This window comes from Streptomyces sp. NPDC096013 (assembly GCF_044763565.1).
GTDB lineage: Bacteria > Actinomycetota > Actinomycetes > Streptomycetales > Streptomycetaceae > Streptomyces.
In genome coordinates, this window is the sequence record NZ_JBIWGK010000010.1 from 54380 (window position 1) to 110533 (window position 56154).

55 protein-coding genes (2 of these 55 only partly in view) are annotated in these 56154 nt (G+C 70.4%); 35 read left to right on the forward strand and 20 right to left on the reverse strand.

The features are described 5' to 3' along the window. On the forward strand, positions 1–735 hold the 3' portion of the coding sequence (locus tag ACIRB1_RS30050) for an ATP-binding protein (protein WP_403467632.1). 726 nt of this gene lie to the left of the window's left edge; 735 of the gene's 1461 nt are visible here — the last part of the coding sequence; its start codon lies beyond the left edge, outside the window; the stop codon is at positions 733–735. Positions 736–835: 100 nt separating this feature from the next. Here ACIRB1_RS30050 and ACIRB1_RS30055 read toward each other — a convergent pair whose 3' ends face one another. From ACIRB1_RS30055 to ACIRB1_RS30070, 4 genes are all read right to left on the reverse strand, one after another. After that, positions 836–2215 (reverse strand): histidine-type phosphatase, encoded by a 1380-nt coding sequence (locus ACIRB1_RS30055; RefSeq protein WP_403467633.1) that lies wholly within the window; start codon positions 2213–2215, stop codon positions 836–838. A gap of 162 nt (positions 2216–2377) precedes the next feature. Further along, positions 2378–2533: a hypothetical protein gene (locus ACIRB1_RS30060; RefSeq protein WP_403467634.1), complete on the reverse strand. Its 156-nt coding sequence runs from the start codon at positions 2531–2533 to the stop codon at positions 2378–2380. 249 nt (positions 2534–2782) lie between these two features. Beyond that, positions 2783–3601 (reverse strand): SAM-dependent methyltransferase, encoded by an 819-nt coding sequence (locus ACIRB1_RS30065; protein ID WP_352184992.1) that lies wholly within the window; start codon positions 3599–3601, stop codon positions 2783–2785. Positions 3602–3817: 216 nt separating this feature from the next. Continuing rightward, positions 3818–4489 (reverse strand): hypothetical protein, encoded by a 672-nt coding sequence (locus ACIRB1_RS30070; protein WP_266769625.1) that lies wholly within the window; start codon positions 4487–4489, stop codon positions 3818–3820. A 369-nt stretch (positions 4490–4858) separates the two neighbouring features. On the opposite strand from ACIRB1_RS30070, the gene hemL reads away from it, so the two are divergent. The 7 genes from hemL to ccsB all read left to right on the forward strand — a co-directional run bounded on the left by hemL (position 4859) and on the right by ccsB (position 12625). After that, positions 4859–6166 (forward strand): glutamate-1-semialdehyde 2,1-aminomutase, encoded by a 1308-nt coding sequence (gene hemL, locus ACIRB1_RS30075; RefSeq protein WP_352185044.1) that lies wholly within the window; start codon positions 4859–4861, stop codon positions 6164–6166. Then, positions 6163–6843 (forward strand): histidine phosphatase family protein, encoded by a 681-nt coding sequence (locus tag ACIRB1_RS30080; RefSeq protein ID WP_352184991.1) that lies wholly within the window; start codon positions 6163–6165, stop codon positions 6841–6843. The genes hemL and ACIRB1_RS30080 overlap by 4 nt, the downstream gene beginning before the upstream one ends. A gap of 147 nt (positions 6844–6990) precedes the next feature. Next, positions 6991–8292, forward strand: coding sequence for a hypothetical protein (locus tag ACIRB1_RS30085; RefSeq protein ID WP_352184990.1), 1302 nt, complete (start codon positions 6991–6993; stop codon positions 8290–8292). Positions 8293–8369: 77 nt separating this feature from the next. Further along, a complete protein-coding gene (locus ACIRB1_RS30090; RefSeq protein WP_352184989.1) occupies positions 8370–8972 on the forward strand; it encodes a TlpA disulfide reductase family protein in 603 nt (200 codons plus the stop codon). 6 nt (positions 8973–8978) lie between these two features. Next, positions 8979–9740 carry a cytochrome c biogenesis protein CcdA gene (locus ACIRB1_RS30095; RefSeq protein WP_352184988.1) on the forward strand — a complete coding sequence of 254 codons (762 nt, stop codon included), beginning with the start codon at positions 8979–8981 and terminating at the stop codon, positions 9738–9740. A gap of 3 nt (positions 9741–9743) precedes the next feature. Next, positions 9744–11543 carry a cytochrome c biogenesis protein ResB gene (locus ACIRB1_RS30100; protein ID WP_352184987.1) on the forward strand — a complete coding sequence of 600 codons (1800 nt, stop codon included), beginning with the start codon at positions 9744–9746 and terminating at the stop codon, positions 11541–11543. Beyond that, the gene (ccsB, locus tag ACIRB1_RS30105) at positions 11543–12625 is read left to right on the forward strand and encodes a c-type cytochrome biogenesis protein CcsB (RefSeq protein WP_352184986.1); all 1083 of its coding nucleotides are present in this window, start codon (positions 11543–11545) and stop codon (positions 12623–12625) included. Before ACIRB1_RS30100 ends, ccsB begins: the two co-directional genes overlap by 1 nt. A gap of 22 nt (positions 12626–12647) precedes the next feature. Here ccsB and ACIRB1_RS30110 read toward each other — a convergent pair whose 3' ends face one another. The 4 genes from ACIRB1_RS30110 to ACIRB1_RS30125 all read right to left on the reverse strand — a co-directional run bounded on the left by ACIRB1_RS30110 (position 12648) and on the right by ACIRB1_RS30125 (position 17913). After that, a complete protein-coding gene (locus ACIRB1_RS30110) occupies positions 12648–14177 on the reverse strand; it encodes an ABC transporter substrate-binding protein (RefSeq protein WP_403467635.1) in 1530 nt (509 codons plus the stop codon). Between the two features lie 8 nt (positions 14178–14185). After that, positions 14186–16318, reverse strand: coding sequence for a hypothetical protein (locus ACIRB1_RS30115; RefSeq protein ID WP_403467636.1), 2133 nt, complete (start codon positions 16316–16318; stop codon positions 14186–14188). A 148-nt stretch (positions 16319–16466) separates the two neighbouring features. Further along, positions 16467–17462 carry an isopenicillin N synthase family dioxygenase gene (locus ACIRB1_RS30120; RefSeq protein ID WP_403467637.1) on the reverse strand — a complete coding sequence of 332 codons (996 nt, stop codon included), beginning with the start codon at positions 17460–17462 and terminating at the stop codon, positions 16467–16469. Beyond that, the gene (locus ACIRB1_RS30125) at positions 17455–17913 is read right to left on the reverse strand and encodes a nucleoside deaminase (protein WP_403467638.1); all 459 of its coding nucleotides are present in this window, start codon (positions 17911–17913) and stop codon (positions 17455–17457) included. Before ACIRB1_RS30125 ends, ACIRB1_RS30120 begins: the two co-directional genes overlap by 8 nt. Before the next feature lie 101 nt (positions 17914–18014). Here ACIRB1_RS30125 and ACIRB1_RS30130 point away from each other — a divergent pair, with 101 nt between their 5' ends. The 3 genes from ACIRB1_RS30130 (at position 18015) to ACIRB1_RS30140 (ending at position 21280) form a co-directional block, all read left to right on the forward strand. Further along, entirely contained in the window at positions 18015–19274 is a 1260-nt protein-coding gene (locus tag ACIRB1_RS30130; protein ID WP_403467639.1) for a PucR family transcriptional regulator, read from the forward strand. 60 nt (positions 19275–19334) lie between these two features. Further along, positions 19335–20087 carry a VOC family protein gene (locus ACIRB1_RS30135; RefSeq protein ID WP_403467640.1) on the forward strand — a complete coding sequence of 251 codons (753 nt, stop codon included), beginning with the start codon at positions 19335–19337 and terminating at the stop codon, positions 20085–20087. A gap of 1067 nt (positions 20088–21154) precedes the next feature. Further along, complete coding sequence (locus tag ACIRB1_RS30140; protein ID WP_403467641.1) at positions 21155–21280, forward strand: hypothetical protein; 126 nt, start codon at positions 21155–21157, stop codon at positions 21278–21280. Between the two features lie 539 nt (positions 21281–21819). Here the strand turns inward: ACIRB1_RS30140 and ACIRB1_RS30145 are convergent. Continuing rightward, positions 21820–23268: a cytosine permease gene (locus ACIRB1_RS30145; RefSeq protein WP_352184979.1), complete on the reverse strand. Its 1449-nt coding sequence runs from the start codon at positions 23266–23268 to the stop codon at positions 21820–21822. 97 nt (positions 23269–23365) lie between these two features. Next, positions 23366–23665, reverse strand: coding sequence for a PLD nuclease N-terminal domain-containing protein (locus ACIRB1_RS30150; protein ID WP_266769597.1), 300 nt, complete (start codon positions 23663–23665; stop codon positions 23366–23368). A gap of 75 nt (positions 23666–23740) precedes the next feature. On the opposite strand from ACIRB1_RS30150, the gene ACIRB1_RS30155 reads away from it, so the two are divergent. Continuing rightward, entirely contained in the window at positions 23741–25192 is a 1452-nt protein-coding gene (locus ACIRB1_RS30155; RefSeq protein ID WP_352184978.1) for a menaquinone biosynthesis decarboxylase, read from the forward strand. Positions 25193–25289: 97 nt separating this feature from the next. Beyond that, positions 25290–26192 (forward strand): menaquinone biosynthesis prenyltransferase MqnP, encoded by a 903-nt coding sequence (gene mqnP, locus ACIRB1_RS30160; protein ID WP_352184977.1) that lies wholly within the window; start codon positions 25290–25292, stop codon positions 26190–26192. Between the two features lie 16 nt (positions 26193–26208). Here mqnP and ACIRB1_RS30165 read toward each other — a convergent pair whose 3' ends face one another. After that, positions 26209–26817 carry a rhomboid family intramembrane serine protease gene (locus ACIRB1_RS30165; protein WP_403467642.1) on the reverse strand — a complete coding sequence of 203 codons (609 nt, stop codon included), beginning with the start codon at positions 26815–26817 and terminating at the stop codon, positions 26209–26211. Positions 26818–26908: 91 nt separating this feature from the next. Between ACIRB1_RS30165 and ACIRB1_RS30170 the strand changes: the two genes are divergently transcribed. The 6 genes from ACIRB1_RS30170 to ACIRB1_RS30195 all read left to right on the forward strand — a co-directional run bounded on the left by ACIRB1_RS30170 (position 26909) and on the right by ACIRB1_RS30195 (position 30966). Continuing rightward, positions 26909–27592, forward strand: a complete 684-nt coding sequence (locus ACIRB1_RS30170; RefSeq protein ID WP_352184975.1) for a UbiX family flavin prenyltransferase — start codon at positions 26909–26911, stop codon at positions 27590–27592. A 51-nt stretch (positions 27593–27643) separates the two neighbouring features. Beyond that, positions 27644–28099, forward strand: a complete 456-nt coding sequence (locus ACIRB1_RS30175) for an Lrp/AsnC family transcriptional regulator (protein ID WP_328830872.1) — start codon at positions 27644–27646, stop codon at positions 28097–28099. A gap of 49 nt (positions 28100–28148) precedes the next feature. After that, positions 28149–29312, forward strand: a complete 1164-nt coding sequence (mqnE, locus tag ACIRB1_RS30180; protein ID WP_403467756.1) for an aminofutalosine synthase MqnE — start codon at positions 28149–28151, stop codon at positions 29310–29312. A 28-nt stretch (positions 29313–29340) separates the two neighbouring features. Then, entirely contained in the window at positions 29341–29865 is a 525-nt protein-coding gene (locus ACIRB1_RS30185) for a GNAT family N-acetyltransferase (protein WP_352184974.1), read from the forward strand. Between the two features lie 107 nt (positions 29866–29972). Further along, positions 29973–30284, forward strand: coding sequence for a DUF4229 domain-containing protein (locus ACIRB1_RS30190; protein WP_352184973.1), 312 nt, complete (start codon positions 29973–29975; stop codon positions 30282–30284). A gap of 46 nt (positions 30285–30330) precedes the next feature. Then, positions 30331–30966 (forward strand): TetR/AcrR family transcriptional regulator, encoded by a 636-nt coding sequence (locus ACIRB1_RS30195; RefSeq protein WP_352184972.1) that lies wholly within the window; start codon positions 30331–30333, stop codon positions 30964–30966. Between the two features lie 47 nt (positions 30967–31013). Here the strand turns inward: ACIRB1_RS30195 and ACIRB1_RS30200 are convergent, their stop codons facing one another. Continuing rightward, positions 31014–31892, reverse strand: a complete 879-nt coding sequence (locus ACIRB1_RS30200) for a MaoC family dehydratase (RefSeq protein WP_403467643.1) — start codon at positions 31890–31892, stop codon at positions 31014–31016. Between the two features lie 353 nt (positions 31893–32245). Between ACIRB1_RS30200 and ACIRB1_RS30205 the strand changes: the two genes are divergently transcribed. From ACIRB1_RS30205 to ACIRB1_RS30230, 6 genes are all read left to right on the forward strand, one after another. Further along, positions 32246–34159 (forward strand): AMP-dependent synthetase/ligase, encoded by a 1914-nt coding sequence (locus tag ACIRB1_RS30205; RefSeq protein ID WP_352184970.1) that lies wholly within the window; start codon positions 32246–32248, stop codon positions 34157–34159. A 96-nt stretch (positions 34160–34255) separates the two neighbouring features. Beyond that, positions 34256–36040: a 3-oxosteroid 1-dehydrogenase gene (gene kstD / locus ACIRB1_RS30210; RefSeq protein WP_403467644.1), complete on the forward strand. Its 1785-nt coding sequence runs from the start codon at positions 34256–34258 to the stop codon at positions 36038–36040. A gap of 204 nt (positions 36041–36244) precedes the next feature. Next, entirely contained in the window at positions 36245–36742 is a 498-nt protein-coding gene (locus ACIRB1_RS30215; RefSeq protein WP_403467645.1) for an SAV_915 family protein, read from the forward strand. Next, positions 36742–37038 (forward strand): DUF6317 family protein, encoded by a 297-nt coding sequence (locus tag ACIRB1_RS30220; RefSeq protein ID WP_403467646.1) that lies wholly within the window; start codon positions 36742–36744, stop codon positions 37036–37038. Before ACIRB1_RS30215 ends, ACIRB1_RS30220 begins: the two co-directional genes overlap by 1 nt. Before the next feature lie 7 nt (positions 37039–37045). After that, complete coding sequence (locus ACIRB1_RS30225; RefSeq protein ID WP_403467647.1) at positions 37046–38341, forward strand: WXG100 family type VII secretion target; 1296 nt, start codon at positions 37046–37048, stop codon at positions 38339–38341. Then, a complete protein-coding gene (locus ACIRB1_RS30230; protein ID WP_403467648.1) occupies positions 38319–38855 on the forward strand; it encodes a hypothetical protein in 537 nt (178 codons plus the stop codon). Before ACIRB1_RS30225 ends, ACIRB1_RS30230 begins: the two co-directional genes overlap by 23 nt. A 16-nt stretch (positions 38856–38871) precedes the next feature. Here ACIRB1_RS30230 and ACIRB1_RS30235 read toward each other — a convergent pair whose 3' ends face one another. The 4 genes from ACIRB1_RS30235 to ACIRB1_RS30250 form a co-directional block, all read right to left on the reverse strand. Beyond that, positions 38872–39555 carry a class I SAM-dependent methyltransferase gene (locus tag ACIRB1_RS30235; RefSeq protein ID WP_403467649.1) on the reverse strand — a complete coding sequence of 228 codons (684 nt, stop codon included), beginning with the start codon at positions 39553–39555 and terminating at the stop codon, positions 38872–38874. A gap of 76 nt (positions 39556–39631) precedes the next feature. After that, a complete protein-coding gene (locus tag ACIRB1_RS30240; RefSeq protein WP_403467650.1) occupies positions 39632–40324 on the reverse strand; it encodes an SDR family NAD(P)-dependent oxidoreductase in 693 nt (230 codons plus the stop codon). A 152-nt stretch (positions 40325–40476) separates the two neighbouring features. After that, complete coding sequence (locus ACIRB1_RS30245; protein ID WP_352184963.1) at positions 40477–41310, reverse strand: helix-turn-helix transcriptional regulator; 834 nt, start codon at positions 41308–41310, stop codon at positions 40477–40479. Between the two features lie 136 nt (positions 41311–41446). Continuing rightward, positions 41447–41650, reverse strand: coding sequence for a cold-shock protein (locus tag ACIRB1_RS30250; protein ID WP_003992177.1), 204 nt, complete (start codon positions 41648–41650; stop codon positions 41447–41449). Between the two features lie 286 nt (positions 41651–41936). On the opposite strand from ACIRB1_RS30250, the gene ACIRB1_RS30255 reads away from it, so the two are divergent. The 5 genes from ACIRB1_RS30255 to ACIRB1_RS30275 all read left to right on the forward strand — a co-directional run bounded on the left by ACIRB1_RS30255 (position 41937) and on the right by ACIRB1_RS30275 (position 46810). Then, a complete protein-coding gene (locus tag ACIRB1_RS30255; protein WP_352184962.1) occupies positions 41937–42785 on the forward strand; it encodes a menaquinone biosynthesis protein in 849 nt (282 codons plus the stop codon). Between the two features lie 59 nt (positions 42786–42844). Next, the gene (locus tag ACIRB1_RS30260) at positions 42845–44497 is read left to right on the forward strand and encodes a serine/threonine-protein kinase (protein ID WP_403467651.1); all 1653 of its coding nucleotides are present in this window, start codon (positions 42845–42847) and stop codon (positions 44495–44497) included. A gap of 7 nt (positions 44498–44504) precedes the next feature. Beyond that, a complete protein-coding gene (locus tag ACIRB1_RS30265) occupies positions 44505–45104 on the forward strand; it encodes a hypothetical protein (protein WP_352184960.1) in 600 nt (199 codons plus the stop codon). A gap of 89 nt (positions 45105–45193) precedes the next feature. Then, positions 45194–46393: a cyclic dehypoxanthinyl futalosine synthase gene (gene mqnC, locus ACIRB1_RS30270; protein WP_352184959.1), complete on the forward strand. Its 1200-nt coding sequence runs from the start codon at positions 45194–45196 to the stop codon at positions 46391–46393. A 3-nt stretch (positions 46394–46396) separates the two neighbouring features. After that, positions 46397–46810, forward strand: a complete 414-nt coding sequence (locus ACIRB1_RS30275; RefSeq protein ID WP_403467652.1) for a hypothetical protein — start codon at positions 46397–46399, stop codon at positions 46808–46810. A gap of 339 nt (positions 46811–47149) precedes the next feature. Here ACIRB1_RS30275 and ACIRB1_RS30280 read toward each other — a convergent pair whose 3' ends face one another. Further along, entirely contained in the window at positions 47150–48202 is a 1053-nt protein-coding gene (locus ACIRB1_RS30280) for a chitinase (protein WP_403467653.1), read from the reverse strand. A 401-nt stretch (positions 48203–48603) separates the two neighbouring features. Between ACIRB1_RS30280 and ACIRB1_RS30285 the strand changes: the two genes are divergently transcribed. The 4 genes from ACIRB1_RS30285 (at position 48604) to ACIRB1_RS30300 (ending at position 53522) form a co-directional block, all read left to right on the forward strand. After that, on the forward strand, positions 48604–48912 hold the full coding sequence (locus ACIRB1_RS30285) for a hypothetical protein (RefSeq protein WP_352184956.1): 309 nt from the start codon (positions 48604–48606) through the stop codon (positions 48910–48912). Positions 48913–48931: 19 nt separating this feature from the next. Further along, positions 48932–51364, forward strand: a complete 2433-nt coding sequence (locus ACIRB1_RS30290) for a bifunctional polysaccharide deacetylase/glycosyltransferase family 2 protein (protein ID WP_403467654.1) — start codon at positions 48932–48934, stop codon at positions 51362–51364. Next, on the forward strand, positions 51364–52728 hold the full coding sequence (locus ACIRB1_RS30295) for an acyltransferase (RefSeq protein ID WP_352184954.1): 1365 nt from the start codon (positions 51364–51366) through the stop codon (positions 52726–52728). The genes ACIRB1_RS30290 and ACIRB1_RS30295 overlap by 1 nt, the downstream gene beginning before the upstream one ends. A 92-nt stretch (positions 52729–52820) precedes the next feature. Then, positions 52821–53522, forward strand: coding sequence for a demethylmenaquinone methyltransferase (locus tag ACIRB1_RS30300; RefSeq protein ID WP_352184953.1), 702 nt, complete (start codon positions 52821–52823; stop codon positions 53520–53522). Positions 53523–53636: 114 nt separating this feature from the next. Here ACIRB1_RS30300 and ACIRB1_RS30305 read toward each other — a convergent pair whose 3' ends face one another. After that, positions 53637–53948, reverse strand: a complete 312-nt coding sequence (locus ACIRB1_RS30305; RefSeq protein ID WP_266769553.1) for a PASTA domain-containing protein — start codon at positions 53946–53948, stop codon at positions 53637–53639. 120 nt (positions 53949–54068) lie between these two features. Continuing rightward, entirely contained in the window at positions 54069–54575 is a 507-nt protein-coding gene (locus tag ACIRB1_RS30310) for a GNAT family N-acetyltransferase (RefSeq protein ID WP_352184952.1), read from the reverse strand. A gap of 97 nt (positions 54576–54672) precedes the next feature. On the opposite strand from ACIRB1_RS30310, the gene ACIRB1_RS30315 reads away from it, so the two are divergent. Next, a complete protein-coding gene (locus ACIRB1_RS30315; protein ID WP_352184951.1) occupies positions 54673–55956 on the forward strand; it encodes a geranylgeranyl reductase family protein in 1284 nt (427 codons plus the stop codon). Positions 55957–56091: 135 nt separating this feature from the next. Here the strand turns inward: ACIRB1_RS30315 and def are convergent, their stop codons facing one another. Then, on the reverse strand, positions 56092–56154 hold the 3' portion of the coding sequence (gene def, locus ACIRB1_RS30320) for a peptide deformylase (RefSeq protein ID WP_352184950.1). The gene runs 564 nt beyond the window's last position; only the last 63 of its 627 coding nucleotides appear in the window; its start codon lies beyond the right edge, outside the window; the stop codon is at positions 56092–56094.

Consider the following 56154-nt stretch of genomic DNA (forward strand, 5'->3'; position numbering starts at 1 on the left):
GGCCGGCTCGCGCAGTCGGAGGAGGACCAGCGCCGTCTGATCCAGGACGCGGGCCACGAGCTGCGCACCCCGCTGACCTCCCTCCGTACGAACATCTCGCTGCTGCGGCGGATCGACGAGCTGCCGCCCGCCACGCGCGAGGAGCTGGTCGCCGACCTCTCGCAGGAGGCCCGCGAACTCACCGACCTGGTCAACGAGTTGGTGGACCTCGCGGCCGGCCAGTCCGACACCGAGCCGCCCCAGCAGGTCGACCTCGCCGACATCGCGGAGGACGTGGCGGGCCTGGCCCGCCGCCGCACCGGCCGGGACATCACCGTCCGCGCGAGCGGCGACACCACGACCGACGGCCGCCCCGGCATGCTCCAGCGCGCGATCTCCAACCTCGTCGAGAACGCGGCCAAGTTCGACCGCGCAGGCCAGACCCCGATCGAGATCGCGGTCTCGGGCCCGGCCCTCCCCGGCACGGTCCGCGTCGAGGTCCTCGACCGGGGCCCCGGCGTCTCCGAGACCGACCTCTTCCGCATCTTCGACCGCTTCTACCGCGCCGCCGACGCCCGCTCCCTTCCCGGCTCCGGCCTCGGCCTCTCCATCGTCCGCGAGGTCGCCCTGGCCCACGGCGGAGCACCCTTCGCGCTACGGCGGGACGGCGGCGGCTCGGTGATCGGCTTCACGGTCGGCGGCGCGGCGGAGCCGGGGCCCGGGTCCCGGGGCACCCGGCCGGGGCTGCGGAACTGACGTGCCCGGGGCGGGGTTGCGGAACTGACTTGCCTGGGCGGGAGTCCGTCGGCCTCGATCCGCCTCAACCGGTGTCAGCTGGTCTCGGCCGGTCGCCGGGTCAGCCGTTGGAGCCCGTCCGGCCGAAGCAGCGCTCCAGTTCGTTCAGGTCGTAGAACTTGCTGCCCTTGGAGACGGGACGGCAGCCCGCCTTGAACGCGGTCTCCTTCTCGTTGTAGAGCATGCGGACCAGGTAGGTGCTGCCCTTGCGGAAGACGTCCCACTGGATGTTCGAGCCGAGGGGGGCCACGGCCGCGCCGCGCCAGGAGTTGGTGGCGTAGGTGTACGGGTGCTCGGCGGTGACGCCCTGGGTGCTGCCCGGGAGGCCCATCAGCGCGGCCAGCGGGATGATCTCCTCGGCGTGCGTGAAGCGGAGTTCGGCGCCCAGGCCGCTGGTGCCGTCGCGCTTGGCCTCGGCCTTCTTGAAGAAGTCGTCGAGCAGGACACCGGCCATCCTGTACGTGATGTCGCTGTCCGCGAAGCCCGGCCCCTTCTCGTAGAAGTCCTCGGTGTCGGAGACGTACCCGAACCAGTCGGCGTCGGCCGCCGAGAGGTACCGGTCCATGCCCCAGCCCTTGCCGCCCGGGCTCTCCTCGCTCATCGCGGGGGCGATGGCGTACAGGTTGTAGACGGCGGTGGCGGCCTCGACGTCGGTGCCGATCGACGCGAACTCGCCCGCCGTGATCCGGTCCACGAACGCCGGCGTGAACAGCTTCCTCAGTACGTCACGGGCGGCCCGGTGCGTCCTCGGCTGGTCGGTGAGGGTCTTCAGGGTGGTGGCGAGCCGCTGGTCGTTGGCGATGTAGTCGCGGTACGCGGCACCCCCGTCCGCCTTGTGGAAGTAGAGCAGGTCCTTGTCGGTACGGGTCGTGCCGATCAGGGAGGTCAGATCGGGGTCGGTCTGGGCGAGGGCCGCGCCGTAGAGGTTGGCACTGTCGACCGCACGGCCCTGACCCGAGCTGACGACGTCGATGGTCTCCTTCTTCTTCGCGATCGACGCGAAGAGAGTCGGCAGCCGCTTCGCCATGCGTACGGCGGTGTCGTGGATCTCCTCCTTGCCGCGCGCGCTGAGGTTCCCGTAGCCGACGGTGCTCATGGCGGCTTCGAGGGCCTTGGCCTTCGGCCCGAACTCCCGGCCCTTCGCGGTGAGTTGACCCTCGGCCCGGGCCTTGTCGAGGAGCGCGAGGATCAGGTCGCCGTCCGAACTGTCGGTCGCGGAACGGGCCCCGTGCCGCGACACGTTCTCGGTGAAGACGGGGGTGAAGCCGGCCGGGACCTTCTGGTACGAGCGGGAGTCCTGCTCCGGCTGGTACACGGCCTTCGTGCCGAAGCTGTCGGCGTGGGCGTCGCCGCCGCCGTGACCGGGGGCGGCCTGGGCGGCGAAGGGGGTGGCCAGCAGCGCGGTGACGCCCAGGACCAGGGCGGGGGTGACACGTCTCATGAGCGGCATGCTTCGCGGGGGACGTGAACGCGAGGTGCACGCGGGGTGACCCCGCAGGCCCGGCTTTCCCGGCGGTCCCGGTGGGTGTGATGTGTCGCCGCCGGGGCGGTGGTGTCGGTGAGCGGAGCGGCGCCGCTCAATAGGGGTAGGTGGAGCGGGAGTTCATGGCCGTGCCGCCGTGCCGTCGGCCGGGGTGAACAGGTGGGCCATCGCCTGCCAGAGGGGCATGACGCGGGGCGTGCCGCTGGGGGTTCGCCGGGTGGCGGACGGCCGGGTGGTGCGGGCGTTCTTCGTGAGGGAGACGGCGGTGTGGGACATGGCGGGCGGTTCCTTCCGGCGAGTCGTCGACCTTGGCCTTGCGAGGTCAACGATGCCGTCGCCGGGCTCCCGCCACGAGGGGGTGGGCTGCCCGGTCCGGGGTACGGCTGGCACCACCCCCGCCCGGGGGACGGCCCGTTGCGCGGCAGGGCGTCCAACTCCGCCCGGACCACGACAGGTTGCGCGATCCGGGCGGATTGGGCGGGCTGGACGGGCTGGGCGACCAACTGCCGTGCACCACACCGATGGCTAGTTGTCCTTGCGGGCGACTCCGCCGTAGATCCCGATCGGCGTGGCGCCGGGCGCCGGGGTCTCCTCCGGGCGCCAGTGCGTGACGCGGACCAGGCCCGGGTCGACGAGGGTGAAGTCGCCGAAGAAGTCCAGGACTTGGGCGTGGGAGCGGAGGTTGAGGGTCGCGGTGGCCCGGTTGTAGACGGAGGCCGCGTCGTGCCGGCCGTCCTCGTGGACGTCGCCGGTGGCGTGCGAGAGGACGAGGTAGGAACCGGTCGGCAGGGCGTCGCGCAGGGTGGCGACGATGCCGTAGGGATCGCCCTCGTCGGACAGGAAGTGGACGACGGCGACCAGCAGGACCGCGACCGGCTGGTCGAAGTCGATGGCCTTGCGGACCTCGGGGTGGTCGAGGATCGTGCGGGGGTCGCGCAGGTCGGCCAGGATGACGGAGGTGTCGGTGTCCTCCATGAGGGCCATCGAGTGGGTGCTGACGATCGGGTCGTTGTCGACGTAGACGATCCGGGTGTCAGGGGCGATGGCGTGCGCGATCTGGTGCACGTTCGGCTCGGTGGGCAGGCCGGTGCCGATGTCGAGGATCTGGCGCACCCCGCCCTCGGCGACGATGTGCCGGACGGCGCGGTGCATGAAGCGCCGGTTCGCCCGGACCCCTTCCCGCACCTCCGGTGCCGCCTTGATGAACTGCTCGGCGGCCTCCCGGTCGACCTCGTAGTGGTCCTTGCCGCCGAGGAAGTAGTCGTACATCCGGGCCGGGTGGGGCTTGCTGGTGTCGATGATCAGTGGCTGCGCGTCACTGCCGTCTCCGCTGGGAGAGGTCATGGGGCCAGGCTCCGTCTTGGTGAGTGGCTGTCAGATCATCATCCTGGCATGCCGACCGTCGGGCTCAGGCCCGCACTGTACAAACGGCGCCCCCCGCCCCGCCACTCCTTGACCGCCCCGGCGCCCCGCACCCACCCCAACGCCCCCGAACACGAAAAAGGCGAGGCCCGAAGACCCCGCCCCTCACCTCACCTCACGTCACGGCCGAACCCCGACTCAAGGCCACACAAGGCAGTACGGCTGATGCCCCGCCTCATGCAACCGGTGGCTGAAGTCCTGCCACTCGTGCAGCAACTGGTACACATTGAACGCGTCCCGAGGCCCACCCCGGTCCGGCACCGTCGACCAGATGAACGCCGCCGCGCCCACCGCCTCCTCGCCGATTCCGCGCAGCGGGTCGACGACCGTCATCGGGAGTTTGACGACGGCGTAGTCGGGGTGGAGGACCACCAGTTCCAGCGGGGGCACCTTGTTGAGCGGGACGCCCTCGATGCCGGTGAGGACCATCGCGGCCATCGTCTCCGGCTTGATCTTGGTGAACATGCCGTTCATGCCGAGCTCGTCGCCGCCCAGTTCCTCGGGGCGCATCGAGATCGGGACGCGGGCCGCGGTCGCGCCGTCGGGCGCGCCGAAGTATTTGTAGGTCACCCCCACCCGACCACCATTCCTGCTCCCCGCCCGCAACTGATCGATCCGACGTTCGATACGGCGCTCGTCGCGATCCGACTCATCCGAACCCACATGGGATCCACCGGACCCCCCGGACCCGGGACCACTCTGCCGTGCCGCCTCGGCGGCCTCCTCCGCGTCGCGCCGGTGCTTCCCCCGCCGGGCACGCCGAGGACCCAGGTCGTCAGTCCCCTCGCCCAGTCCGCCACCGCGATGCATATCTCCACCCGACTGCTTTTCCAGGACGCGTGGCCCTCGCCGCGCAACCCGATCATCGTGTCAGTGACCTCCCCCACGGCCGCCCGCCGAAACGTGCGCTGAAACACCTGTCCGCAGGATCTGCGCAAGCCCTGAACACCGGCGCCCGCATGTGCTGTGTGTCCCTGTGTGTATCAGGTCCCAGTCTCGCAGACGGGTGGGGGCCCCTGCCCGTTCTCCCGCCGCCTACCCTGAGGAGGTCCCTGAGTCACCGGACCCCAGTGATCCGAGAAGTCCGAGAAGCCGGAGAAGTCGCAGGTCATGACCGAAACGTCCAGCGGAACGCCCAGCGAAACGCCCAGCGGAGGGGCGAGCGGGGCGCCGCACGCCCTGCCGTACCCCTACGACGCACCCGTCTCGCAGGCTCTCTTCGACCGTGCGGCGGTCGTCACCCCGGGCGGCGTGAACTCCCCGGTGCGCGCCTTCCGTGCCGTCGGCGGCACGCCCCGCTTCATGGTGTCCGGCACCGGCCCCTATCTGACGGACGCGGACGGCCGCGAGTACGTCGACCTCGTCTGCTCCTGGGGCCCGATGATCCTTGGGCACTCGCACCCCGAGGTGATCGCCGCCGTCCACGACGCCGTCTCGCGCGGCACCTCCTTCGGCACCCCGGGTGAGGGCGAGGTCGCGCTCGCCGAGGAGATCGTCGCCCGCGTCGAGCCCGTGCAGCAGGTGCGGCTCGTGAGCAGCGGGACCGAGGCCACGATGTCCGCGATCCGGCTCGCCCGCGGGTTCACCGGCCGGCCCAAGGTCATCAAGTTCGCCGGGTGTTACCACGGTCACGTCGACGCGCTGCTCGCCGCCGCCGGTTCCGGTGTCGCCACCTTCGCGCTGCCCGACACCCCCGGCGTCACCGGCGCCCAGGCGGGCGACACGATCGTGCTGCCGTACAACGACCTCGAAGCCGTCAACGAGGCCTTCCACCGGCACCCTGGTGAGATCGCCTGCGTGATCACGGAGGCCTCGCCGGGGAACATGGGTGTCGTGCCGCCGATGCCCGGGTTCAACCAGGGGCTCAAGGACGCCTGCCGGAAGAACGGTGCCCTCTTCATCTCCGACGAGGTCATGACCGGGTTCCGCACCAGCAGGGCCGGCTGGTTCGGGATCGACGGGGTCGTACCCGACCTGATGACCTTCGGGAAGGTCATGGGCGGCGGCTTCCCCGCCGCCGCGTTCGGCGGGCGCGCCGACATCATGGCGTACCTCGCCCCCGCCGGGCCCGTCTACCAGGCCGGCACCCTCTCCGGGAACCCCGTCGCCACCGCCGCGGGCCTCGCCCAGCTGCGCCTCCTCGACGACGCGGCCTACGACACGATCGACGCCGTGTCCGCGCAGATCCAGGCCCTGGTCACCGAGGCGCTCGCCAAGGAAGGCGTCGCGCACCGCATCCAGCACGCCTCCAACATGTTCTCCGTGTTCTTCACCGACCGGAGCGTGCGCACCTACGAGGACGCCAAGGCGCAGGAGTCGTACCGCTTCACCGCGTTCTTCCACTCGATGCTGGCGAACGGTGTCTATCTGCCGCCCTCGTCCTTCGAGTCCTGGTTCGTGTCCACGGCCCACGACGAACGGGCCATCCAGCGGATCGCCGACGCCCTCCCGGCGGCGGCCCGAGCGGCGGCGGAGGCCACCGAATGAGCAGCAGTGACATCACCGTCGTCCATGTGATGCGGCACGGGGAGGTCGCCAACCCCGACGGCGTCCTCTACGGCCGTCTTCCCGGCTACCACCTCTCCGAGCTGGGGCGGCAGATGGCCGACCGGGTCGCCGAGCACCTCTCCTCCCGCGATGTCACCCACGTCGTCGCCTCCCCGCTGGAGCGCGCGCAGGAGACCGCCACCCCGATCGCCAAGGCGCACGGCCTCGACCTCGGGACCGACGCGCGGCTCATCGAGGCCGAGAACGTCTTCCAGGGCAAGACCTTCGGCGTGGGCGACGGCGCGCTGAAGAAGCCGGACAACTGGAAGTACCTGGTCAACCCGTTCAAGCCGTCGTGGGGTGAGCCCTACGTCGATCAGGTCGTCCGCATGATGGGCGCGCTGGACGCCGCCAAGGACGCCGCGCGCGGACACGAGGCGGTGCTGGTCAGCCATCAGCTGCCGATCTGGATCGTGCGGTCGTACGTCGAGCGGCGGCGGCTGTGGCACGACCCGCGCAAGCGGCAGTGCACCCTCGCGTCCCTGACGACGTTCACCTACCGCGGCGACAAGATCGTGTCCGTCGGCTACACCGAGCCGGCCCGCGATCTCGTCCCGGCCCATCTCCTCGCCGGCGCCAAGCCCGTCAAGGGCAAGGACAAGGCGTTCGGCGCCTGAAAAAGACGGGTTGATCACTCGTCAGGGGCGGATCCGGTGACGGCCCTGTGACATTTGTTTCGCAACCCACATCGTTCTCGGCGAACTTTCTTGTCCGTCGCGTCCTCTCACAGGTAGACCACAGAGGACGCGACGGATGGGGAAGCAATGCGGAGTCTCACTCGACGAGGCGCACTCGGAGTCGGTGCGGGCGCCGCGGCGGCCGTAGGACTCGCGGGGTGCGGGACGCTCGGCTCGGACAAGCCGAGCCCCTCCGGCGGTTCGGGCAAGGGACACTCCGGCGGCCCCACCAAGTCGATGGAGCCGCGCGCCAAGCCCATCGGTGACGGCTCCACGTCCTTCACCGGCGCGCAGCCCAAGCAGCCCGCGAAGCCGGTGCCGCTGGAGCCGGGCCAGACCCCGCCGCAGTTCGTGATCTTCTCCTGGGACGGCGCGGGCGAGGTGGGCAACGGCCTGTTCCCCCGCTTCCTCGACCTCGCCAAGCAGCACGGCGCGAGCATGACCTTCTTCCTCTCCGGCCTCTATCTGCTGCCCGAGTCGAAGAAGCGCCTGTACAACCCGCCGAACAACGCCCGCGGCGCCTCCGACATCGGCTACCTCACCGACGAACACGTCAAGGCCACCCTCACCAACGTCCGCCGCGCCTGGCTCGAAGGCCACGAGATAGGCACCCACTTCAACGGCCACTTCTGCTCCGGCTACGGCACGGTCGCCCACTGGACGCCCCAGCAGTGGCGCAGCGAGATCGACCAGGCCAAGTCCTTCGTCAAGGAGTGGCGCACCAACACCGGCTGGACGAACCTGCCGTCCCTGCCCTTCGACTACGAGAAGGAACTCGTCGGCGGCCGCACCCCCTGCCTGCTCGGCCAGGACAACCTGCTGCCCACCGCCCGCTCGCTGGGCTGGCGCTACGACGCCTCCTCGCCCGGCGGCCGTCAGGTCTGGCCCGTCAAGCGCAACGGCGTCTGGGACTACCCGCTCCAGGCCGTCCCCTTCCCCGGGCACAGCTTCGAGGTCCTCTCGATGGACTACAACATGCTGGCCAACCAGTCGGTCAACTCCACCAACGCGCCCGCCTACAACTACCCGGGCTGGCGTACCCAGGCCGCGCAGGCCTACATCTCCGGCTTCCAGCGGGCGTACGAGACCAACCGCGCCCCCTTCTTCATCGGCAACCACTTCGAGCACTGGAACGGCGGCATCTACATGGACGCCGTCGAGCAGGCCTTCAAGCACATCGCCCGGCTGAAGGAGAAGGGCGAGGACGTACGCCTCGTCTCCTTCAAGCAGTTCACCGACTGGATCGACGTGCAGAAGCCCGAGGTGCTCGCCAAGCTGCGCGGCCTCGACGTCGGCCAGGCCCCGGCCGGCGGCTGGAAGTCCTTCCTCGCCGCGAGCCCCGACGCGTCCTCGTCGGCCTCCTCCACGGCCACCGGAGACGCCGCCTGAAATGCGGTTTTCCGCCCGAGGGGCGCCCTTGAGGGGGGCGCGCAAGATCCCCGGAACGGACATGCGAAACTTTTCACATGAGTGCCGCCAGTCGCGCCCGTAGCCGCTCCGTCCTGTCGACCGCCGGTGTCGCCGTCGCCGCGTTGGTGCTGTCCGCGTGCAGCTCCGGAGGCACCTCCGGAGGCTCGGGCAACACCAACTTCATCACCGGCTCCGACGGCATCGCGACCGTCAAGAAGGGCGACCGACAAGCCGCCCCCGACCTGTCCGGCAAGACCATCGACGGCAAGACGCTCGACACCGCCGACTACAAGGGCAAGGTCCTCGTCGTCAACGTGTGGGGCTCCTGGTGCTCCCCGTGCCGCGCCGAGGCGGACAACCTCGTCCAGGTCGCCAAGGCCACCGCGGGCAAGGACGTCCAGTTCGTCGGCCTCAACACCCGTGACACCAGCACCGAACCGGCCGTCGCCTTCGAGAAGAAGTACGCCGTCCCGTACCCGAGTCTCTACGACCCGACGGGCCGGCTGATGCTCCGCTTCAAGAAGGGCACCCTCAACCCGCAGGCCATCCCCTCCACGATCGTCATCGACCGGGACGGCAAGATCGCGGCCCGCGCGCTCCAGGCACTCAGCGAGGACAAGCTCCGCGAGATGCTCGACCCGGTCATCGCGGAGAAGTGAGCTGACGTGCTGCTGGCCGCAACCACAGGCCTGAACTCCACGGTCTACAGCGGGGCCCTGCTGCTCGCGCTGCCGATCGCGGTGCTCGGCGGGCTCGTCTCCTTCTTCTCGCCCTGCGTCCTGCCGCTCGTCCCCGGCTATCTCTCCTACGTCACCGGAGTCAGCGGCACCGACCTCGGTGAGGCGCGCCGGGGCCGGATGGTCGCGGGCGCCTCCCTCTTCGTGCTCGGTTTCACCGTCGTGTTCGTCTCCGGCGGGGCGCTGTTCGGCTACTTCGGGCAGACGTTGCAGGAGCAGCAGGGGGTCATGACCAAGATCCTCGGCGTGTTCATGATCCTCATGGGCATCTTCTTCATGGGGCTCATGCCCTGGCTGACCCAGCGTGAGTTCCGCTTCCACAAGCGGCCCGCCGCCGGGTTGATAGGGGCGCCCGTGCTCGGCGCGCTGTTCGGGATCGGCTGGACGCCCTGCATCGGCCCCACGCTCGCCTCCGTCATCGCGCTCTCCTCGCAGCAGTCGAGTGCCGGTCGCGGCGCCATACTGACCGTCGCGTACTGTCTCGGCCTGGGTGTCCCCTTCGTCCTCACCGCGGTCGCGTTCCGCAAGGCCCTCGGCGCCTTCGGCTGGGTCAAGCGCCACTACGTCTGGGTGATGCGCGTCGGCGGCACCATGATGATCGTGACCGGCGTGCTGCTGCTCACCGGTGCCTGGGACGCGCTGGTGCAGGACATGCAGGGCTGGTCCGACGGCTTCACTGTAGGGATCTGATCGATGAGCAAGACGACCGCCGACTCGGCCGCCGAGACGCCCCGGGCCGACTCCTCCGCCGACGACCAGGACCTCGGCGCCGCCGGCTCCCAGCTCTCCACGGCCCCCGTCGAGACCGCCATGCCCGGCTCCTTCGGCGGCAACCGCAGGCCCGGCCCGGCCGGCTGGCTCGCCTGGACCGGCCGTGAGGCGCTCGGCTGGGCGCGCTGGATGTGGCGCCAGCTGACCTCGATGCGGGTCGCGCTGATGCTGCTGTTCCTGCTGTCGCTCGGCGCGGTCCCCGGCTCGCTGATCCCGCAGTCCGGCACCGACGCGCTGAAGGTCTCCGAGTTCCTGGACGCGCACAAGACGCTCGGCCCGATCTACCAGAAGCTCGGCCTCTTCCACGTCTACGGCTCCGCCTGGTTCGGCGCGATCTACGTCCTGCTGTTCGTCTCCCTCATCGGCTGCATCATCCCGCGCACCTGGCAGTTCGTCGGCCAGCTCCGCGGCCGGCCGCCGGGCGCGCCCAAGCGCCTCAACCGCCTTCCCGCGTACGCCACGTGGCGTACCGCCGCCGAGCCCGAGCAGGTCCGTGAGGTCGCCCTCGCGACCCTGCGGAAGCGCCGCTTCCGCGCCCATGTCGACGGTGACGCCGTCGCCGCCGAGAAGGGCTACCTCCGCGAGACCGGCAACCTCCTCTTCCACCTCGCGCTGATCGTGATGCTGATCGCCTTCGCCTGGGGACAGCTCTTCAAGTCGGAGGGCGACAAGCTGATCGTCGAGGGCGACGGCTTCTCCAACACCCTCACGCAGTACGACGACTTCAAGTCCGGGAACCTCTTCAGCGACGACGACCTCGTGCCCTTCAGCTTCAACCTGAAGAACTTCGTCGGCACCTACGAGCGCACCGGCCCCAACCGCGGCACCCCGCGCACCTACCAGGCCGACATCACCTACAGCCTCGGCGCCTACGGCAAGGCGGAGAAGCACACCATCAAGGTCAACGAGCCGCTGGAGATCGGCGACTCGAAGGTCTATCTCGTCAGCCACGGCTACGCCCCGGTCGTCACCGTCCGGGACGGCAAGGGCAACGTGGTCTACCACCAGGCCGTGCCGATGCTGCCGATCGACTCCAACGTCACCTCGCAGGGCGCGATCAAGGTCCTCGACGGCTACAAGAACGCCCAGGGAGTCGCCGAACAGCTCGGCTTCGCGGCCCTGTTCGTGCCGACGTACGCCAAGGGCAGCGGCACGATGTTCTCCCAGTACCCCGGGCTGGACTACCCGGTGCTCAACGTGACCGGCTACCACGGTGACCTGGGCGTCAACTCGGGCATCCCGCAGAACGTGTACCAGCTGGACACCAAGAACCTGAAGCAGTTCAAGACCGCCAAGGGCGCCATCCTCAAGTCCCAGCTGCTGCCGGGCGAGACGATGAAGCTGCCGAACGGCGCCGGGTCGATCACCTTCGACAAGCAGATCAAGGAGTGGGCGGGCTTCCAGGTCGTCCAGCAGCCCGGCACCGACTGGGCCCTGGCCGGCGCGCTCACCGCGATCCTCGGTCTGGCCGGCTCCCTGTTCATCCAGCGCCGCCGCGTCTGGGTGCGGGCGACCACCGGCGACGACGGTGTCACCGTCGTCGAGATGGCCGGGCTCGGCCGCAGCGAGTCCGCGAAACTCCCCGAGGAACTCGGCGACCTGGCCGCGCTCGTGCACGACCGGGCCCCGACGAAGACCGAAGACGACGCACCGAACACCCCCGACTCCGACGGCTCCCCCGTCGAACCGCCCGTACCCGCCGAAGGGGCTGAGCAGCAGTGATGAACCTCGCCGCCGCCACCAACGAACACCTGGCCAACCTCAGCAACACGCTGATCTACTCCTCGATGGCCGTCTACACCCTGGCCTTCTTCGCGTACATCGCCGAATGGACCTTCGGCAGTCGCAGCAAGATCGGCCGTACGGCCGCCGCGCTGACCGGCACCGCCGCGAAGAAGGCGGACGCGCCCGCCGTCACCGTGCAGACCGCCGGCGGCACCGCCGTCCTGGAGCGGCCCAAGGTCGTCGTCCGCGCCGCGTCCGGCTCGCGCGACGTCCCGGACGGGCCCGGCGCGCACGGCGGCGACGAGCAGGGCGACCTCTACGGCCGTATCGCCGTGTCCCTCACGGTGCTCGCGTTCCTCGTGGAGCTGAGCGGCGTCATCGCCCGCGCGGCCTCGGTGGAGCGGGCGCCCTGGGGCAACATGTACGAGTTCAACATCACCTTCTCCACGGTCGCCGTCGGTGTGTACGTCACGCTGCTGCTGCTCAAGAAGAACGTGCGCTGGCTCGGCCTGTTCCTGGTCACGACGGTCCTCCTCGATCTCGGCATCGCGGTCACCGTCCTGTACACCGCCAGCGACCAGCTGGTTCCCGCGCTCCACTCGTACTGGCTGTACATCCACGTCTCCACGGCGATCATCTGCGGCGCGGTCTTCTACGTCGGCGCGGTCGGCACCCTCCTGTACCTCTTCAAGGACAGTTACGAGAACAAGCTGGCCAACGGCGGCCAGCCCGGCGCCTTCGCCACCTCCGTGATGGAGCGGCTGCCCGCCTCGGCGAACCTCGACAAGTTCTCCTACCGCGTCAACGCGGCCGTCTTCCCGCTGTGGACGTTCACGATCATCGCGGGCGCGATCTGGGCCGAGTCCGCGTGGGGCCGCTACTGGGGCTGGGACCCGAAGGAGACCTGGGCGTTCATCACCTGGGTCGCCTACGCCTGCTACCTGCACGCCCGCGCCACCGCCGGCTGGAAGGGCCGCAAGGCCGCCTACCTGGCCCTGATCGCCTTCGGCTGCTGGCTGTTCAACTACTACGGCGTCAACATCTTCGTCGGCGGCAAGCACTCCTACGCCGGCGTGTAGGCCGCGACTCCCGCAAGGGTGTTCAGGCCGGAGGCAGGCAGTCCTTCGCGGGCGGCCCGTCCTCCGGCCAGGCGATCTTCACGAAGCGGGAGCCGCCCTGTGGGGTGAGTTCCACTATCGGTACGGCCTTGTCGTACGGGTTGCCGTGCACGTCCAGGCAGATCCAGCCGCTCGCGCCGTTCACCCGCAACGAGCCCTTCACCTGCGGCCATTGCAGGCCGACGTCGGCCAGCGGCGGGATCTTCTGCTGGTCGGGGGTGGCCTCGCGGATGCCGTGGACGGCGAGGCGCGTCGCGTCGTAGGCGATGATCGCCTGGCCGTCGTCGAGGGAGACCGGGCCGATCGGGCCGACCGGGCGGGCCTTCGCGGAGGTCAGCAGCCTGTCGAGGTCGCGGGTGTCCTGGGCCGAACCCCCGCTCGCCGGGGGCCTCTTGAGCCACGCGTCCGGGTGGGCGAGGGAGGTGTAGCGCACGGCGACACCGTGCCGCAGGGCGCTGCGGTCGAGCTTCTTGTCGCCGGTGAGGTACGAGCCCTCGTCGCCGGTGAGCACCGTGAACGAACGGGACTGGCAGCCGCGGCGGCCCAACGCGTTGATGAACTGGCGGAGTTGGGTGTGCCGTCCGGCGAAGAACACCGTGTCCAGCTTGGTGTCCGTGTCGCAGATCAGGTCGCTGATCTGCCGGAAGGTGTTGGGCGTGCTGCCCTCCTGGCTGCGGTCGGCGGGCGGGGTGAACGGCCACGAGCCGTACGGCGAGCCCTTCAGCAGCGTGGAGAAGGCCCCCTGGAGCGTCTTCGTGTACGGGTCGCCGGGCTTGTCGTAGACCAGCAGCGCCCGGTCCGCCGTCACCTTGGCGAAGGACGCGAGGGCGCGCGCCTCGTCCGTGTTGGTGGGGGCGACGCGGGCCAGACCGGGGTAAGGGTCCTTGCCCCGCTGCCCGTTGGCGAGGTCGTCGGCGGTGATCGAGGTGCCGATCACCGGGACGCCGAGCCGGGTCAGCTTCGCCACGGCCTTCTTGTTGTTGTCGGTGCTCGTCCCTATGCCGGTGACCGCGCGCAGCCGGTCGGACGACCTCGTCATCGTCACTATCCGGTCGACCGTGCGCTCCCAATAGGCGCCCGAGGCACCGGGGTTGGCGAGCACGAGCCGGATGTACGGGGTCTCGCCGTTGCCGTCGTGGTTGGAGTGGTACTGCGCGAGATAGGCGCCCTGCAACTCGTGCCGTACGTCGTTCATGGTGTCGGCGTCGGTCGCGGTGAACGGCTCGAAGAGCGCGACGGTGACGTACGTGCCCGGCTTCAGCCTGCTGTTCTCGCGGGCCACCGCCCGGATGGTGTCGGCGAACGGACGCTGCCCGAAGTCGAACGCGGAGGTCGACACCCCCACGCACTCATCGCTGTCCTCGGGCCGCGCCACCCCGGCCGCGCACGAGCGGTCGTCGTGCAGCAGCGCACGGGTCAGCACGACGAGCCCGAAGACCAGCGCGGCGGCGACCACGAGGGCCGTGTAGCGGTAGATCGGGATGGTCCTGATCCGCTGGACCACTGCACGCATCCACGGCCTCATCGCGGACCCCCGTCCCGGTCGTCGCAGCCGGGCACCCGCAATGGGCGCCCGGCCAGGGCCTGTTCGGGCCACTGCTGGGCGGCCCGCCACAGCGGTTCGCTGCCCGCGGGCCAGATGTTCGACAGCTGCTCCAGATCGAAGTGCATCCGGCCCGCGACCTCCTCGTCCGGCAGCACCAGCGGGTCCGTCACCTGCCACACCGCGTGCAGCAGCCGCCGTACCGTCAGATGCAGTGCCGTGTCCACGCCCTCCGGGGGTTCCTCGGCGGCGTCCGTGCGGGCCAGCGCGACCGCCTTGCGGTGGTCGCCGGGCGCGCCGATGTCCCGGCCGTGCGGATCGTGCGCGTGGTAGTAGGGCGCGGCGGTGATGAACAGCAGCGTCTCCAGCCAGGCGCACGGCGTGATGGCGCGGAAGGTGTTCCGCAGATACGCGACCGCGTCCGCCGTGTCGCCCAGGGCGAGTTCGTGGTGCAGGCGGTAGCGGGCGCGGGCCGGGGTGTCCGGGTCGCCGGGCAGCCCCTCGTAGTGCGTGAGCAGGGAGCGGTGCACGGCACGCCAGCGGCCGTGGTCGGCGTCGTCGAGGTGCAGGCGGAGGAGGAGCAGGGTGCGGAGGAAGGGGTCGCCGACGAAGTAGCCCTCGGCCGGGGGGAGTCCCTCCGCGGTGAGCTGGGTGCGCAGCCGGTTCACCCCGGCCGCCCCGAAACTGTCCCCGAGCCTGGCCTCGGCCAGTGCGCGTGCCGAGTCGCCGTCGTGCGCGGTGGCCAGCACGGCCAGCTCCTCCGCGAGACCCGGTGGCACCAGCCGGTCGAGCAACTCCCGGTACACCGGCCGCTGTTCGTGCTCCGCGTCCCCGTCCGGCTTCAGCCCGGCGGTCAGCAGCTCACCGGGACTGACCGCCCCCGCGGGCCGGTTCTGCCGTACGGCCTGCCCCAGCACCGCCGCCCCCAGCGGACTGCCGGCCGTCAACCGGTGGATGGCGTACGGCAGTTGGGGTGGCACCTCGACCCGCGTGGCGCCGTCCGTGACACACGCGTCGGCGATGACGCGCCGCGCCTCCTCCGGCGTCAGCGGCGGCAGCGTCACCACCAGCGCCCGCGACGACGGCGAGGCCCCCGGCACCCACCCGCTCGCCCGCGCCACCTCCGGCAGCGGATGCCGTACGGCGTCCGGCAGATCGGGATGACGGTGACCGCGCAGCCCGGCGATGAACACCACCTGGTCCCCGGTGCCGTCGGCACGCTCCTTCAGTACGGCCTTCATCAGCCCGGGACCGGGCCCCGACTGCACGTTGTCGACCAGCACGACCGGCCGCCCGACCCGGCGCATCCGCTCCCACCGGCGCCGGTAGGTGTCCGTCAGATCGGCCAACAGGGCCCGCAGCAGCCAGCGTTCGGCGTCCGCGCGGGAGGTGCCGTCGGCGCGGAAGTCCCGGGCGATCTCGATCAGCCCGCGCTTGGCGTCACCGCTCGCGCCCGGATAGGCGCTGTACCAGTCCGCGCCCGCCTTCAGCAGCCCGTTCGGCGTCCACACCAGGTCGAAGAGGGTGTCCAGGGTCGCCTCGATGACGGCCTGGCCCACCGGTCCCGTACCGGACAGGTTGGCGATCAGCCGGGACGCGACCTTGCCGGCCCAGCCCTGCGCGATCGTCGCCCAGCGCCGCGCCGGGTCGCTCAGCAGCAGGATGCGGCGGGCCTCCTCGCGGGCGCTGTCCTCGTCCCGCGAGCCCCAGCCGGTCGCGCACACGGCGAGCAGCCCGGCTTCCAGCCGCGGGAAGTCGATGCTCCCGGAGCCGCGCGCCACCGGCTCCCGCAGCTGCTCCGCGACGGTCTCCAGCGCCTGCCACACCGGCGACCAGGTCGCGGCGGGCCGCCCGTCCGGCAGCCGGGTCAGCCGGTCGGCCTCGCAGTCGATCAGCGCGACCGGCGTGTGCCCGCGGTACGCGCTCCGCAGCTCGGCCAGCGCCATGCTCTTGCCGAGCCCCCGCGCGCCCGCGAGCACCACGAAGGGCGGTTCCGGGTGTTCGTACGGCGAGGTGAGCAGCTCGTACGGGCGCAGACCGGTCAGGCGCGAGGCCAGACCGGGCGGCTGTGCCTCGAACAGTGCCCCGCGTCCGTGCAGCCCTCTTCCCACCGCATCTCCCCCTGAGCGGTCGTCCGGCACTCTGTCTATCAACACCAGGGTAAATAGGGGGAGTTGTTTCGTACTAGATCGCGTGGTGTCCGTTGGGTTACGAAAATATCGGAAGAGTGGACATAGGTGACGGTGAAGAGGGCGGCCGTCAGTCGACGGTGATCGAGTCCAGCTTCTCCCGCAGATAGACATGCGAGTCGACGGCGTCGTAGGCCACGCGTCCGACGGGTGCGGGCACGGACTCGACGAGCGTGCCCGGGGTGCACTCGCCGAAGTACACGAGCGACATCAGCTCCTCGGCCGGCGAGTCGGCGGGCGGCGGCAGCACCCGGTGCCGCCCGGACCGCCACCGGTCACCGGTCCAACGGGCCATCAGATCACCGATGTTGATGGTGAACGCCGCCGGATCGAACGGCGCGTCCTCCCATCCGCCCTCATCGGTGAAGACCTGGAGTCCCCCCTTCCCGGCCTGCCGGTCGAGGATCGTCACCGTCCCGAAGTCGGTGTGCGGCCCGATCCGGAACTGCCCCGGCTCCGGCTCCCCGACGACCTCCACGCCCGGGTACCAGTTGATGTTGAACCCGTATGTCGGATGGTCCATGTGCCGGGAGAAGAAGTCGGGTTCGAGTCCGAGCGCGACCCCGAGCAGTGACAGCAGTTGCTTCTCCAGCTCGCCCATCCGGTCGAGGTACTCCTCGCAGAGCGCCCGCAGTTCGGGGATCTCGGCCGGCCACACGTTGGGCGCGTACCACTCCGCGTTGATCACCGGGTCCTCGAAGGGCCGGTGCGTGGCGAAGGTCAGCGACTCCTTCAGATCGGGCGGCGTCTCGGTCCCCTCCGAACACCCGTTGGCCTCGGCGCCGGGCCCGAGCCACCCCCGCCCGCCGACCTTGGCGGAGTAGGCCGCCTTCACCTCGGCGGGAAGCCGGAAGAAGGCGCGGGCCGCCTCCCGGATACGGGACCGCAGAGAGGCATCAACCCCGTGCCCGGTGACGAGCAGGAACCCGGCGGTCTGGAGGGCGTCGTCGACGGTCCGGGCGATGTCCTTCCGCGTCTGCTCGTCACCGGAGATCCAGGGCCCGAGATCGATGGTCGGGATGCGGGGTTCGGTCCGGGGGTGGGTCTGGGTCTGGGGCTCAGTCACCGATGTCCTCGTTCCACAGTTCCGGGTTGTTCTTGATGAAGTCGCGCATCAGGGAGGTGCATTCGGGGTCGTCGAGGAGGACGATCTCCACCCCGTGCTCGGCCAGCCAGTCGTGGCCGCCGTGGAAGGTGGCGGCCTCGCCGACGACGACCCGCGAGATGCCGAACTGCCGCACCAGCCCGGAGCAGTACCAGCAGGGGGAGAGGGTCGTCACCATCGTCGTGCCCCGGTACGACCGCTGCCGCCCCGCCGACCGGAACGCGGCCGTCTCCGCGTGCATCGAGGGGTCGTCGTCCTGGACGCGCCGGTTGTGGCCGCGGCCCAGCAGGGTGCCGTCGGCGGCGTAGAGCGCGGCGCCGATCGGGATGCCGCCCTCGGCGAGCCCGGCGCGGGCCTCCGCGACGGCGGTGGCGAGCCAGGTCCGTGCCTGTGCCTGATCGATGCGGTTCATGGACTCCACTCTCCAGTGGCCGAAACACGAGGGCAACGTGCGGAAAGTACTCTCCCCGCAACCCTTAGCCGGACGAACTGTCAGCGCCTCTGGAGGTTCCCGTGCCCGCACTCACCCTCCGTGAGGTCCTCGCCCTCGACCCGGTCCGCGCCACCGAGCCCGAGCTCCTCGCCGGGGAGACCGCCCTCGACCGCCCCGTGCGCTGGGTCCACTCCAGCGAGGTCTACGAGGGCGCGAACTTCCTCGACGGCGGCGAACTCCTCCTCACCAACGGCTTCGGCCTCACCGACACCGACGCCGAGATCCGCCGCCGCTACGTCCGCGAGCTGGCGGCCCGGGGTGCGTCCGGCCTGGCCGTGGAGATCGGCCGCTCCCTGCCGACGATGCCGCCCGAGGTCACCGACGAGGCCCGCCGTCTGAACCTGCCCTTGCTGGCCCTGCACCGGGTCGTCCCCTTCGTACGGATCACCGAGGCGGCCAACCGGGCGATCGTGGCCCGCGGACTCTCCGGCCGTTCGGTGGTCCGCCCGTGGGGCGACGACCACACGGCCGCCCTCCTGGCCGACCTGGCGGACCGCGCCGCACTGAACCAGCCCGAGGTCGAGGCCCGCTCCGCCCTGGCCGGCTTCCACCCCGGCCCCGGCGCCCGCCTGATCGGCGTCTCCGTCCACGGCGCGAGGGACCTGACGGCCGTGGACCGGGCGGTACGACTGCTCGGCGGCGCGGGCGTCCTGCGGGCGGCGTTCCCGGCCGACGTCCTGGCCCTGCTCGCGCTCCCGGCATCCGTCGCGGGCGACCCCGTCCGAACCGTCCAGGAGGCCTTCCGTACGGCCGCGGACCCCGGCCTGACGGTCGCGGTGGGGCACGCGGTCGAGGCGGGCAGCGGGTGGCTGCGCTGGAGCGACACGTTGCGGGCGGCCCGTACGACACTGGAGCTGGCGCTGACCGTCCCGTCGGCCGAACCGGCCGCCCCCGAGGGCCCGTTGGTGACCTCGGCGCGCTCCCTGGCCCTGGAACGCGAGCTGACCCGCGGCGGCATCGACACCAACCGCGACCGCCTCGCCCGCCTGGTCCAGCACGCCCTCGGCCCCCTCCTGTCCTGGGAGGCGGCCCACCCCAGCGACCTGGTCCGCACGCTCGAAGTCCATCTGCGGCACGGCTGCTCGCCGACGCGGACGGCGGCTCTGCTGCACATCGGCCGCCAGTCCCTCTACCAGCGCCTCGAACGCATCGAGTCCCTCCTCGGCCTGGAGATAGACGACCCCGACCTGCTGGGCGAACTGCTGTCGGCGGCGTGCGCGCACCGGGTGGTACGGGGGATGGGCGCGGCGCAGGTACGAGGGCTGCGGACAGTGGCGTAAGCGCTGCCGTCCGCCGTCCGCCGTCCGCCGTCCGCGCGGGCGGTGCATAAGATCACTGGTATGGCACTGCGCCCCGTCCAGGTGAACATCAAGGCCGTCGACGCCCCGGCGGTGGGCCGGTTCTGGGCGGAAGCGCTCGGCTGGAGCGCCTTCAGCCCAGGCGTGACGACGTATGCCGGTCCTGCGGGCGGCCGCGTCTGGCCGGAACCGGTCGGCCTGGGTATCGACGTCGTCCCCGTCCCCCACCCCAAGACGCCGACCAAGAACCGCCTCCACCTCGACCTCGCCACCACTTCCACGGCCCACCAGGCGGAGTTGGTCGCCCGCCTGCGCTCCCTCGGCGCGACGCCGGCCGACGTGGGCCAGGGCGACGTCCCCTGGACTGTCCTCGCCGACCCGGAGGGCAACGAGTTCTGCGTCCTCGAACCCCGGGAGATCTACCGCGACACCGGTCCGATCGCCGCGGTCGTCGTCGACTGTGTGGATCCGCGGGCGATGGCGCGGTTCTGGGCCGGGGTGACGGACTGGACCCTGTGTGAACTGACCCCCGACCAGGCGTCGTTGCGCTCCGCCGAGGGTGTCGGACCGTACCTGGAGTTCCTCCGTGTACCGGCCCCGAAGACGACCCCGGACCGCGTCCACCTCGACCTGTTGCCCTACCCGGCCTACGACAGGACGGCGGAGGTGGACCGGCTGCGGGCGCTCGGGGCGACGGATCTCGACCTCGGCCAGGGCGACGTGCCGTGGACGTGCCTGTCCGACCCGGAGGGCCACGAGTTCTGTGTCCTCGTGCCACCGCCGCCGCTCTCCTGATCCGGGGGCCTGCTTCCCCTCTCGGCATTTCCCCGTGACCGTTGGGCCACTCGCTTCTTGGCCAGTGTCGGGCTTCCACGGCCCGAGTAAAGGGCGCTCCCTGCGGTCGCGTCGGCTGCGCCGATTCCGCTGCGCTCCACCCTTGACTCGGTCCGCTCCAGCCCGTTTCAGAAGCGAGCGAGCGGCCCGGAGGAACGGGTGGCCAGCCAGGAATCCCCGTGCCTGTACTGAGCTGTGGACCGGTGTGAAGGGGGCGCGCTCGCGTCTCGCCAGCACGCCGGGTCGGCTCAGCGGCGACCGCCCGGTGGGGACTTCCCCAACAGACAAAGAGCAGAAGGCGAGAAGCAAGGGGCAAGGGGGGAGTGGGCGGCGGTCGGTGGGTGGGGGTCGCTGGAAGCTGGGGGTAAATCTAACCACCGTCATGTCCTGTAACTGGTTAGGAATGACCCCGGCTTCTAGCGATGGTTGGGGGGCGAGGGTGACGCGCTGGCGTCATACCTGCACGCCGAGCCGGCTCAGGGGCCAACCTCCGGTGGGAGGGTCCCAGAAGCTGGGAAAAAAACTAACCACCGTCGCACCCGGTGACCGGTTACATGTGACCTCGGCTTCCAGGGGAGGCGGTCCTGCCTGAGAGGCCAGGGTCGGGGCAAGGTCAGGATGCGCATGCGCGGGCGCACGGACTGGCATTCCCCGTGCGGGCCGTGACGACTCGCGGCGATCGGTCGGTGGGTGCTCGTGCGCTTCCGTCTGGCGCGCATGGCGGGTCGGCTCAGCGGCTTCCGGTCGACGCGTGTAGGCGCGGTGCCGTCTGACCTGCACGTCGGGTCGGCTTAGCGGCTACCGGCCGGTGGGGACTTCCTCGGCACGCAACGAGCAGGGAGCAGTGGCCAACGGGCGGCTGGGGGGTGCTGGAGGCTGGGGGTAAAGCTAACCACCGTCGGATGTGATGACCGGTCAGAAAAGACCCCAGCCTGCGGAGGGTAGCGGGGGCGCCTTGGTCCCAGGCGAAGGAAGCTGGCGGGCTGAGAGCCTCGCAAACGGCACGGCAGGCGACAAAGGAGACGGCGATGACGGGAGCAGGAGCAGGAGCGGGGGCGGGAAGCTGGAGTGCCCGTGACGGCACGGGCTGGCAGGGCGGCGAGGAGCATGTCCTCTTCGGCGTCACCCTCCTGGTCGGCCTTGACGAGCAGTGACGGGGACGGGAGGGGCGCTCCCTGCCTCGGCCCCGCCCCAGCTTCCGCCTGGCCCTTGCCCTCGGGTAGGGGCGACGCAGGCCGGGGTCTTTCCTAACCAGTTACAGGACATGACGGTGGTTAGATTTACCCCCAGCTTCCAGCGACCCCCACCCACCGACCGCCGCCCACTCCCCCCTTGCCCCTTGCTTCTCGCCTTCTGCTCTTTGTCTGTTGGGGAAGTCCCCACCGGGCGGTCGCCGCTGAGCCGACCCGGCGTGCTGGCGAGACGCGAGCGCGCCCCCTTCACACCGGTCCACAGCTCAGTACAGGCACGGGGATTCCTGGCTGGCCACCCGTTCCTCCGGGCCGCTCGCTCGCTTCTGAAACGGGCTGGAGCGGCCCTAGTCAAGGGTGGCCCGCAGGGCCATCGCCGGAGGCGACGCGGAGCGCAGCGGAGCGCCCTTTACTCGGGCCGTGGAAGCCCGACACTGGCCAAGAAGCGAGTGGCCCCACGGTCACGATCGAGGGACGGTACCTTTCCTCGGCCTTGAACTCGCCTACGAAGCCCCGGCCCCGGCCCCGGCCTCAGTCGGCACCGGCACCGGCGTCGACGTCCGTCCGGCGATGCGGGTGAAGGCCACGTACAGCACCGCGCTCAGCACGAAGCCCACGATCGGCGTGCTGTCGCCGAAGGACGGCCAGTGTTCCGGGACGTAGCCGACGTAGTCCTCCTGGTTGGAGAAGAGGGGGACGGAGACCGCGATGCCGATCAACAGGGCTGCCAAGCCAGGCCAGTTGGTGAAGGTGGGGTCGGTGAGGCGGGGGGCCAGGTCCGCTGTGGTGGTCGTGGAGCGCGACTGGAACCAGCGTTCCACCAGCACCACGCCCAGCCACGGCGCCACCCAGTACGCGATCACCAGCAGGAACGCCTCGTACGCCGAACCCGCGTCGGACAGGGACGCCCATGCCGCCGCCGTACCGGCTACGCCTGAGACCACCACCAGGACGCTGCGGTTGAGCCACGCGGGGAGTTTCAGGCCGAGGGCGGTGAGGGAGATCGCGCCGGAGTAGACGTTCAGGGCGTTCGCGGAGACGGCGCCCAGGATGATCGCGATCAGGACCAAGTTGCCGAGCCAGGACGGGAGATGGCCGGTGAAGGCCGCCGTGGGGGTTGCGTCCTTGGGGGCCAGGAGAGTTGCCGAGGCCGCGCCCATCACCGCCACGAACGTCACCGACACGAACAGGCCCAGCGCGGGGTACAGCACCGTCCTGAACTTGTTCGCCGTGCGGGGGAGATAGCGCGCGTAGTCGGTGGCGTACGGGTTCCAGCCCGCCGCATAACCCCACGCCGCGCTGAACGCCAGCAGGAAGCCGCCCATTCCGCCGCCCGTGCCGCCCCCGCCCAGGTGCGCGTCCTTGAACGTCCACACCCCGGCCAGCAGGAAGATCAGGGCCAGCGCCGGGAACGCGTACTTCTCGAAGGTGTGCACGAAGTTGTGGCCGATGAAGCCGATCAGGATCTCGGCGACCACCACCAGCAGCAGGGACGGGAGGGGGCGCAGGCCCGTCAGCGTGTTGAGGGCGAACGCCGCGCTCACGCTGTTCACCGCGAACCAGCCGACGCCCGCCACAAGGCCGTTGGCCGCCGACGGGAGGATGTTGCCGCGGAAGCCGAAGGAGAAGCGGCCGATCACCATCTGCGGGACGCCGAAGCGCGGGCCGTCCAGGGAGAGGAAGCCCTGCGTGATCGCGCCGAGGGCCGTGCCCAGGACGATCGCCGCGGTCGCCTGCCAGAAGGACAGGCCGAAGAAGAGGACCGAGATCACGCCGATGTAGACGGTCGCGAACTCGATGTTCGGGGACGCCCAGGTCCAGAGCAGCTGGAGCGGGCTGCCGTGGCGTTCGGCGTCGGGGATGGGCTCGGCGCCGGCCGTCTCGACGGCGATGACCTTGTCACCGTATGCGGGGGCGAGGGTGCCGGCGGAGTCGGCGGGAGCAGTCGTCATGCGAGGTAAGTGTCCGGTTCCTGCCGGTCCGGGCCCAGAGGCGCATTGTCCGCTTCGGGGCGCTCACCGGCGTACAACCTGCACGTATCGCCTGACGTCACTCCGCCTTGGGGTCGTCCTTGAGGTCGTCCTTGTTCAGGGACTTCAGGAACTCGGGGTTGTCGTCCGGCGCGATCCACTGGCCCGGCGCGGCCGTCGCCTCGGCCCCGGTGCGCCGCGCCCGGCCCGCGATCAGCCACGCGACCGGGCCGACGAGCACCTCGCCGAAGAGCAGGATCACGAACACCCACGCCAGCTTCGGCATGCCCCGCACATCCTCCTCGGGTGTGTTCAGGCAGTCCACGAAGGCGTAGATCCACAGGGCCAGGACCAGCAGGAACGGCAGATACCTCAGCATGGCGGCGAGTTCTCCTGAGTGGTGGGACGGCCCCGGTGACGGGGTCAGGTTAGCGGGTGGCCGATACTTGGACACATGGCTTACGACGATCTTCGCTCCCTGCTCAGGGCACTGGAGCGCGAGGGAGACCTCAAGCGCATCAAGGCCGAGGTGGACCCCTATCTGGAGGTCGGGGAGATCGTCGACCGGGTCCAGAAGGCCGGTGGACCCGCGCTCCTCTTCGAGAAGGTGAAGGGGTCCTCGATGCCCCTCGCCATGAACGTCTTCGGGACCGACCGGCGGCTGCTGAAGGCCCTGGGGCTGAAGTCGTACGGCGACATCTCCGACAAGATCGGCGGGCTGCTGCGGCCCGAGCTGCCGCAGGGCTTCATGGGCGTGCGGGACGCCTTCGGGAAGCTCGGCTCGATGACCCACGTACCGCCGAAGAAGGTCAAGGAAGCACCGGTGCAGGAGGTGGTGCTCACGGGTGACGACGTCGACCTCGATGCCCTGCCCGCCCTCTTCACCTGGCCTCAGGACGGCGGGTCCTTCTTCAACCTCGGGCTCACGCACACCAAGGACCCGGAGAGCGGGGTCCGCAATCTCGGGCTCTACCGGCTCCAGCGCCACGACAAGCGCACCATCGGCATGCACTGGCAGATCCACAAGGACAGCCGCAACCACTACCAGGTCGCGGCCCGGCGGGGTGAGCGGCTGCCGGTCGCCATCGCCTTCGGGTGTCCGCCCGCCGTGACCTACGCCTCCACCGCGCCCCTCCCCGGTGACATCGACGAGTACCTCTTCGCTGGGTTCATCGCGGGCAAGCGCATCGAGATGGTCGACTGCAAGACCGTGCCGCTCCAGGTGCCCGCGCAGGCCGAGGTCGTCATCGAGGGGTGGCTGGAGCCCGGCGAGATGCTGCCGGAGGGGCCGTTCGGGGACCACACCGGGTTCTACACACCGCAGGAGCCCTTCCCCGCGCTGACCATCGACTGCGTGACGATGCGGAAGCGGCCGTTGCTCCAGTCGATCGTCGTAGGCCGGCCTCCGACGGAGGACGGACCCCTGGGACGGGCGACGGAGCGGTTCTTCCTGCCGCTGCTGAAGATCATCGTGCCGGACATCGTGGACTACCACCTGCCCGAAGCGGGCGGATTCCACAACTGCGCGATCGTCTCCATCGACAAGAAGTACCCGAAGCACGCCCAGAAGGTGATGCACGCGGTCTGGGGTGCGCACATGATGTCCCTGACCAAGCTGATCGTGGTCGTCGACTCCGACTGCGACGTCCACGATCTGCACGAGGTCGCGTGGCGGGCCCTCGGCAACACGGACTACGCCCGCGACCTCTCGGTCGTGGAAGGACCCGTCGATCATCTCGACCACGCCTCCTACCAGCAGTTCTGGGGCGGCAAGGCGGGGATCGACGCGACGAGGAAGTGGCCCGAGGAGGGCTACACGCGGGACGGCGGCTGGCCCGAGATGGTGCTGTCCGACCCGGAGACGGCCGAACGGGTGACGCGGCGTTGGAAGGAATACGGACTGTGAGGGCGATGGCGATGAGGGGATGCGGCAGCGCGTCGGCGGGGCTTCTCCGCCGGCGCGGAGGTGATCCGGTCGAGCGCCGTGGGACGGAGTGCGGCCTGTGAGTTCCTCAGCCGCCGCGCTGCCCCAGCCCGGCAGGACCCGCGCGTTCCTCCGGCTCGTCATGATCGAGCACTCCGTCTTCGCCCTGCCCTTCGCCTACATCGCCGCACTGACCGCGATGTTCCAGTGGGACAAGAACATCCACTGGGGGCGGCTGCTGCTGGTCACCATCTGCATGGTGGGCCTGCGGACCTTCGCGATGGCGGTCAACCGGATCATCGACCGCGAGATCGACGCCCGTAACCCGCGCACCGCGCACCGCGAGCTGGTCACCGGCGCGATGTCGGTGAAGCACGCGTGGACGGGCGCCCTCGTCGCCCTCGTCGTCTTCCTGGGCTCGGCGGCGCTCCTCAACCCGCTCTGCCTGGCGCTGGCGCCCATCGCGGTGATCCCGATGGTGGTCTATCCCTACGGCAAGCGGTTCACGAACTTCCCGCAGGCCATCCTCGGTCTCGCCCAGGCCATGGGCCCGGTCGGCGGCTGGCTGGCGATCTCCGGCGAGTGGTCCTGGGACGCGGTGATCCTCGGTCTGGCCGTCGGCATCTGGATCGGCGGCTTCGACCTGATCTACGCCTGCCAGGACATCGAGACCGACCGCGAGATCGGCGTCATGTCGGTGCCGGCCCGCTTCGGCATCCCGGCGTCCATCTGGGGTGCCCGCGTCTGCCACACGGTCACGACCGCGCTGCTCGCCTGGTACGGCGCGGCGACCGGCGCCGGTGCCTTCTTCTGGTTCGGCCTGCTGATCGTCGCGGGCGCGTTCGTGTACGAGCACTCGATCGTCCGGCCCCACGACCTGTCCCGCCTCAACCGGGCGTTCTTCAGCGTCAACGGGTTCATCGGCATCGCGCTGTTCGTGTGCGCGCTGCTGGATCTGCTGGTGCGCGGGCTGACGGTGTGAGCGACCGCCTCACCGTCTAGGCGGCGGTGAGCGAGGTCCGCGGAGTGGGCCGGCGGCGGAACACGAACGCCGCGCCCACCCCGGCCACCAGCCCGATCAGGTGGGCCTGCCAGCTCACTCCGGACTGGGTCGGCGCGAGTCCGAACAGGATCGAGCCGCCCCACACCGCGCCGACGAGCAGTCCCACGACGATGCCCAGCGGCCGGCGTTCCGCGAAACCGCTCACCAGCAGGAAGCCGAAGAGGCCGAAGATCAGGCCCGACGCGCCCGCCGTGTTCGTGTGGGCCGGGGATATGAGCCACACCCCGAGGCCGTCCGCGACGATGATCAGCGCGCTGACGGCGGCGAACCGCCGGATGCCGCCCAGCGCGGCGAGGAAGCCGAACACCAGCAGCGGCACGCTGTTCGCGGCGACATGCGCGAAGCCGAAGTGGATGAACGCGGCCGGGACGACGTCGATCAGTTCGGACGGCTCACGCGGGACGATCCCGAAGCCGTCGAGAGCGTGGCCGCTGATCACGTCCACCACTTCCAGCAGCCACAACAGCGCGACCCAGCCCACCATCAGCTTGGCCGCGGCCTTCGCGCGGTCGCCTCGCGACCACTCCAACTCCGCACCGGACATGGCACCCCCCACGACTCACTCGTCCCCACCGAAGAACGCCCCGGCACCCTTGGCCGGTTCCCGTCCCGCCACGCCAGCTAGGCTCGGTGTCGTGAACCCAGTCAAGCCAGGAGAGACGCCGCGTACGCCTTGGATCGTAGGGGTGTCCGGCGCCTCCGGCACCCCATACGCGGCTGCGGTCCTGCGCGCGCTCCTCGACGCCGGCGAGAGCGTCGACCTCGTGGTGTCCCGCGCGTCCCGGCTGACGCTCCTGGACGAGACGGGGATCTCCTACCGGGACGCGCACTGGCAGGACGACCTGCGGGAATGGCTGGCCCGCGGCGCCGACGGCAAGCCCGGCACCTTCCAGCCCGACACCGGCGCGGTACGGCACTGGAGCGCGGGCGACCTCGCGGCGGGGCCGTCCTCGGGGTCGTACCCCGCGAAGGGGATGATCGTCGTGCCCGCGTCGACCGCGTGTGTCGCCGGGATCGCCCTCGGGCTGAGCAAGGATCTGTTGCAGCGGGCGGCGAGCGTGACCCTGAAAGAGGGGCGCAAGCTGGTGGTCGCCGTACGGGAGACGCCGTTGAACGGGCAGACGCTGCGGCACCTCGTGACCCTGGACGACCTGGGCGCGGCCGTGGTGCCCGCCTCGCCCGGGTTCTACGCCGGGGCGACCCACATCCAGGACCTGGTGGACTTCGTCGCCGGGCGGGTGCTGGACTCGGCCGGCGTCCGGCACGGGCTGTACCGGCGGTGGAAGGGCGACCTCGGGGGTTCCCGCACCACCACCTGACGTACGGCACCTCATCTATTCACTGGTACGAATCGGAAGGCAATCGATCGCATGGACGCGGTGGACAGGCAGCTCATCCAGGCCCTGAGAGAGAACGGCCGGGCCTCCTACGCGGAGCTGGGGCGCCTCGTCGGCCTGTCGGGACCCAGTGTCACCGACCGCATCAACCGGCTGGAGGCGGCCGGTGTCATCACCGGCTACCGCGCGACCGTCGACTCGGCCTCCCTCGGCCTCGGCGTCATCGCCCTGATCGGCATCTCGCTCTCCGACGCCGCCGACCACGAGGACGTGGCGCGCCGGCTGAAGGACCTCAGCGAGATCGAGGACTGCTGGTTCATCGCGGGCGAGGACTCGTTCATGCTCAAGGTGCGGGCACCCGACGTGGACGGCCTGGAGAAGACCATCCGGCGGCTCAGCGGGACGAAGGGGGTCTCCAGGACCCGTACCACGATCGTGCTCTCCACGAAGTGGGAGAACCGGGTCGGAGAGCTGCCCGAAGAGGTCTGACGGTATAGGCGTACGGTTTATCGAGACTGTCGTAGGAAGAGGTATGGGCATGGATGTCGGGCTCAAGCGCGAGCTGGAGCAGAAGGTCCGCTCCGGTGAGCGGCTGTCCCGTGAGGACGGCATCGCGCTGTACGAGTCGGACGACCTGGCCTGGCTGGGCGGACTCGCGCACGAGGTGCGGACGCGGAAGAACGGCGATGTCGTCCACTTCAACGTCAACCGCCACCTGAACATGACCAATGTGTGCACCGCGTCCTGCGCCTACTGCTCGTTCCAGCGCAAGCCGGGCGAGAAGGACGCGTACACGATGCGCATCGAGGAGGCCGTCCGGCTTGCGAAGGCGATGCAGGGCGAGAACCTCACCGAGCTGCACATCGTCAACGGCCTGCACCCGAACCTGCCCTGGCGCTACTACCCCCGGTCGCTGAGCGAGCTGAAGAAGGCCCTCCCCGAGGTCTCCCTGAAGGCGTTCACGGCCACGGAGATCCACCACTTCGAGACCATCTCGGGGCTGAGCGCGAGCGAGATCCTCGACGAGCTGATCGAGGCCGGGCTGGAGTCCCTCACCGGCGGCGGCGCGGAGATCTTCGACTGGGAGGTCCGCCAGCACATCGTGGACCATCGCACGCACTGGGAGGACTGGTCGCGCATCCACCGGCTGGCGCACGAGAAGGGTCTCAAGACCCCGTGCACCATGCTCTACGGCCACATCGAGGAGCCGCGTCACCGCGTGGACCACGTGCTGCGGCTGCGTGAACTCCAGGACGAGACCGGCGGGTTCCAGGTCTTCATCCCGCTGCGCTACCAGCACGACTTCGTCGACATGAAGGACGGCAAGGTCCGCAACCGCCTCCAGGCGCGGACCCAGATGGCCACCGGCGCCGAGGCGTTGAAGACCTTCGCGGTCTCGCGGCTGCTCTTCGACAACGTCCCGCACGTCAAGGTCTTCTGGGTCATGCACGGTGTGCAGACGGCTCAGCTCGCCCTCCAGCACGGCGCGGACGACATGGACGGCTCGGTCGTCGAGTACAAGATCACGCACGACGCCGACAACTACGGCACCCCGAACAAGCTCACCCGCGACGACCTCCTCGACCTGATCCGCGACGCCGGTTTCCAGCCGGTCGAGCGGAACACGCGCTACGAGATCATCCGCGAATACGACGGCCCGGACCCGGCGCGGCGCGATTCCCCGCAGCCGATGCGGGTGTGACGACCCCTTCCGAGACGAACACGGCACCATGTCACTGACCTTTGAGCTGGACCCCGCGATCACCCCCGCTCTCCGCGAGGAGATCCTCGCCCTCTGGGCGGACGTCTCCAACGCGGGGGGCTCGGTGGGCTTTGTCGCGCCGGTGACGGCGGACGAGATACGGCCCGAGCTGGTCCGGCACTTCGTCGCGATGGCGGAGGGCCGGACCCGGCTGCTGGTCGGCCGGGACGAGACGGGCACGGTCGCCGCGACCGTGTTCCTCTCCTTCAACACCCACCGGCTGATGCTGCACTGGCTGTGGCTCTACACGGTGATGGTCCATCCCCGCCACCAGGGCAAGGGCTACGGCCGCGACCTCCTCGCCGCCGCCGAGCGGGCGGCCCGCGGCCTCGACGGCATCGAGGCGATCCGCCTCACCTGCCGGGGCGGCCACGGCCTGGAGCGGTTCTACGGCTCCTGCGGCTACAAGGAGGTCGGCCGGGTGCCGGGCGCGATCCGCGTCGCCCCCGGGGACGACCGGGACGACATCGTCATGCTGCTGCCCCTGCTGTGAGGCGCCGACCCCGCCCGAAGATCGGCGGGGGCGCGTGCTTCACTGAAGAGGACTGTTCGGTTGAGTCCGTCCGGTCAGGTCTGTTCGTTACGGAAGAGTGGATTGAGATGTTCCGCTACACACTGTGGCGCCTCGGGGTCTTCGCGGGCTGCCTCGGCGTCGTCTGGGGCCTCGTCTATCTCGGCGTCTTCCCGCGCGGTTTCGGCGATTCCAACGGCATGTGGATCGTGCTGCTGGCGCTGGTGATCTCGGCGCCGATCAGCTTCGTGGTGCTGCGCGGGGTGCGGGACCGGGCCTCGGTGCAGATCGTCGAGCGGGTCGACCGGATGAAGGCCAACCTGGACGCCAACCGCAGCCAGGAGGACGAGACGGTGGACGCCGCCCAGCCGGCGTCGCACCCGCAGGGCCAGGCTTCCTAGAAGTTCTGTCGGCAGCCGTGCGGTCCGGTCCAACTACCCTTGCCCCATGGGTGCCGTGAAGACCAAACGGATGCCGCGGGCGGTCCGGGAGCAGCAGATGCTCGACGCCGCCGTGCGGACCTTCGGGCAGCGCGGGTACATGGCCGCGTCGATGGACGAGATCGCCGAACTCGCCGGTGTCTCCAAGCCGTTGGTGTATCTCTACCTGAACTCGAAGGAAGACCTGTTCACCGCGTGCATCCGGCGCGAGGGCGAGGCGCTCACCGAGGCGGTGAGGGCCGGGGTGGACACCGGGGCACCGGCCGACCGCCAACTCTGGGACGGACTGCGGGCGTTCTTCACCCACACCGCGCACCACCCCGACGGCTGGGCGGTGTTGCACCTCCAGGCCCGCACCCACGGTGAGCCCTTCGCCGCCGAGGTGGCCGCGATGCGCGCCGAACTCGTCGCGTTCGTCACCCAGTTGATAGCGGTCGCCGCCCGCGAGGCCCATCGCGACCCCGACCTCGCCGACCGCGAGGTCGCCGGCCTGGCCGAGGCCCTGGTCGGCGCCGCCGAGTCCCTCGCGGCCTGGTCGAACGCGACCCCGGGCGTCACCGCCAAGCAGGCGGCGGCGACCCTGATGAACTTCGCGTGGGCGGGCCTGGGGCAGTTGATGGAGGGGCGGCCGTGGACGCCGTAGCGTTCACCGGCTCACGCACCTCGTACGGCTCACGCGCCTTGTACGGCTCATAAAGGGAGCGGTCGGACGAAACCGTCCACGTGCGTGCGCTCGCCGCTCCGCAGCTGGAAACGGCCGCCTTCCGCCGCGTACTCCACCACCCCCGGCAACAGCACCGGCGCCCTGAACTCGGCCCGTACGTACGCCGCTTCGGGCGTGCCGTGCGCCGCGAGGCACCGGGCCGCCGTCCACATGCCGTGGGCGATCGCGCGGGGGAAGCCGAAGAGGCGGGCGGTGAGGGGGGAGAGGTGGATGGGGTTGCGGTCGCCGGACGCGGAGCCGTAGCGTCGGCCGACGTCCTCGGCGAGGCGCCACTCGGCGACGGCGGGCAGGGGCTTGCGCGCTTCCCGTGTGTCGCCCGCTTCCCCCGGCACTCCCTGTTCCCGCGCGTCGGCGCGGTGGTGCCGGGCGAGATAGGTGCTCCGTGACTCCCACACGACCCTGCCCGCGCCGTCGCCCGCCCGCATCTCCGTCGTGACCGTCGCCTCCGTGCCGCGTCGGTGCGGGGCCAACTCGTCGACGTAGACCGTCAGTTCGTGCTCCCCGGTGGCCTGTACCGCCCTGTGCCGGGTGATCTCCACCGAGGTGTGGACCAGGCCGAGCAGGGGGAGCGGGAAGGCGCGGCAGCTCATCAGGCGCATGGCCAGCGGGAAGCCGAGGACGTGCGGGTAGGTGAGGGGGAGGGCGTCGTCGCCGGTGGCGAAGCCGCAGACCCGTTCGTAGGCGGCGAGTTTGGCGAGGTCCACGCGGACGCCGGGCAGGACCAGGCGGGTGCGGGGGAACGCGGCGTTGGGGCGGGGCCTCTTGAAGGGGGAGAGGAGGGCGCCGCGGAGGAGGAGCGGGGTGAGCGCGGGGGTGTCGGTGAGGGTCGGGTGGAGGTCGGCCATGTCCCACTCCCGGGTGGCGTCCTGTGCGGCTCTTTTCGGCTTACTTCACAGTAAGGTTACCGCAGGTAAGTCCAAGTGGGGCGAGCCTGGCGCGCCATGGCGGACGCATGGCCGACGCAGAGGTGACACAGGGCCGGCGTACGGCCGACAAAGCCTCGCGAACCCGCCGAGGTTGCACAGGTACGACTCCGGACCACCTCCGAAACCGCACGAACTCCCCACGAGGGGCCCGTACGATCTTCGACCTGACCCGGGGTAACACCCTCGGCCGCAGGCCGGGATGAACGCCTCGGTACGCACCATGCGTACCTAATGCAGCAGAGCGGTACAAGCTGCACGCCACAGGAGCTGCCATGTCCCTCGTCTATCCGTCCGGCTACGACTACGACGGCGCGCCCGTGCTCGTCGAGCCCGAGATCCGGCGGCTGGACGGCGTGGTGCGGGAGGTCGCCGTACCGCCGATGGTGCCGCCGCCGACCCATGGGTCGCTCGCGGACCTGCCGTTCGAGAACGCGGTGGCGGCGCCCGCGCATCCGGTCCTCAGCAGGCAGGACGAGGACGGGAACTGGCGCGACATGACGGCGGCGGAGTTCGCCGAGCGGGTGCAGGCCGTCGCCAAGGGGCTGATCGCGGAGGGGCTCGCGCCGGGGGACCGGATCGCGGTCATGGCGCGGACCTCGTACGAGTGGACGCTCCTCGACTTCGCCGCGTGGGCGGCCGGGCTGGTGACCGTGCCGGTGTACCCGACCTCCTCGCTCTTCCAGATCCGGTGGATCCTCCAGGACTCGGGCGCGGTGGCGATGGCCGCCGAGACGGTCGCGCAGGCCGCGGCGCTGGGCCCGGAGACGCCCCGGCTGCCCGACCTGCGGCACATGTGGGTCTTCGAGAAGGGCCACCTGGACCGGCTGGCCGAGCTGGGCCGGACCGTCCCGGACCAGGAAGTCGCCGTACGGCGCGGGGTGTTGCTGCCCGACACGCTCGCCACCGTCATCTACACCTCGGGCACCACGGGCCGCCCCAAGGGCTGCGCGATCACCCACGGCAACTTCCTCGCCGAGGTCGACAACGCGATCGAACTCCTCTACGGCGTCTTCAAGAACAAGGCCGACGAAGAGCCCTCCACACTCCTCTTCCTCCCCTACTCCCATGTCTTCGGCCGCATGGTCGCCGTCGCCTGCATCCGCGCCCGGGTCCGCCTCGGCCACGCGGCGAGCCTCAAGTCCGAGGACCTGCTCGCCGATCTGGCGAGTTTCCAGCCCACCTTCCTGCTCGCCATCCCGTACATGCTGGAGAAGGTCTTCAACAACGCCCGGGCGAAGGCCGAGAAGGGCGGCCGGGGCAAGGTCTTCGACCGCGCGACGAGCGTCGCCCGCCGCTACGGCGAGGCACTGGAGGCCCGCCAGTCCGGCAAGGGGCCCGGCCCGACCCGCCCGTTGAGGACCGCCCGTGCCTTCTACGATCCGCTGGTCTACCGCAAGATCCGCAACGCCCTCGGCGGCAAGCTCCGTTACGTCATCTGCGGCGGCTCCCCGCTCGGGCGGCGGCTGGCCGCGTTCTACGCCGGCGCGGGCATCGAGATCTTCGAGGGCTACGGCCTGACCGAGACCACCGCGGCGGCGACCTGCACCCCGCCGCTCAAACCCCGCCTGGGGACGGTGGGTTGGCCGATGCCGGGAACCCGGGTGCGGATCGCGTCGGACGGCGAGATCCTCCTCTCCGGCGGCCAGGTCTTCCGCGGCTACTGGGACCCGCACGGCGACGGGGTGATCCCCGCGTCCCAGGACGGCTGGTTCGCGACCGGCGACATCGGCCGCCTCGACGACGAGGGCTACCTCACCATCACCGGCCGCAAGAAGGAGATCCTGATCACCGCGGGCGGCAAGAACGTGGCCCCCGCCCCGCTGGAGAACTGGCTCCGCTCCCACCCGCTGATCGGCCAGTGCATGGTCGTCGGCGACCGCCGCCCCTACGTCGCCGCCCTCATCACCCTCGACCCCGAAGGCATCACCCACTGGCGCCAGATGAACGGCAAGCACCCGGTGCCGGCGGAACTCCTGGTCAACGACGAGGAGTTGCTCGCGGTCCTGCAACGGGCCGTCGACGAGGCCAACAAGCTGGTCTCCCGGCCCGAGTCCATCCGCCGTTTCAGAGTCCTGCCGGTGGCCTTCACCGAGGCGGCGGAACAGCTGACACCCTCGATGAAGCTGCGGCGGGAGGTCATCATGCGGGACTTCGCACGCGACATCGAGGAGCTGTACGCGAACTAGGCACAGTTCAGGATGAGTTGGTGCGGACCTGGTCATTGACTTCCCAAGACCCCCGCGCGACATTCCCAGCCCATTCCCCGTCGGGCTGGAGCGGCCATGACCACGAGCACGGACGCACACGTACAACTCCCCGGTAGAAGAATCGTGTTGGCGGGTGGTGCGGTCGCCGCGCTCGGTGTGGCGGCCGGCGTGCAGCACACGGCGCGTGCCGCCGACCTCCCCCTCCTCGGCACCTACGACGTCGTGGTGATCGGTGCGGGGGCGGCCGGGATGACGGCCGCGCTGACCGCCGCCCGGCAGGGGCTGAGCTGTGTGGTGGTGGAGAAGGCGCCGACGTTCGGGGGCTCGGCGGCCCGTTCCGGGGCCGGGATCTGGATCCCCAACAACCCGGTGATCCTGGCGGCCGGAGTCCCGGACACCCCCGCCAAGGCCGCCGCGTACCTCTCGGCGGTCGTCGGCGCGGACGTGCCCGCCGACCGACGGCAGTCGTTCCTCGCGCACGGGCCCGCCATGATCTCCTTCGTGATGGCGAACAGCCCGCTGCGCTTCCGCTGGATGGAGGGATACAGCGACTACTACCCGGAGTTGCCGGGCGGGCTCCCCAACGGCCGCTCCATAGAACCCGACCAGCTCGACGGCAACATCCTCGGCGCCGAACTCGCCCACCTCAACCCGCCCTACCTGGCGGTCCCTTCGGGCATGGTCGTCTTCAGCGCCGACTACAAATGGCTCGACCTCGCCGCGGTCAGCGCCAAGGGCGCGGCCGTCGCCACCGAGTGCCTGGCCCGGGGAACGAAGGCTGCCCTGCTCGGCCAGACACCACTCACCATGGGCCAGTCCCTCGCCGCCGGGCTGCGCGCCGGACTTCAGTCCGCGCAGGTGCCGGTGTGGCTCAACACCCCGCTCACGGACCTCTACCTGGAGGGCGGGGCCGTCACCGGCGCGGTCGTCACCCGCTCCGGCGCCGCCGGGCTGGTGCGCGCCCGGCGCGGGGTGGTGGTCGGCTCCGGCGGCTTCGAGCACAACGCGGCGATGCGCGCCCAGTACCAGCGACAGCCGATCGGCACGGACTGGACCGTCGGCGCGAAGGAGAACACCGGGGACGGCATCCAGGCGGGCCAACGGGCGGGCGCCGCACTGGCGTTGATGGACGACGCCTGGTGGGGACCGGCCATCCCGCTCCCCGGCGACCCGTACTTCTGCCTCGCCGAACGCACCCTCCCCGGCGGCCTGTTGGTCAACCGGGCCGGCGCCCGCTTCGTCAACGAGGCCGGACCGTACAGCGACGTCGTCCACACCATGTACGACCGCAACGCCGCCGCGCCCGACATCCCGGCCTGGCTGATCGTCGACCAGAACTACCGCAACCGCTACCTGTTCCGGGACGTGCTGCCGACGTTGGCGTTCCCCGACGACTGGTACAGCTCGGGCGCGGCGTACAAGGCGTGGACCCTGGACGCGCTGGCCACGTCGATCGGCGTCCCGGCGGCAGCGCTCCGCTCCACGGTGAACCGCTTCAACTCCCTTGCGGCGAGCGGCAAGGACACGGACTTCCGGCGCGGCGACAGCGCCTACGACCACTACTACACGGACCCGTCGATCCTCCCCAACTCCTGCCTCGCCCCCCTCTGGCTGCCCCCGTACCACGCCTTCCGCATCGTCCCCGGCGACCTCGGCACGAAGGGCGGCATGCGTACGGACGCACGGGCGCGGGTGCTCCGGCCGGACGGTTCGGTGATCCCGGGTCTGTACGCGGCGGGCAACGCGAGCGCGGCGGTGATGGGGCACAGCTACGCCGGCGCGGGGTCGACGATCGGGCCGGCGATGACGTTCGGGTACGTGGCGGCGCTGGATCTGGCCGGGGCGCTCCCAGGGGAGTAGCGCCGGTGCCCCTGTCGCCTCCCCGGCCTGGTCATCCCCCGGTCAAGGGATGCCCAGGCCCGGACCAAGCGGCCGTATGCATTGCGCATGCAACGGGTTCGGAGGCGGGACATAGCCGGATTTGGGCGCGGGTGACGTGGCTACTGTGATGGCGCGTAAACGTCCATGGTGACGACGAGGACTCGCGGGAAAGAGGAGACGGCGGTGGGGGAGCCGAACCGGTCACGCCTTCTTGACTACACACAGGGGGCGTCGGCGACACCCGCTCCCCCCGAGCCGCGCCGCTCCAGCCTGCTCGACCTCGCGGAGGCCACGCCGGTGGTACCGGCGGAGGCGACGGGGAGACCGGGGCCGAAGGCGGGGGTGCCGGCGTACGAGACGGCGGTGTTCGTGCCGGCGCATCCGCGGTATGTCGACGCGGTGGGGGAGGACGGGCGGGGGGTGAGGGTGCCGTTCGTTGTGTATGAGTTGTTCGAGCGTCCCGGGGACGCGACCGGTTACGTGGCCTACGCCTTCACGACCCTGGAGAAGCTGGTCGACGCGCTTGGTGACGCCCAGCCGTGGGTCGCCACCTCGATCGGGCCGCTGGCCGAGGGAGTGGGTGAGCAGGGGGCGACCGTACTGCTCGACCCGCGCCTCGCTCCCGGGCTGCGGAACTGGGAGCCGGCCGAACTGGCCGCCTACGCACGGGAGATGCGCTGATGCCGGTCGATTTCAAGGCGGTGCTGAGCGACCTGACGTCGATGGCCTCGACGTTCCACGACCAGGCCACGGACTACCGGAAGCTGCACGACCAGGTGGCCCCGCCCCTGGTCAGCGGCGGGGACTCCGGCCTGGACCACGTCATCAAGGAAGTCGCCGACCTCATCGTCGCCCTCCACACGGGCTTCGCCGACCGGCTCGACGACCGGGGCGACAAGGTCGCGTACGCCCGCGACTCCTTCCACCGGCACGACGTCGACGTCCACGGCGTGTTCGACGACCTGATGGCGGAGTGAGAGGCAGATGACCGACAGCTGGGTGGGCGGCGACATCGGCGGACTCCGCACGATGGCCACGACGTACAAGAACGCCAAGGACAAGCTCGACGACGTCATCAGTCCGCTGACGCGCGCCGTGGAGGCCCTGGTCGACGACGCGGGCTGGAAGGGCGAGGCGGCGGAGTCCTTCCGCGCCACGTACACCGAGGACGCGGTGACCGCCGGTGCCTTCGCCGCGCTCGTGCACGAGGCGGGCGACATCCTGGACACGCTCGCCGACGCGCTCTCCACCTGCGAGACGGCCCTCCAGAACGCCGAGCACGTGGCGGCGAAGAAGGGCGTCGTGACGGGGGACAAGGGTGTCCCGCTGCCGACCGTCACCGCGAATCCGCCCAGTGCGGACGAGCAGAAGACGCTCTCCGCCATGAGCGAGTACGACACCGTGCGCAAGGAGGTCCTGCACACGGCCCAGAAGGCGCGGCTCGCGGCGGCGGACCAGCTGGAGGCGCTGTACGCGGAGGTGACCGGCACGGCGGAGGTGTCCGCGGGCGACAAGGTCACCGTCGTCGACTACCTGCGCGGTCTGTACGCCTACGACGCCGAGGACGCGCGGGTCGGCGGAGCCAAGGCCCGCACGAAGATCGACGACGCCAAGGCCGAGCAGCAGGCGGCCAAGAAGGAACTCCGCGCGGAACGCAAGGCGTACCAGAAGGCCGGCCGCGCGCTCCCCAAGGACCTTCCCGCCAAGGGCGCCTACGCCGACGCCGTCGCCAGGGTCCAGTCCCTGGAAGAGGACATCGCCCGCGCCGACTACGGCAGCACCAAGCTGCCCTACGACCGCGCCCTGAACGTCAAACTGGGCGACGCCGCGGACGCGTTGCGTGCGGGCGAGGGCCTGGACAAGCTGCCGGACTTCCTCAAGGAGATTCCCGTCCTGGACGTGGCCGCCGCCGGTGCCTGCGGGTTGCTGGAGGCTTCCGACGACCACGACAAGGGCTGGTCGTGGCAGCACTCCGTGGCGGTGGACGGGGGTGCCAACATCGCCGGGCTGGCGGCCGGCGTGGGTCTCACCGCGGTCGCCGTGGCCGCCCTGCCGGTGGAGCTCCCGACCGCCGTGGTGGCCGGTGTCGGCGGCGTGGTGGTGATCGGGGCGACCGGGGTGATCGACCACGCGTTCCACGAGCACTGGAGCGAGGACATCCACGACCACGGTGTGGTCGGCGGTGTGCTGCACGGTTCGGGTCATGTCATGACGGAGACCGGGCATGACTTCGTACGACTGAAGGATGACGTCTGGCATGGCATCAAAAGCATCTTCTGAGGCCCGCGCGCCCGGCACCCCGACCCGCGTTCCCGCCCTGCCCGGCCTCGGCACCACCTGGTACGAACGCGGCACGCGCTACTGGCTGCGCCGGGCTTCAGGCGCCCTCCTCTGGCTCGTCCTGCTGGCCTTCTTCTGCTACATCGCGCTCGTCCTCTACGGCAGCTTCCGCACCAGCCTGCCCTCGCCGGTCCGTGCGGTGTGGGACTGGGCGCAAGTGGCGCTGTCCTTCGTCGCCCTGGTCTGGGGGTGGCGGGTGCAGCGCCGCGACCACCGCGAGAAGCTGCTCGACCCGCCGTCGCCCGACCGGTCCCGCCGCTCCAAACGGGACGAGACCCGCCGCTCCACCGGCCTGGCCGTCGCGGGCCGTGTCCTCTGGCTGGTCGCGGCACCGGTGGCTCCGGCACTCGCGGCGGGCTGCGTCGGCTGGGTCATCGCGGTCTTCACCGTCCGCGAGTACCCGAGCGAGGTCGGCGCCCGCCGCTGGATGCGGGAGCACCCCTCCGGAACCTGACCCCGCCCGCCGACCCCTAGACCCCGGCCACCGCCTTGCGCCCGATCAGAAACGCCTGCGGTGCCGAGTCCCCGATGTCCTCGTCCGGCGCGCGGAGTGTCCGTGACCGGAGGGTGAACCCCGCCGCCTCCAGCAGGTCGGCCATCCGCTCCGGGTCACGGCGTTGGAAGTCCAGGGTCACCGGGTGGCCGAAGGGCCGGTCCAGGGTGAGGGGCTGGTCGCCGGCCTGGAAGGCGAGGAGCAGGTGGCCGCCCGGTGCCAGGACCCGGTGGAACTCCGCGAACAGGGACGGGAGTTGTTCCACAGGCGTGTGGATGGACGAGTACCAGGAGACGACCGCCGCCAACTCCCCGTCCGGGACGTCCAGTTCCAGCATCGAGCCCTGCCGGAACCGCAGCCCCGGATTCTCGCGCCGCGCGATCGCGAGCATCGGCTCGGACAGGTCGAGGCCGAAGACCGACAGCCCGAGGGACGCGAGGTACGCCGTCACCCGCCCCGGCCCGCACCCGAGATCCGCCACCTCCCCGCCCCCGCCCCGGGTCACCAGCTCGGCGAACCCGGCCAGCAGCGCCCGGTCCAACGGGTTCGCCGTGTGCTTCCCGGCGAACAGCTCGGCGTAGTCCTCGGCGATCGCGTCGTAGAAGATCCGGGTGCTCGACACGTGGTCGGCCTCGGGGGACGGGTGGGGCGTGGAGGTCATGACCGGGCACCTTATCGACGCCCACTGACACCCGCCCCGACCACCGGCAACGACCGCCCCCGGGTTCGGGGCGGGTTCACCACGGCAGGTTCCCGGCGCGGTCGATGAACCGGCCCGTCGGGCCGTCCGGGCCGATCGTCGCGAGGGTCACGATGGACTCCGCGCCCTCGGCGACGGTGTGGCCGAGGCCGCCGGTGAAGTCGGTCGCGGTCTGGCCGGGGTCCGCGGCGTTGACCTTCACGCCCTTGAGTTCCCTGGCGTACTGCGTCGTGAGCATCGTGACCGCGGCCTTCGAGGCGCTGTAGAGCGGCAGGGCGTACTGCGACTCGATCCGCTCCGGGTCCTGGGTCAGGCCGAAGGAGCCCATCCCGCTGGACACGTTGACGATGACGGGGTTCGACGACGTGCGCAGCAGCGGGAGGAAGGCGTGGGTGACGCGCACGATCCCGACGACGTTCACGTCGAGTACGGCGCTCACGTCGGCCGCGGTGTACTCCTCGACGGGGCCGATCCTGCCGAGGACGCCGGCGTTGTTGACCAGGACGTCGAGGGTTCCCTCGTGCGCGGCGACGTCCGCGGCAGCGGCCCGGACCGAGGCGTCGTCGGTCACGTCGATGCGGACGAACCGGGCGCCGATCGAATCCGCCGCGGCCCGCCCGCGCTCGGGGTCGCGGGCGCCGAGGAGGACGGTGTGCCCCGCGTCCACGAGGCGGCGGGCGGTCTCGAATCCGAGGGACTTGTTGGCCCCGGTGATGAAGGTGGTGGTCATGCCGGCTCCCGGTGGTTCCGGACGGCGCCGTCGTGCGCCGTTCACCACTCGACAGTGAGCGCTGGGGAGCGTCGGCGGGAGCTACGGGTCTTCCTGGTACGGCGCGTACCACCCGGCGGCCCGGTCCACCGGACGGGGCGGAACGGGGGCCTTCATCTCCGCGGGGACATCCTCTGGACCCCGATGGCCGCGAGGAGTTCGAGCTTGCCGCGGGCGTCGGTGCCCGGCTGTGGGGTGTTCACCACGAGGCGGAGGTTGGTGTCCTGGGTGGTGAGGATGTCGGAGGTCAGGGCGATGTCCCCGACGTCCGGGTGCTCCACGAGTTTGTACGCGCTCTGGTGACCGCCCACCGCCCGGCGGTTCCACAGCTCGCGGAACCGCGGGCTGAGGTTCAGCCTCGACACGAGTGCCGGGAGGTCGGGATCGTCGGGGTAGCGGCTCGTCGTGGCGCGCAGGTCGGCGACCAGGGACTCCTCGAACTCAGCCCGCTCGGCCGCCGTCTGCCGGACCCGGGGCAGCTCGTCCAGGAACTGCCGGAGCAGGACGTTGCGTTCGCCCGCGCCGTCGACCGTGGGATCGCCGAACGTGGCGGCGAACAACGGGTTCCAGTGCAGCAGCTGCCAGGTGGCGTCGTAGATCGCCAGCGGGTTGGCGGAGAGCTGGTCCACGATGCGGTGCAGGCTTTCCGGGATCATGCGCGGAACCCGGGCCGGGTCCGCCGCGTGCCCGGCCATGCGCAGCAGGTGGGCGTGCTCGTCGTCGGACAGGCGCAGGGCGCGGGCCAGGGCCGAGCAGACCTGCGCCGAGGGTGTCGCCACCCGTCCCTGCTCCAGCCGGACCACGTACTCGACGGAGATCCCGGCCAGCGTCGCCAGCTCCGCCCGCCGCAGACCGGGCACCCGCCGGGGTGAGCCCTGCGCGAAACCCACCGTGGCGGGATCGACCCGGTCCCGCCACGCCCGCAGCGCGGCACCAAGTTGCTCCATGCCCCCATGCTCCCGCACACGAGGCCGGTAAAGGCAGGAGCCCCGTCGCCTTGCGGCACGGGGCTCCTTGGGTACTGCTATCTGTTCCGGATCAAAGCACCAGGCTCCGAGGCCGAAGAAACTGCGATCAGGTGACTCAGACGGGGGTGACGTTCTCCGCCTGCGGGCCCTTCGGACCCTGGGTCACGTCGAAGGAGACCTGCTGGTTCTCCTCCAGCGAGCGGAAGCCGCTCGCGTTGATCGCGGAGTAGTGAACGAAGACGTCGGGGCCGCCGCCTTCTTGGGCGATGAAGCCAAAGCCCTTTTCGGCGTTGAACCACTTCACGGTTCCGGTAGCCATAAGCCCTCCTTGGGCCCAAAGGGTTGCCCTGCTCCAGAACCCTGCAAGTGTGAAAACAAGTCCCGCACTACTGCATACGTCTGAAAACGACTAGAGCCTGCGGTTACATGCTCCGCAGGCTCTGTACTGCAAGGGAAACCAAACTGCAACTTGCGGCGAGCCTAGCACGCGGGCAGCCGAAAGCAATAGAGGCCAAGATCACATCACCCGGACGTTTGAAGATCGCCAAAGGCTTGACTGTGGGGCCGAAGTATGGAGCGTACCGCATGAGGTCTAGCCTCACGTTGTGGACAATTCTCGCACCCGGCCGCGCGTCGGCCACATTCAGTTCCTGAACTGCCTGCCTCTGTACTGGGGGCTCGCGAGAACAGGCACGCTTCTCGACTTCGAGCTGACCAAGGACACCCCGGAGAAGCTCAGCGAGCAGCTGGTGCAGGGCGACCTCGACATCGGGCCCATCACGCTCGTCGAGTTCCTCCGCAACGCGGACGACCTGGTCGCCTTCCCCGACATCGCCGTCGGCTGCGACGGCCCGGTGATGTCCTGCGTGATCGTCTCGCAGGTCCCGCTGGACCAGCTGGACGGCCGCCGGGTCGCCCTCGGCTCGACCTCGCGGACCTCCGTACGCCTCGCGCAGCTCCTGCTCGCCGAGCGCTACGGCGTCCAGCCCGACTACTACACCTGCCCGCCCGACCTGAGCCTGATGATGCAGGAGGCGGAGGCCGCCGTCCTCATCGGCGACGCCGCCCTGCGCGCCAACCTGCTCGACGGGCCCCGCTTCGGCCTGGAGGTGCACGACCTCGGCTCGCTCTGGAAGGAGTGGACCGGGCTGCCGTTCGTCTTCGCCGTGTGGGCCGCCCGCCGCGACTACCTGGAGCGCGAGCCGGTCATCACCCGCAAGGTCCACGAGGCCTTCCTCGCCTCCCGCAACCTCTCCCTCGAAGAGGTCGGCAAGGTCGCCGAACAGGCCGCCCGCTGGGAGGAGTTCGACGAGGAGGTCCTGGAGCGGTACTTCACCACCCTCGACTTCCGCTTCGGCGCCCCCCAGCTGGCCGCGGTCGCCGAGTTCGCCCGCAGGGTCGGCCCCACGACCGGTTTCCCGGCGGACGTGAACGTGGATCTGCTCCAGCCGTAATCACCGGTGGGGTGTGCGCACTACCCTGCTGGAAGTCGTACGGGGGAGGGGTGGACGGCATGCAGCCGCTCGGAGACGACGAACCCACGGTGGTGGGGCCCTACCGGCTGCTCGGCCGGCTGGGCTCCGGTGGGATGGGCCGGGTCTACCTCGGGCGCAGCGCGGGCGGCCGTACGGTCGCGGTCAAGATCGTGCATCCGCACTTCGCGCTCGACGAGGAGTTCCGCGCCCGCTTCCGCCGCGAGGTCGACGCCGCCCGCCGGGTGGGCGGCGCCTGGACCGCTCCCGTGCTGGACGCCGACCCCGAGGCCGCCGTGCCCTGGGTGGCCACGGCCTACGCCGCCGGACCCTCCCTCTCCGCCGCCGTCGCGGACGGCGGGCCGCTGCCCACCGCGACCGTGCGGGCGCTGGGCGCGGGGCTGGCCGAAGCGCTCACGGCCGTCCACGAGCTGGGGCTCGTGCACCGGGACGTGAAGCCGTCCAACGTGCTGCTCACCCTCGACGGACCGCTCCTCATCGACTTCGGCATCGCCCGCGCCACGGACGGCACCGCCTCCCTCACCTCCACCGGCGTCTCCGTCGGCTCGCCCGGTTACATGGCTCCCGAGCAGATCCTCGGGAAAGGCGCGACGGGCGCCTCCGACGTCTTCTCGCTGGGTGCCGTGCTGGCGTACGCGGCCACCGGCACCTCCCCCTTCCCCGGCGACTCCTCCGCCGCGCTGCTCTACAAGGTCGTCCACGAGGAACCCGAACTGGGCTCGATGGACGGGGAGTTGCGGGACCTGGCGAGCGCCTGCCTGGCCAAGGACCCCGCCCGGCGGCCGACTCCGGGCGAGGTGTCCCGGCGGCTCGCTCCGGACGGGGCGGCCCGGCTGGTCGCGGGCGGGTGGCTGCCGGGGGCGCTGGTCGAACAGGTCAGCCGAAGTGCCGTACAGCTGCTGAACCTTGAGGCCGCCGGGGTGGCCGAGGGGGTGCACTCGGGGCCGGTGGGGTTCAGCACACCGTCGGTCGGGGGAGTGGAGGCCGGGGCGTTCGGGCCCGCGCCGGTGATGCCCGGCTCCCTTCCGCGGACGGCCGGGTTCGTGCCCGAACCGCGGGACGCGGCCCCGCACGACACGGCCTCGGGTCACCGTCCGGGGAAGGTCTCCTTCTCCGTCGCCGCCACCGCGACCCCGGGACCCGAGGGGCGCGGGCGCCGGGTCGGCTGCACCGTGGCGCTCGCCGTCGCCGGGGCGCTCGCGGTGGTGACCCTGGTGCCGGTCCTGCTGTACGTCATCCAGCCGGGCGACAAGGGCCACGACAACTCGGCCGCCTCCACCCCGAGCGGGCCGTCCGGCTCGGCCGCGGGCACTCCGCTCGGTTCCGTCCCCGCCGCCTACCTCGGCACCTGGCAGGGCGACGGCACCGCCCTCGGCGGCACCCTTCCGGACGGGACCTTCCGGCTGACGGTGCGCGAGGCGGCCGTAGGGGAGCAGGTGGGGGTGTTGCGGCAGACCGACCAGCTCGGTGGGGTCTGCGACGACGTGCTGACCCTGAAGCAGGTGACGGAGACGCGGCTCGTGGCGGCGGCCGCGGGGGCGAAGACGAACCGGGACGTGTGCAACCAGGCCGCGCACACCGTCACCCTCACCCCCGTGGACGACGACCTGAAGTATGTGTCGGACAGCTCGGCCGAGGGCTCGCCGACCGCGCGGATGTCCAAGGTCAAGTAGCGACCGCGTGGACTACGACCAACTGCTCATCGCCGTCGCCGGGTTGTGGGGCGCGGGAGCCGGGGCGGTGGTGGCGCGGGTCGGCCGGCGGGGCGCCGGTACCGCGCTCCTCGTCGTGCTGGTGTGTGTTGCCCTCGCCGCCGCCACCGGTACCCGGCCCGAGCTGGCGGTGTGGCTGCTGCTCGCGCCCCTCGCGGTCGCGGCGCCCGGGGCCGGACTTCCCCTCGCGGGCGCCGCCCTCGCCCTCCTCGGCCTCGTCACCCTCGTGCCCGAGCACACCGGGCACTGGACGACCGCGCTCCTCGGCGGCCTCGCCCTCGGCGCCGGCTACTACGGGTTGACCCGTATCGACCCCGGAGGCGGTGGGCTGGGGCTCGGGGAAGTGCGGCTCGCGGTCTGGGCGGGCGTCGTCCTCGGGTGGTACGGGTGGCCGACGGTGATGCTCGGGGCCTTCGCGGGGTTCCTGGTCAGGGCGCTCTACGAGGGTCTCGTCCGGGTGGACCACGACGGCCTCCCGGCCCGGCGAGGACCCGCCACCGTCCCCTTTGGCCCGTTTCTGCTGGCCGGTGCTCTCCTCGGACTTCTGGTCGGCGCGTACACGGCCTGAGGTCCGGGCGGGAAAACCGCTGGCGTAGGCTGACAAGGTCCGTCAGCACCAGCTGCCCGTCCGCAACCCTTGACGAAAGGGACCTCCCGGTGACCGAGAAGGCCGAGCTTCAGTCCGTCCTCGACCGTGCCGCCGACGGCGGGCGCATCACCCCCGAAGAGGCGCTCGACCTCTACCGCGACGCCCCGCTGCACGCGCTCGGCGCCGCCGCCGACGCCGTACGCAAGCGGCGGTACGCGGGTACGGAGCACATCGCGACGTACATCATCGAGCGGAACATCAACTACACGAACGTGTGCGTCACGGCGTGCAAGTTCTGCGCCTTCTACGCCGCGCCCAAGGACACCGCCAAGGGCTGGACGCGCGACCTCGACGACATCCTGCGCCGGTGCGCGGAGACCGTCGAACTCGGTGGCACGCAGATCATGTTCCAGGGCGGCCACCACCCCGACTTCGGCGTCGAGTACTACGAGGAGCACTTCGCCGCGATCAAGGGCGCGTACCCGGAGCTGGTCATCCACTCCCTCGGCGCGTCCGAGGTCGAGCACATGGCCCGGATCAGCGGGGTGTCGGTCGAGGAGGCCATCACCCGTATCCACGCGGCCGGTCTCGACTCCTTCGCCGGCGCAGGCGCCGAACTGCTCCCCGCGCGCCCCCGCAAGGCGATCGCCCCGCTCAAGGAGTCCGGCGAGCGCTGGCTGGAGATCATGGAGACGGCGCACAACCTGGGCGTCGAGTCCACGTCGACGATGCTCATGGGCACCGGCGAGACCAACGCCGAGCGCATCGAGCACCTGCGGATGATCCGCGACGTACAGGACCGCACGGGCGGCTTCCGCGCCTTCATCCCGTACACCTACCAGCCCGAGAACAACCACCTGAAGGGCCGCACGCAGGCCACGCTCTTCGAGTACCTGCGGATGATCGCCATCGCGCGTCTCTTCATGGACAACATCGCCCACATCCAGGGCAGTTGGCTGACGACGGGCAAGGAGGTCGGCCAACTCTCCCTGCACTACGGCGCGGACGACCTCGGCTCGATCATGCTGGAGGAGAACGTCGTCTCCTCGGCCGGCGCCAAGCACCGCTCCAACCGCCTGGAGATCATCGACCTCATCCGCAAGGCGGGCCGGGTCCCCGCCCAGCGGACCACCACCTACGAGCACATCGTCGTCCACGACGACCCGGCGAACGACCCGGTCGACGAGCGCGTGATGTCCCACATCTCGTCCACGGCCATCGAAGGCGGCACGGCCCACCCCGAGTTGAAGCTCCTGTCGGCCAACTGACCCGTGCTGACGATTCACACCGCGGACGAGGGCGGCTCCGTCGCCGTCGAGGGCACCCGGATCGCGGGCACCGGAACCCTGCCGGAACTCCAGGCCCGCTTCCCCACCGCCCGGGTACGGAGCTGGCCCGGCGTCCTGGGCCCCGCCCGCGTCCACGAGGGCCCCCTCCCGGACGCCCCGAGCCCCCGCGAACGAATCCACGCCGTACTGAAACTGGGTGCGGTGGCGGTCCTGGAGCAGCACGCCGACACACCGGAACTCCGCGCGGCGGCCGAGCGAAACGGCGTGCAGATCCTCCCAGCCCCCCGCCCCACCACCCTCACCGACCTGAGCCGAGCCGACCTCGCCGTATTCGACAAGACCGGCAAGTGCATCGCAACGGTATGCGCGGGCCGCCTGGTCCATAGACGCCGGTAGGGGTTTCCTCGGGGGCGCGGGGTGTGTCGTCTTGCGGTTTTTGGGCGCGGGGGCGGTCTCGTCGTGCGGCTCGGCAGCACGCTCGCGACCTGCATCCATCTTTTAGGGGCGCGGGGCTGTGCCGTTGTGCGGCTCCGCCGCGTGCTAGCGACCAGCATCCGTCCTTCAGGGGCGCGGGGCTGTGTCGTTCTGCGGCTCCAACGCGCGGCCGCAACCAGCCTCGGTCGGCCCAACACCCAATCTTCTAGGGGCGCGGGGAACTGCGCGACCAGCCACAACGCACCGTCAGCCAACAACGCACCGCACCCGGTAAACGCACCGTCAGCCGACAACGCACGGTCACCCCGCGAACGCCTCCCCAAACGCCCCGGCCCCCTGCGTCACCCCACTGCAATCCGTCGCCGCATCGTCATTGGACGACCCGCTCTCACACTGCTGATCCCGAAACGTCGACCACATGGACACCCACGCAACCCCCTTCGCCTCGGCGAACCCCCGCACCTGCGCCGCATCCGAGAGGGAAAACGTCTCCCCGGAGACATCGTTCACCCCGAGCATCGACGTGAGCGCCATCCCCTCCCACGCCCCCGCGTCCGACAACCCGAACACCTTCTTCAGCTGCGTGTGCGTGGCCGTCGCCGACGTGATCGCGTAGTCGCCCATGTCCCCCGTGTACGACTCCCCGTAGTTCATCGTCATGATGTTGACCGTGGAGACCGCGACCGCGTTGTCGTTGGCGGACTCCAGCAGCGCGAGACTGTCGGAGTCGAGTCCGGACGGCATCACGGGCAGCGTGAAGGAGACCTTCAGGCCGCTGCGTTCCTTCTGGAGCAGGGCTATCGCCTTGGAGCGCAGGGCGACCGACGTCGAGTCGGTGAGCGCGTCACCCTCGATGTCGAAGTCGGCCTGGGTCGAACCCGCCGCGTCCAACGCCTCCCCGTACGCCTTCGCGAGCGCCGACGCGGTCGTACAGGTCTGCGCCAACTCCTTGCCGGACGCCCCGCCGAAGGAGACCCGGACACTGGCACCGGAGGTCTTGAGCGCCGAGATCCGGGACTTCACGGCCGAGTCGTCGATCGCCGTCGTACCGTTCCACTCCGGCGTACAGGTGCTGCCCTTGGCGATGGCGAAGGACAGGTTGTACGTCGACGCGGACCCCGCGCCGTCCAGGTCGGAGGCGGTCGTGGCGCTGACGTACGGCGCGTAGGCCGTGGCCGACGACGAGCCCGACGACGAGCCCGACGAGGCGGATGCCGACGGCGTCGGGGTGGCGCTCCCGCTCGCCCCGGGGGCCGAACCCGACGAGTCGCCGGTGCCCGACGAGGAGCAGCCGGTGACCGCGAGGGCAAACAAGCAGGTGAGCCCGGCCGCCGGTTTCAGGAAACTCCTCATTGAGCATGCACCCTTTCCGTCTAGGGACGGTGATTTCTGTCTCAGGATGGAAACAGAGTCGGTTTCCGAAGGCTAAATCAAGCACATGGGGCTGTGTCTCACGAAGACAGAGAGACCATGGGTAACCCACGGGTATCGGTGAACGAAACGGTCAAGTCGGGTGGCTAAATGGAATATTGAGGACACTGCCGACACCGGTCGTTCATAAGGCATTTCCTGGGTTCTCTAAGAGAAGGCACAGGTTGCGTCGTTTTTCTGGGCAGGCTCACAAGAGAAACAGAGTTTTGGTCACATAAAGCCTGCCTAATATCTGGGGAATGCAATCCGAGTCCGCCATCGAAAACCCCGCCGCCGCGCGGGGTCGCCGCCGCAAAGCCGGCAACGGGTCCGCAGAAGGGCCCGTGTTCGTTGACAACTCCGGCCGCCGGTCAAAGGTGCTGCGCCGGATCGGCCTCCTCATGGGCGCCGTCTGCCTCGGGTACGCGTTCGTACTCGGCATGGCCTTCATGGGCTGGGGCATCTCGCTCAACCCCTCCTCGCTGCTGCCGTTCGGCGGCGGCCAGGCCGGTTCGGCTCCCGGCGGCGGCTACGGCCCCGACGGCGGCAGAGGCGGCGTAGCGCCCTCCGGTGTTCCGACCGGCGCCCCGACCGACATCCCCTCGGGCACCCCCACGGGTGCGGCCCCGTCCTCCTCAGCCACCGCACACTGACCGGAGCACCACCGCAGCCATGACTACGACGACTCCTTCGCGCGGGCGCCGGCGCGCCCCCACCCGGATGGAGCGCGCGGCCGGCAAGGCCGCCGCGCTCCAGCGACCCCGGGTGATCCTCGCCCTGCTGCTTCTCCTCGGTCTCACCTGTGTGATGCTGCTCGACGGCTACCTGCGCGCGGAAGTCGGCGGCGACCAACGCGTCCGGGACGGCGCGAGCGCGAGCAAGGTGCCCGACAAGGTCCTCAACGGCGGCCCGATCCTCACCTTCCGCAACGGCAAGCCGGTCACCCAGACCATCCCGAAGAAGACCATCGTCCTCACCTTCGACGACGGCCCGAACCCCACGTACACGCCGACGGTCCTGAAGATCCTCGAGAAGTACGACGTGCCGGGCACGTTCTTCCTGGTGGGCTCGATGGTCTCGCGCTACCCGGGCATCGTGAAGCAGATGGTCGCGCAGGGCAACGAGGTCGGCATCCACACCTTCACCCACGTCGACCTCTCGTACCAGAGCGACGCCCGCATCAAGCGGGAGATGGAGCAGACACAGCTCGCGCTCGCGGGCGCCGCCGGGATCACCACCACGCTGTTCCGCGCGCCGTACTCCTCGGAGACGGACGCGATCGACAACTACAGCTACCCCGTCTACAAGAAGCTCGGCGCGTCCGGCTACACCAGCGTCTTCGTCGACACCGACAGCGACGACTGGAAGCAGCCCGGCGTCGCGAAGATCATCAAGTGGGCGACGCCGTCCGGGACTTCGGGCTCCTCGGTGCTGTTCCACGACGCCGGCGGTGTGCGCTCGCAGACGATGAAGGCGCTGCCCGAGTACATCGAGAAGATGAAGGCGAAGGGCTACACGTTCACCACGGTGAGCGGCGCCATCGCCAAGAACGCCTCCGCCCAGCGGGCGAGCGGGACCGGCGCGGGTACCGGAGCGGGTGCCGGAGCGGGCGCGGGTGCCGCCGCGGGGACGGGCACCGGCACGGTCACCGCCGGCGCCACGCCGTCCGCGGCGCCTTCCGCGGCCTCCTCCGCCGGACCCGCCGGAGCGGGCAACGGCCGGGCCCCGGTCGGCTCGGCCGTCGGCGGCGGTACCGGGGGAGCGGCCGGCAACGGCTCCGGGAACGGGATCTCGGTCCTCCAGGGCGCCCACCGCGAGGCCACCGGCATGACCCTCTACGAGGGCAAGGCGCTCATCTACGCCGTCACCGTCGCGGAGTGGGTGGTGCCGGGACTCGCGGCGGGCCTCACGGTCGTCGGCATCGCCGTGATGAGCCGCTTCGGGATGATGCTGATCCTCGCCCGGCGCCACTACAGACAGCGCAACAAACGCAGGTTCAGCTGGGGCCCGACCGTCACCCGCCCGGTGACCGTCATCGTCCCGGCGTACAACGAGAAGGAGTGCATCGCCAACACCCTTGAGTCGCTGGCGAAGAGCACCCACCCGATCGAGGTCATCGTCGTCGACGACGGCTCCTCGGACGGCACCTCCGAGATCGCCCGCGAGGCGGCCCGCTCCTTCGGCATGACGAACGTCCGGGTCATCCGCCAGGAGAACGCGGGCAAGCCCGCCGCCCTCAACAACGGTGTACGCAGCGCGAGTTACGACATCGTCGTGATGATGGACGGCGACACCGTCTTCGAGCCCGACACCGTACGGCACCTCGTGCAGCCCTTCGCCGACCCCGAGGTCGGCGCGGTCGCGGGCAACGCCAAGGTCGGCAACCGCAACACCGTCATCGGCGCCTGGCAGCACATCGAGTACGTGATGGGCTTCAACCTCGACCGCCGCATGTACGACCTGCTGCGCTGCATGCCCACCATCCCGGGCGCGATCGGCGCGTTCCGCCGCGAGGCGGTGCTCCAGGTCGGCGGCATGAGCGAGGACACCCTCGCCGAGGACACCGACATCACCATCGCCATGCACCGCGCGGGCTGGCGGGTCGTCTACCAGGAGCACGCCAAGGCCTGGACCGAGGCCCCCGCCTCCCTCAAGCAGCTCTGGTCGCAGCGCTACCGCTGGTCCTACGGCACCATGCAGGCCCTGTGGAAGCACCGCAAGTCCCTTACGGACACGGGTCCTTCGGGCCGCTTCGGCCGGGTCGGCATGCCTCTGGTGGTCATCTTCCAGATCATCACGCCGGTCTTCGCCCCGCTGATCGACGTCTTCACCGTCTACTCGATGATCTTCGTCGACTTCTGGGCGTCCCTGGCGATGTGGTTCGCGGTGCTCGGCATCCAACTCCTGTGCGCGGCCTACGCGTTCAGGCTGGACCGGGAGAAGTACCGCTATCTGCTGATGATGCCGCTCCAGCAACTGGCCTACCGCCAGATGATGTACCTCGTCCTCATCCACTCCAGCATCACCGCCCTGACCGGCGGCCGGCTGCGCTGGCAGAAACTCAAGCGCACCGGCGAGGTCGGCACACCGGCGGGGGCGAGCTGATGAGCTGGGAACAGCAGCAGGGCTACGGCGGCGGCTACGACCGGCCCCAGCAGCCGCCGCAGCCCCAACAGCCGTACGGCTACCAGGGGTTCGGCCATCCGCAGCAGTACGGCCAGCCCCAGCAGTACGGCGAGCCCCAGCCGTACGTCCCACCGCCGTACGTCCAACAGCCGTACGAGCAGCAGCAGTACACCGATCACGGGCAGTCGCCGTACGAGACGGCGCCTCTCCCCGTCATGGAGCCGGAGCCGGTGGTCGAGCCGGTGCCGGTGCCGGAGCCGGTGGTCGAGGAGGTCATCGAGGAGCCCGCGCCGCCGCCCCGAAAGGCGGGCCGGGACCGGTACTTCGACACCCTGCGGGCCGTCGCGCTGATCCGGGTCGTGACCTACCACACCTTCGGGTGGGCCTGGTGCGGGATGGTGTTCCCCTCGATGGGGATCATGTTCGGGCTGGCCGGGACGCTGATGGCGAAGTCGCTGGAGCGGCCCGCGTTCAAGGTGGTCAAGAGCCGGATGCGGAGGCTGCTGCCGCCGTTCTGGTTCTGGGGCTTCTTCGTGGTCGTCGCGATGATGATCCACGACTGGATGCCGGGCTGGCAGATCGTCTTCTGGATCGTGCCCGTCGGCGACCCGCCCGGCAACGCCTGGGGCACGCAGGCCTGGGAGATCCTCTGGTACCTGCGGACGTATCTGTGGTTCGTGATGCTCTCGCCGGCGTTGCTGTGGATCTTCCGCAAGGCGCCGATCCCGGTGCTGCTGCTGACCCTGGTGCCGATCGTCGTCCTGAAGTTCGTCTGGGCGGGGCCGGACAACCGGCTCGGCAACGCGATGTGGGACCTGTCGACGTACCTCTTCTGCTGGGTCCTCGGCTTCGCGCACCGCGACGGCGTGCTCCAGAAGCTGCGGCCCTTCCTGGTGGTCACGCTGTCGGTCGCCGCGATCGTCTTCGGCGGCTGGTACGCCTTCACGCACCAGGCCGAGGCCGGCGGCACCTACGACCTGGACGAGAGCCCGCTCGCCCAGACCTACTGGTCGGCCGGTTACGTCATGCTGCTGATGTGGACCAAGGCATACTTCAACATCGACTTCGCCTGGCTGGCCCGCTTCAGGCGGCTCGACCGGATCGTCACGATCTTCAACGCGCGGGCCGTCACCATCTACCTCTGGCACGAGATCGCGCTGGTGCTCGCGGTGCCGCTGACCGACCAGTTCTGGAAGGTGCCCGCCTTCGAGAAGTGGCTTCCGCTGGGCAGCCAGTGGTTCATGTTCGGCATCGGCTGGATTCTGATCGCCGTCTTCATCGTGCTCTGCGGCTGGGTGGAGGACGTGGCGGCGAAGAAGAAACCCAGACTCCTGCCGTCGTAGGCCGTCGTAGGCCGTCACAGGTCGGGCGGAAGTAGGTCGGCTACGGGCCGGGCGCCTTCGGGGTGTCCGGCCCGTGCTGCCACAATGGGCCGGTGACCCGCGCATCCCTGGACAAGCAGCCGCACGAAGTCGCCTCGATGTTCGACGACGTGGCGGAACGGTACGACCTCACCAACGACGTGCTGTCCCTCGGCCAGGACCGCCGATGGCGCAAGGAGGTCACGAAGGCGGTCGACGCCCGCCCCGCGCAGAAGATCCTGGACCTCGCGGCCGGTACGGCGACCTCGTCCCTCCCCTTCGCCCGCAGCGGCGCCTATGTCGTGCCCTGCGACTTCTCCCTCGGCATGCTCCAGGTCGGAAAGAAGCGCCACCCCTGGCTGCCGCTCACGGCCGGCGACGCGACGCGGCTGCCGTTCAAGGACGACACGTTCGACGCCGTGACCATCTCCTTCGGGCTGCGCAACGTGCAGGACACCGACACCGCGCTGCGTGAGCTGTACCGGGTGACCAAGCCCGGCGGCCGGGTGGTGATCTGCGAGTTCTCGCACCCGACCTGGGCGCCGTTCCGCACGGTCTACACCGAGTACCTGATGCGCGCGCTGCCGCCGGTCGCCCGCGCGGTCTCCTCGAACCCGGACGCGTACGTCTATCTCGCCGAGTCCATCCGCGCCTGGCCCGACCAGCCCGCACTGGCCGAGCGGCTGCGCAAGGCCGGCTGGTCGAAGGTCGCGTACCGCAACCTGAGCGGCGGGATCGTGGCCCTGCACCGCGGCTTCAAGCAGGCCCAGGCCTGAGCACGCCTTCGGGTACGGGGCCTGAGGCCTGAGTACGCCCTCGGGTACAGGGCCTCCGTACGCCCTCGGGACCCGTGCGTGGGGTCGGTCGCGTGGTCCTGGTCCCCGGCCTGGCTACCTGAGCACCTCGAAGTACGGGTCTCCCGGCGGCTCGTCCAGTTCGCGCTGCATTCCGCCGCCCGGCGGCCGGGGGATGCGCGGCTCGCGTATGCCGCCCCCGCCGTCGCCCTCGCCGAAGTCGCACCAGACGTAGACCACGGAGTCCCGCGGTACCTCGGCGTCCGGCTGCGGGTACTGCCGTACGACGTAGTCGACGACGGCGAGATGGAAGTCGGGGCGGTCCGGAGAGTTGATGAACAGCCCGCGCGACCGGGCGGTCTCGCGCGCGTCCACGGCCATCAGGCCGACGAGCCGTGGCACGCGCACTTCAGGTGTTTTGGGTGTTATGCGCACAGATGTCACCCCCAGCGGTACCGGAAGGGTAACCCCGGTCCGGTCCCGACCGGAAGCGTCAAGTGTCGTTCTGTAGCGGATGGTTACCTTGAGTTACAGTTCGAGCCGGTAGCAGTGGCCCTCCTCCTCGCGCGAGGGCGTGGTGAAGACCTCGGCGAGACGCATGCCCAGCCGCCGGGTCACCGCGATCGACCGCGTGTTGCGGGCCAGGACCATCGCCACCACGCTCGGCACCCCGGCCGCCCGCACCCGCTCCAGGGTCGTTTCCGCCGCCGCCGTGGCATACCCCTGGCCCCAGAACTCCCGCCCCAGCCGCCACCCGATCTCGATCTCGCCCTTCGGCCCCCACTCGTGCGGCCACGGCTGGGCGCCGGTGAAGCCGATCACCCGGTCCTCGGCGTCGAGCATCGTCCACAGGCAGAAACCGCGTTCCGCGTCGTGCCGGCGCTGGCGGGCGGTCAACTCCTCGTAGACGGACAGCTCCGCGGTCCTGCCGCCGTGGAACTCCATGACATCGGGGTGGTCGAAGGCCCGGTGCCAGGCGACGGCGTCCTCGTCGGTGGGAACACGCAGCCGTACTGCGGGGAGAGCTCGGTTCACGGGGCAGCCCTTCAGCCGGGTGATCAGTGGCGCTGAATAGACTGCCCATGTCCAGTGCCGGTCGGCACGCAGATTCCGAACTTGGGGAGATCCCGCCGTGACCGAGCCCCTCTCCGAAAACACCGCCGATGTGATCGTCGTCGGCGCGGGGCCAGCCGGCTCCGCCACCGCCTACCACCTCGCCAAGTCCGGACTCGACGTCCTCCTGCTGGAGAAGACCGAGTTCCCGCGCGAGAAGGTCTGCGGCGACGGCCTCACCCCGCGCGCCACCAAGCAGCTCGTGGGCATGGGCATCGACATCTCCGAGGAGGCCGGCTGGCTGCGCAACAAGGGCCTGCGGATCATCGGCGGCGGTGTACGCCTCCAGTTGGACTGGCCCGATCTCGCCTCCTTCCCCGACTACGGCCTCGTCCGCAAGCGCGACGACTTCGACGAGCAGCTCGCCCACAACGCCCAGAAGGCCGGCGCCCGGCTCTACGAGCGCTGCAACGTCGGCGCCCCCATCCTCGACGAGCGCACCGGCCGCATCACCGGCGTCCACGCCAGGCTCGGCGAGGAGAAGCGCGAGGTCACCTTCCACGCGCCCCTGGTGGTCGCCGCCGACGGCAACTCAACCCGCCTCTCCCTCGCGATGGGCCTGCACCGCCGCGAGGACCGCCCGATGGGCGTGGCCGTACGGACGTACTTCACCTCGCCCCGCCACGAGGACGACTACCTGGAGTCCTGGCTGGAGCTGTGGGACCGCCGCGGCGCCGAGGACCGCCTGCTGCCCGGCTACGGCTGGATCTTCGGCATGGGCGACGGCACCTCGAACGTCGGCCTGGGCGTCCTCAACACCTCCGACTCCTTCAAGGAACTGGACTGGCGCGAGGTGCTGAAGGCGTGGTGCGCGTCCATGCCCGAGGACTGGGGCTACACCCCCGAAAACATGACCGGCCCGATCCGCGGCGCCGCCCTCCCGATGGCCTTCAACCGTCAACCCCACTACACGAAGGGGTTGTTGCTGGTCGGCGACGCCGGCGGCCTGGTGAACCCCTTCAACGGCGAGGGCATCGCCTACGCCATGGAGTCCGGCCAGATCGCCGCCGACGTCATCGTCCAGGCCCACGCCCGCGCGACCCCGTCCCAGCGTGAACTCGCCCTTCAGCGCTACCCGCAGGTCCTCAAGGACACCTACGGCGGCTACTACACGCTGGGCCGCGCCTTCGTGAAGCTCATCGGCAACCCGAAGGTCATGAAGATCGCGGCCCAGCGCGGCCTGACGCACCCGCTGCTGATGAAGTTCACCCTGAAGATGCTGGCCAACCTCACCGACCCCTCTGGCGGCGACGCGATGGACCGCATCATCAACGGCCTGAGCAAGGTGGCGCCGAAGGCGTAGCGGCAGCAGCCGTAGGGCAGCGCTTCGGGGCCCCGGGCTTCGGGGCGGCCTTCGGCCCCGAGCTTCCGGGCCGGCCTTCGGGCTCGGGCTTCTGGGCCGGCCTTCAGGCCGCCCCGGCTTCTGGCTCCGGTGTGATCAGCTGCTGAGCGCGGCTGCCTTGGCGGCCCGGCGGGCGAACACCTCGTCGCGCCGGTCCGC

Excerpts from the sequence above, each read along its gene's own strand:
- ACIRB1_RS30175 (WP_328830872.1), top strand. The coding sequence starts at position 27,644 with ATGGACGCGGTGGACAGGCAGCTCATCCAGGCCCTGAGAGAGAACGGC.
- ACIRB1_RS30100 (WP_352184987.1), top strand. The coding sequence starts at position 9,744 with ATGAGCAAGACGACCGCCGACTCGGCCGCCGAGACGCCCCGGGCCGAC.
- ACIRB1_RS30110 (WP_403467635.1), bottom strand. The coding sequence starts at position 14,177 with ATGCGTGCAGTGGTCCAGCGGATCAGGACCATCCCGATCTACCGCTAC.
- ACIRB1_RS30190 (WP_352184973.1), top strand. The coding sequence starts at position 29,973 with ATGTTCCGCTACACACTGTGGCGCCTCGGGGTCTTCGCGGGCTGCCTC.
- ACIRB1_RS30280 (WP_403467653.1), bottom strand. The coding sequence starts at position 48,202 with ATGAGGAGTTTCCTGAAACCGGCGGCCGGGCTCACCTGCTTGTTTGCC.
- ACIRB1_RS30200 (WP_403467643.1), bottom strand. The coding sequence starts at position 31,892 with ATGGCCGACCTCCACCCGACCCTCACCGACACCCCCGCGCTCACCCCG.
- ACIRB1_RS30090 (WP_352184989.1), top strand. The coding sequence starts at position 8,370 with ATGAGTGCCGCCAGTCGCGCCCGTAGCCGCTCCGTCCTGTCGACCGCC.
- ccsB (WP_352184986.1), top strand. The coding sequence starts at position 11,543 with ATGAACCTCGCCGCCGCCACCAACGAACACCTGGCCAACCTCAGCAAC.
- ACIRB1_RS30225 (WP_403467647.1), top strand. The coding sequence starts at position 37,046 with ATGACCGACAGCTGGGTGGGCGGCGACATCGGCGGACTCCGCACGATG.
- ACIRB1_RS30165 (WP_403467642.1), bottom strand. The coding sequence starts at position 26,817 with ATGTCCGGTGCGGAGTTGGAGTGGTCGCGAGGCGACCGCGCGAAGGCC.
- ACIRB1_RS30240 (WP_403467650.1), bottom strand. The coding sequence starts at position 40,324 with ATGACCACCACCTTCATCACCGGGGCCAACAAGTCCCTCGGATTCGAG.
- ACIRB1_RS30065 (WP_352184992.1), bottom strand. The coding sequence starts at position 3,601 with ATGACCTCTCCCAGCGGAGACGGCAGTGACGCGCAGCCACTGATCATC.
- mqnE (WP_403467756.1), top strand. The coding sequence starts at position 28,149 with ATGGATGTCGGGCTCAAGCGCGAGCTGGAGCAGAAGGTCCGCTCCGGT.
- ACIRB1_RS30150 (WP_266769597.1), bottom strand. The coding sequence starts at position 23,665 with ATGCTGAGGTATCTGCCGTTCCTGCTGGTCCTGGCCCTGTGGATCTAC.
- ACIRB1_RS30135 (WP_403467640.1), top strand. The coding sequence starts at position 19,335 with ATGGCACTGCGCCCCGTCCAGGTGAACATCAAGGCCGTCGACGCCCCG.
- ACIRB1_RS30185 (WP_352184974.1), top strand. The coding sequence starts at position 29,341 with ATGTCACTGACCTTTGAGCTGGACCCCGCGATCACCCCCGCTCTCCGC.
- ACIRB1_RS30195 (WP_352184972.1), top strand. The coding sequence starts at position 30,331 with ATGGGTGCCGTGAAGACCAAACGGATGCCGCGGGCGGTCCGGGAGCAG.
- ACIRB1_RS30250 (WP_003992177.1), bottom strand. The coding sequence starts at position 41,650 with ATGGCTACCGGAACCGTGAAGTGGTTCAACGCCGAAAAGGGCTTTGGC.
- ACIRB1_RS30260 (WP_403467651.1), top strand. The coding sequence starts at position 42,845 with ATGCAGCCGCTCGGAGACGACGAACCCACGGTGGTGGGGCCCTACCGG.
- ACIRB1_RS30155 (WP_352184978.1), top strand. The coding sequence starts at position 23,741 with ATGGCTTACGACGATCTTCGCTCCCTGCTCAGGGCACTGGAGCGCGAG.
- ACIRB1_RS30295 (WP_352184954.1), top strand. The coding sequence starts at position 51,364 with ATGAGCTGGGAACAGCAGCAGGGCTACGGCGGCGGCTACGACCGGCCC.
- ACIRB1_RS30145 (WP_352184979.1), bottom strand. The coding sequence starts at position 23,268 with ATGACGACTGCTCCCGCCGACTCCGCCGGCACCCTCGCCCCCGCATAC.
- ACIRB1_RS30060 (WP_403467634.1), bottom strand. The coding sequence starts at position 2,533 with ATGTCCCACACCGCCGTCTCCCTCACGAAGAACGCCCGCACCACCCGG.
- ACIRB1_RS30220 (WP_403467646.1), top strand. The coding sequence starts at position 36,742 with ATGCCGGTCGATTTCAAGGCGGTGCTGAGCGACCTGACGTCGATGGCC.
- ACIRB1_RS30245 (WP_352184963.1), bottom strand. The coding sequence starts at position 41,310 with ATGGAGCAACTTGGTGCCGCGCTGCGGGCGTGGCGGGACCGGGTCGAT.
- ACIRB1_RS30070 (WP_266769625.1), bottom strand. The coding sequence starts at position 4,489 with ATGCATCGCGGTGGCGGACTGGGCGAGGGGACTGACGACCTGGGTCCT.
- ACIRB1_RS30290 (WP_403467654.1), top strand. The coding sequence starts at position 48,932 with ATGACTACGACGACTCCTTCGCGCGGGCGCCGGCGCGCCCCCACCCGG.
- kstD (WP_403467644.1), top strand. The coding sequence starts at position 34,256 with ATGACCACGAGCACGGACGCACACGTACAACTCCCCGGTAGAAGAATC.
- ACIRB1_RS30085 (WP_352184990.1), top strand. The coding sequence starts at position 6,991 with ATGCGGAGTCTCACTCGACGAGGCGCACTCGGAGTCGGTGCGGGCGCC.
- ACIRB1_RS30235 (WP_403467649.1), bottom strand. The coding sequence starts at position 39,555 with ATGACCTCCACGCCCCACCCGTCCCCCGAGGCCGACCACGTGTCGAGC.
- ACIRB1_RS30230 (WP_403467648.1), top strand. The coding sequence starts at position 38,319 with ATGGCATCAAAAGCATCTTCTGAGGCCCGCGCGCCCGGCACCCCGACC.
- ACIRB1_RS30205 (WP_352184970.1), top strand. The coding sequence starts at position 32,246 with ATGTCCCTCGTCTATCCGTCCGGCTACGACTACGACGGCGCGCCCGTG.
- ACIRB1_RS30140 (WP_403467641.1), top strand. The coding sequence starts at position 21,155 with ATGACGGGAGCAGGAGCAGGAGCGGGGGCGGGAAGCTGGAGTGCCCGT.
- ACIRB1_RS30125 (WP_403467638.1), bottom strand. The coding sequence starts at position 17,913 with ATGAACCGCATCGATCAGGCACAGGCACGGACCTGGCTCGCCACCGCC.
- ACIRB1_RS30055 (WP_403467633.1), bottom strand. The coding sequence starts at position 2,215 with ATGAGACGTGTCACCCCCGCCCTGGTCCTGGGCGTCACCGCGCTGCTG.
- ACIRB1_RS30080 (WP_352184991.1), top strand. The coding sequence starts at position 6,163 with ATGAGCAGCAGTGACATCACCGTCGTCCATGTGATGCGGCACGGGGAG.